Annotated in this window: 44 protein-coding genes and 3 pseudogenes (1 of these 47 running past the window's edge); 30 read left to right on the forward strand and 17 right to left on the reverse strand. The window is 59.8% G+C overall.

Annotated elements, in window-relative coordinates; genetic code table 11:
- Positions 1–361: 361 nt before the first annotated feature.
- The 4 genes from AC3A5O_RS09360 to AC3A5O_RS09375 all read left to right on the forward strand — a co-directional run bounded on the left by AC3A5O_RS09360 (position 362) and on the right by AC3A5O_RS09375 (position 4,083).
- Positions 362–1,648: an MFS transporter gene (locus tag AC3A5O_RS09360; RefSeq protein ID WP_060738732.1), complete on the forward strand. Its 1,287-nt coding sequence runs from the start codon at positions 362–364 to the stop codon at positions 1,646–1,648.
- Between the two features lie 64 nt (positions 1,649–1,712).
- Entirely contained in the window at positions 1,713–2,465 is a 753-nt protein-coding gene (locus AC3A5O_RS09365) for a 5-oxoprolinase subunit PxpA (protein ID WP_487753135.1), read from the forward strand.
- The gene (gene pxpB, locus AC3A5O_RS09370) at positions 2,462–3,166 is read left to right on the forward strand and encodes a 5-oxoprolinase subunit PxpB (protein ID WP_305470164.1); all 705 of its coding nucleotides are present in this window, start codon (positions 2,462–2,464) and stop codon (positions 3,164–3,166) included. The genes AC3A5O_RS09365 and pxpB overlap by 4 nt, the downstream gene beginning before the upstream one ends.
- Positions 3,163–4,083 (forward strand): 5-oxoprolinase subunit C family protein, encoded by a 921-nt coding sequence (locus AC3A5O_RS09375; protein ID WP_122566114.1) that lies wholly within the window; start codon positions 3,163–3,165, stop codon positions 4,081–4,083. The genes pxpB and AC3A5O_RS09375 overlap by 4 nt, the downstream gene beginning before the upstream one ends.
- 105 nt (positions 4,084–4,188) lie before the next feature.
- Here the strand turns inward: AC3A5O_RS09375 and AC3A5O_RS09380 are convergent, their stop codons facing one another.
- A complete protein-coding gene (locus AC3A5O_RS09380) occupies positions 4,189–5,367 on the reverse strand; it encodes a vWA domain-containing protein (protein WP_003198888.1) in 1,179 nt (392 codons plus the stop codon).
- A 34-nt stretch (positions 5,368–5,401) separates the two neighbouring features.
- On the reverse strand, positions 5,402–6,247 hold the full coding sequence (locus AC3A5O_RS09385; RefSeq protein WP_003184225.1) for an AAA family ATPase: 846 nt from the start codon (positions 6,245–6,247) through the stop codon (positions 5,402–5,404).
- 200 nt (positions 6,248–6,447) lie between these two features.
- On the opposite strand from AC3A5O_RS09385, the pseudogene AC3A5O_RS09390 reads away from it, so the two are divergent.
- Together AC3A5O_RS09390 and AC3A5O_RS09395 are read left to right on the forward strand one after the other, a co-directional pair.
- A pseudogene (locus AC3A5O_RS09390) lies at positions 6,448–6,677 on the forward strand (DUF4160 domain-containing protein).
- A complete protein-coding gene (locus tag AC3A5O_RS09395) occupies positions 6,665–7,165 on the forward strand; it encodes a DUF2442 domain-containing protein (protein ID WP_487753136.1) in 501 nt (166 codons plus the stop codon). Before AC3A5O_RS09390 ends, AC3A5O_RS09395 begins: the two are co-directional and overlap by 13 nt.
- Here the strand turns inward: AC3A5O_RS09395 and AC3A5O_RS09400 are convergent.
- Entirely contained in the window at positions 7,162–8,238 is a 1,077-nt protein-coding gene (locus AC3A5O_RS09400; RefSeq protein WP_487753137.1) for a DUF748 domain-containing protein, read from the reverse strand. The genes AC3A5O_RS09395 and AC3A5O_RS09400 overlap by 4 nt on opposite strands.
- 147 nt (positions 8,239–8,385) lie before the next feature.
- On the opposite strand from AC3A5O_RS09400, the gene cysK reads away from it, so the two are divergent.
- The 3 genes from cysK (at position 8,386) to AC3A5O_RS09415 (ending at position 11,836) form a co-directional block, all read left to right on the forward strand.
- Positions 8,386–9,360: a cysteine synthase A gene (gene cysK / locus AC3A5O_RS09405; RefSeq protein ID WP_487753138.1), complete on the forward strand. Its 975-nt coding sequence runs from the start codon at positions 8,386–8,388 to the stop codon at positions 9,358–9,360.
- Positions 9,361–9,694: 334 nt separating this feature from the next.
- Positions 9,695–10,633, forward strand: a complete 939-nt coding sequence (locus AC3A5O_RS09410; protein ID WP_122566118.1) for an aspartyl/asparaginyl beta-hydroxylase domain-containing protein — start codon at positions 9,695–9,697, stop codon at positions 10,631–10,633.
- A gap of 339 nt (positions 10,634–10,972) precedes the next feature.
- The gene (locus tag AC3A5O_RS09415; RefSeq protein WP_487753139.1) at positions 10,973–11,836 is read left to right on the forward strand and encodes a DMT family transporter; all 864 of its coding nucleotides are present in this window, start codon (positions 10,973–10,975) and stop codon (positions 11,834–11,836) included.
- Between the two features lie 121 nt (positions 11,837–11,957).
- Here the strand turns inward: AC3A5O_RS09415 and AC3A5O_RS09420 are convergent, their stop codons facing one another.
- Positions 11,958–12,866 (reverse strand): DMT family transporter, encoded by a 909-nt coding sequence (locus AC3A5O_RS09420; RefSeq protein ID WP_305470173.1) that lies wholly within the window; start codon positions 12,864–12,866, stop codon positions 11,958–11,960.
- Between the two features lie 130 nt (positions 12,867–12,996).
- Here AC3A5O_RS09420 and aceK point away from each other — a divergent pair, with 130 nt between their 5' ends.
- The 7 genes from aceK to AC3A5O_RS09455 all read left to right on the forward strand — a co-directional run bounded on the left by aceK (position 12,997) and on the right by AC3A5O_RS09455 (position 24,161).
- Positions 12,997–14,718, forward strand: a complete 1,722-nt coding sequence (gene aceK, locus AC3A5O_RS09425) for a bifunctional isocitrate dehydrogenase kinase/phosphatase (protein WP_487753140.1) — start codon at positions 12,997–12,999, stop codon at positions 14,716–14,718.
- 207 nt (positions 14,719–14,925) lie between these two features.
- The gene (gene hrpA / locus AC3A5O_RS09430; RefSeq protein WP_122566122.1) at positions 14,926–18,837 is read left to right on the forward strand and encodes an ATP-dependent RNA helicase HrpA; all 3,912 of its coding nucleotides are present in this window, start codon (positions 14,926–14,928) and stop codon (positions 18,835–18,837) included.
- 329 nt (positions 18,838–19,166) lie between these two features.
- Complete coding sequence (locus AC3A5O_RS09435) at positions 19,167–20,288, forward strand: beta-ketoacyl-ACP synthase III (RefSeq protein ID WP_122566123.1); 1,122 nt, start codon at positions 19,167–19,169, stop codon at positions 20,286–20,288.
- 174 nt (positions 20,289–20,462) lie between these two features.
- Positions 20,463–21,074: an RNA polymerase sigma factor gene (locus AC3A5O_RS09440; protein ID WP_122566124.1), complete on the forward strand. Its 612-nt coding sequence runs from the start codon at positions 20,463–20,465 to the stop codon at positions 21,072–21,074.
- Complete coding sequence (locus AC3A5O_RS09445) at positions 21,068–21,304, forward strand: anti-sigma factor family protein (protein ID WP_305470177.1); 237 nt, start codon at positions 21,068–21,070, stop codon at positions 21,302–21,304. The genes AC3A5O_RS09440 and AC3A5O_RS09445 overlap by 7 nt, the downstream gene beginning before the upstream one ends.
- 279 nt (positions 21,305–21,583) lie before the next feature.
- Positions 21,584–22,894: an OprO/OprP family phosphate-selective porin gene (locus AC3A5O_RS09450; RefSeq protein WP_487753141.1), complete on the forward strand. Its 1,311-nt coding sequence runs from the start codon at positions 21,584–21,586 to the stop codon at positions 22,892–22,894.
- A 142-nt stretch (positions 22,895–23,036) separates the two neighbouring features.
- Positions 23,037–24,161 (forward strand): GNAT family N-acetyltransferase, encoded by a 1,125-nt coding sequence (locus tag AC3A5O_RS09455; protein WP_122566126.1) that lies wholly within the window; start codon positions 23,037–23,039, stop codon positions 24,159–24,161.
- Between the two features lie 16 nt (positions 24,162–24,177).
- Here AC3A5O_RS09455 and aqpZ read toward each other — a convergent pair whose 3' ends face one another.
- The 5 genes from aqpZ to AC3A5O_RS09480 form a co-directional block, all read right to left on the reverse strand.
- On the reverse strand, positions 24,178–24,867 hold the full coding sequence (gene aqpZ / locus AC3A5O_RS09460; protein WP_305470179.1) for an aquaporin Z: 690 nt from the start codon (positions 24,865–24,867) through the stop codon (positions 24,178–24,180).
- Positions 24,868–25,324: 457 nt separating this feature from the next.
- Entirely contained in the window at positions 25,325–27,157 is a 1,833-nt protein-coding gene (locus AC3A5O_RS09465; RefSeq protein ID WP_487753142.1) for an ABC transporter ATP-binding protein, read from the reverse strand.
- Positions 27,158–27,241: 84 nt separating this feature from the next.
- Complete coding sequence (locus AC3A5O_RS09470; RefSeq protein WP_122566129.1) at positions 27,242–27,805, reverse strand: peptidylprolyl isomerase; 564 nt, start codon at positions 27,803–27,805, stop codon at positions 27,242–27,244.
- A 4-nt stretch (positions 27,806–27,809) separates the two neighbouring features.
- Positions 27,810–28,613 carry an alpha/beta fold hydrolase gene (locus AC3A5O_RS09475; protein ID WP_122566130.1) on the reverse strand — a complete coding sequence of 268 codons (804 nt, stop codon included), beginning with the start codon at positions 28,611–28,613 and terminating at the stop codon, positions 27,810–27,812.
- Between the two features lie 14 nt (positions 28,614–28,627).
- The gene (locus AC3A5O_RS09480; protein WP_122566131.1) at positions 28,628–29,551 is read right to left on the reverse strand and encodes a PA3225 family LysR-type transcriptional regulator; all 924 of its coding nucleotides are present in this window, start codon (positions 29,549–29,551) and stop codon (positions 28,628–28,630) included.
- 50 nt (positions 29,552–29,601) lie between these two features.
- Here AC3A5O_RS09480 and AC3A5O_RS09485 point away from each other — a divergent pair, with 50 nt between their 5' ends.
- Together AC3A5O_RS09485 and AC3A5O_RS09490 are read left to right on the forward strand one after the other, a co-directional pair.
- Entirely contained in the window at positions 29,602–29,916 is a 315-nt protein-coding gene (locus tag AC3A5O_RS09485) for a 3-phosphoglycerate kinase (protein ID WP_122566132.1), read from the forward strand.
- A gap of 150 nt (positions 29,917–30,066) precedes the next feature.
- The gene (locus AC3A5O_RS09490) at positions 30,067–30,666 is read left to right on the forward strand and encodes an FMN-dependent NADH-azoreductase (RefSeq protein WP_122566133.1); all 600 of its coding nucleotides are present in this window, start codon (positions 30,067–30,069) and stop codon (positions 30,664–30,666) included.
- 174 nt (positions 30,667–30,840) lie between these two features.
- Here AC3A5O_RS09490 and AC3A5O_RS09495 read toward each other — a convergent pair whose 3' ends face one another.
- Positions 30,841–31,542: a cyclase family protein gene (locus AC3A5O_RS09495; RefSeq protein WP_487753143.1), complete on the reverse strand. Its 702-nt coding sequence runs from the start codon at positions 31,540–31,542 to the stop codon at positions 30,841–30,843.
- Between the two features lie 164 nt (positions 31,543–31,706).
- Between AC3A5O_RS09495 and AC3A5O_RS09500 the strand changes: the two genes are divergently transcribed.
- Positions 31,707–32,573 carry a carboxylate/amino acid/amine transporter gene (locus AC3A5O_RS09500; RefSeq protein ID WP_305470187.1) on the forward strand — a complete coding sequence of 289 codons (867 nt, stop codon included), beginning with the start codon at positions 31,707–31,709 and terminating at the stop codon, positions 32,571–32,573.
- 141 nt (positions 32,574–32,714) lie between these two features.
- Here the strand turns inward: AC3A5O_RS09500 and AC3A5O_RS09505 are convergent, their stop codons facing one another.
- Positions 32,715–34,013 (reverse strand): mechanosensitive ion channel family protein, encoded by a 1,299-nt coding sequence (locus AC3A5O_RS09505; RefSeq protein ID WP_439653593.1) that lies wholly within the window; start codon positions 34,011–34,013, stop codon positions 32,715–32,717.
- A gap of 193 nt (positions 34,014–34,206) precedes the next feature.
- On the opposite strand from AC3A5O_RS09505, the gene AC3A5O_RS09510 reads away from it, so the two are divergent.
- A complete protein-coding gene (locus tag AC3A5O_RS09510; protein ID WP_060738709.1) occupies positions 34,207–35,553 on the forward strand; it encodes a DEAD/DEAH box helicase in 1,347 nt (448 codons plus the stop codon).
- Between the two features lie 224 nt (positions 35,554–35,777).
- Here the strand turns inward: AC3A5O_RS09510 and AC3A5O_RS09515 are convergent, their stop codons facing one another.
- Positions 35,778–36,053: a hypothetical protein gene (locus AC3A5O_RS09515; protein WP_487753144.1), complete on the reverse strand. Its 276-nt coding sequence runs from the start codon at positions 36,051–36,053 to the stop codon at positions 35,778–35,780.
- Between the two features lie 270 nt (positions 36,054–36,323).
- Between AC3A5O_RS09515 and AC3A5O_RS09520 the strand changes: the two genes are divergently transcribed.
- The 4 genes from AC3A5O_RS09520 to AC3A5O_RS09535 all read left to right on the forward strand — a co-directional run bounded on the left by AC3A5O_RS09520 (position 36,324) and on the right by AC3A5O_RS09535 (position 52,670).
- Positions 36,324–38,030: a ShlB/FhaC/HecB family hemolysin secretion/activation protein gene (locus tag AC3A5O_RS09520; RefSeq protein ID WP_487753145.1), complete on the forward strand. Its 1,707-nt coding sequence runs from the start codon at positions 36,324–36,326 to the stop codon at positions 38,028–38,030.
- Positions 38,031–38,054: 24 nt separating this feature from the next.
- Positions 38,055–51,533 (forward strand): two-partner secretion domain-containing protein, encoded by a 13,479-nt coding sequence (locus AC3A5O_RS09525; protein ID WP_487753146.1) that lies wholly within the window; start codon positions 38,055–38,057, stop codon positions 51,531–51,533.
- A complete protein-coding gene (locus AC3A5O_RS09530; protein WP_305470195.1) occupies positions 51,530–52,114 on the forward strand; it encodes a hypothetical protein in 585 nt (194 codons plus the stop codon). Before AC3A5O_RS09525 ends, AC3A5O_RS09530 begins: the two co-directional genes overlap by 4 nt.
- A gap of 115 nt (positions 52,115–52,229) precedes the next feature.
- Positions 52,230–52,670 (forward strand): RDD family protein, encoded by a 441-nt coding sequence (locus tag AC3A5O_RS09535; RefSeq protein ID WP_369426309.1) that lies wholly within the window; start codon positions 52,230–52,232, stop codon positions 52,668–52,670.
- 131 nt (positions 52,671–52,801) lie between these two features.
- On the opposite strand, the gene AC3A5O_RS09540 is transcribed toward AC3A5O_RS09535, so the two are convergent.
- Positions 52,802–53,386, reverse strand: a complete 585-nt coding sequence (locus AC3A5O_RS09540) for a DUF4291 domain-containing protein (protein ID WP_305470197.1) — start codon at positions 53,384–53,386, stop codon at positions 52,802–52,804.
- Between the two features lie 58 nt (positions 53,387–53,444).
- Between AC3A5O_RS09540 and AC3A5O_RS09545 the strand changes: the two genes are divergently transcribed.
- Positions 53,445–53,852, forward strand: coding sequence for a hypothetical protein (locus tag AC3A5O_RS09545; RefSeq protein WP_305470198.1), 408 nt, complete (start codon positions 53,445–53,447; stop codon positions 53,850–53,852).
- 22 nt (positions 53,853–53,874) lie between these two features.
- Here AC3A5O_RS09545 and AC3A5O_RS09550 read toward each other — a convergent pair.
- Positions 53,875–54,066 (reverse strand): annotated as a pseudogene (locus tag AC3A5O_RS09550) (addiction module antidote protein); the annotation flags it as partial.
- A 51-nt stretch (positions 54,067–54,117) separates the two neighbouring features.
- Complete coding sequence (locus AC3A5O_RS09555; RefSeq protein ID WP_305470200.1) at positions 54,118–54,390, reverse strand: hypothetical protein; 273 nt, start codon at positions 54,388–54,390, stop codon at positions 54,118–54,120.
- A 484-nt stretch (positions 54,391–54,874) separates the two neighbouring features.
- Here AC3A5O_RS09555 and AC3A5O_RS09560 point away from each other — a divergent pair.
- The 4 genes and pseudogenes from AC3A5O_RS09560 to AC3A5O_RS09575 form a co-directional block, all read left to right on the forward strand.
- Positions 54,875–54,970 (forward strand): annotated as a pseudogene (locus tag AC3A5O_RS09560) (BrnT family toxin); the annotation flags it as partial.
- A 13-nt stretch (positions 54,971–54,983) separates the two neighbouring features.
- Positions 54,984–55,232, forward strand: a complete 249-nt coding sequence (locus AC3A5O_RS09565; protein WP_305470202.1) for a BrnA antitoxin family protein — start codon at positions 54,984–54,986, stop codon at positions 55,230–55,232.
- 156 nt (positions 55,233–55,388) lie between these two features.
- Positions 55,389–55,667, forward strand: a complete 279-nt coding sequence (locus AC3A5O_RS09570) for a type II toxin-antitoxin system RelE/ParE family toxin (RefSeq protein ID WP_305470203.1) — start codon at positions 55,389–55,391, stop codon at positions 55,665–55,667.
- Entirely contained in the window at positions 55,667–55,954 is a 288-nt protein-coding gene (locus AC3A5O_RS09575) for a HigA family addiction module antitoxin (RefSeq protein ID WP_003184158.1), read from the forward strand. Before AC3A5O_RS09570 ends, AC3A5O_RS09575 begins: the two co-directional genes overlap by 1 nt.
- A 227-nt stretch (positions 55,955–56,181) precedes the next feature.
- On the opposite strand, the gene AC3A5O_RS09580 is transcribed toward AC3A5O_RS09575, so the two are convergent.
- Positions 56,182–56,913, reverse strand: a complete 732-nt coding sequence (locus AC3A5O_RS09580; RefSeq protein ID WP_487753147.1) for a DUF899 domain-containing protein — start codon at positions 56,911–56,913, stop codon at positions 56,182–56,184.
- A 184-nt stretch (positions 56,914–57,097) separates the two neighbouring features.
- Here AC3A5O_RS09580 and AC3A5O_RS09585 point away from each other — a divergent pair, with 184 nt between their 5' ends.
- Positions 57,098–57,490 (forward strand): transcriptional regulator, encoded by a 393-nt coding sequence (locus tag AC3A5O_RS09585; protein ID WP_122569063.1) that lies wholly within the window; start codon positions 57,098–57,100, stop codon positions 57,488–57,490.
- A 156-nt stretch (positions 57,491–57,646) separates the two neighbouring features.
- On the opposite strand, the gene AC3A5O_RS09590 is transcribed toward AC3A5O_RS09585, so the two are convergent.
- On the reverse strand, positions 57,647–57,671 hold the end of the coding sequence (locus AC3A5O_RS09590; protein WP_305470208.1) for a DUF6279 family lipoprotein. 842 nt of this gene lie beyond the right edge of the window; the window shows 25 of its 867 coding nt (coding positions 843–867); the start codon falls outside the window, past its right edge; its stop codon occupies positions 57,647–57,649.

The following is a 57,671-nucleotide window of genomic DNA, read 5'->3' on the forward strand; positions in this document are numbered from 1 at the left end:
GAAATACAAAACGCCCGATGCGGTGCATCGGGCGTTTTGAGACTGAAACAGGTGTAAACCTATTTCAGGACTAGACAGAGGGAATTTATCCCCCGCTGCGTGGGAGCAAAGCTTGCTCGCGAAACAGACGCCTCGGTTTCTGAATGATCGCGTCAGCTTCATCGCGGGCAAGCCTTGCTCCCACAACAGTGTTCGTTCAGCTCCGGCTGATGACACCCCCTGCACCCAATCAACTTTTTCTTATGACCCAGCCAAGGTTTTATTCGTTGGACGGGATCGGCCGCGCGCTCAAGAATCGGGGCAACGGTCTCCACGTCAGCGTCGTCGAGACTCAAAAACAATAAAACCGTGGAGAACCACCATGAGTGCACCCGACACACTCGGCGTCCCCCAACCCCAGGCTCGTTCTGGCCCGTTCGATTGGTATCGCAACATCAACCAGCAGGAACGTCGCACCTTCTGGAGCTGCAAGATCGGCTACGCCCTGGACGGCATGGATACCCAGATGCTCAGCTTCGTGGTGCCGACCCTGATCGCCATGTGGGGCATCACCACCGGCCAGGCAGGCCTGATCCACACCAGCACCTTGATCGCCTCGGCCATTGGCGGCTGGGTCGCGGGCATTCTCTCGGACCGCATCGGTCGGGTGCGCACCCTGCAACTGACGGTGCTGTGGTTCGCCTTCTTCACCTTCCTGTGCGGCTTTGCCCAGAACTACGAACAACTGTTGATCGCCCGTACATTGATGGGCTTCGGCTTCGGCGGTGAGTGGACCGCCGGTGCGGTGTTGATGGGCGAGGTGATCCGCGCCAAGGACCGCGGCAAGGCGGTGGGCATGGTGCAGTCGGGCTGGGCGCTGGGTTGGGGCATGACGGCGATCCTGTATGCGCTGCTGTTCTCGGTGCTGCCGCCGGAAGACGCCTGGCGCGCCCTGTTCATCCTCGGCATCGTGCCGGCGGTGTTCGTGATTTTCGTCCGCCGGCTGGTCAAGGATCCGGAAGTCTATAACCAGACCAAGGCTCGCCTGACGCCGGAAAATCCAGCGAAGTTCTACGAGATTTTTGCCCCCGGCATCCTCTTCACCACCCTGCGTGCCTCGCTGCTGACCACCGGTGCCCTGGGCGGTTACTACGCCATCACGTCCTGGCTGCCGACGTTCCTGAAAAATGAACGTGGCTTGAGTGTCTTGAGCACCGGTGGCTACCTGGCGATGGTGATTGTCGGTTCCTACGTGGGCTATGTCATCAGTGCGTACCTGTCGGACATCCTGGGGCGCAAGAAGAACTTCGTCCTGTACGCCGTCGGCTCGTTCACCATCGTGCTGCTGTACACCCAGGTGCCGGTGAGCAATAACGTGATGCTCTGGCTGGGCTTTCCCCTGGGGTTCTTCGCTTCCGGGATGTTCAGCGGCATGGGCTCGTTCCTCACCGAATTATTCCCGACCCGCATCCGGGGCTCGGGCCAGGGTTTCTGCTACAACATCGGCCGGGCGGTGGCGGCATTGTTCCCGCTGTTGATCGGTATCCTCAGCCAGAAGGTGCCATTGAGCGTCGGTATCGGAGCGTTCGCGGCGGTCTCCTACGGCGTGGTGATCCTCGCGGCCTTGAGCCTGCCGGAAACCCAAGGCAAGCAGTTGGAAGCCGAGTAACTGATAACCTGTGGGGCACGTGCCTCACAGTTAAACAAAGAAAGAACCTACAGGAGCGTTCACCGTGAACCGCCTGCTATTGAACTGCGACATCGGCGAAAGCTTCGGCAGCTGGACCATGGGTCTGGACGCCGAGGTGATGCCCTTCATCGATTGCGCCAACATCGCCTGCGGCTTTCATGCCGGCGATCCGAGCATCATGCGCAAGACCGTCAGCCTGGCCCTGAGCCACGGCGTGCGAATCGGCGCGCACCCGGCCTATCAGGACCTGGCGGGCTTCGGCCGCCGCTCCATGGCCTATGGCGCCCAGGAGTTGCAGGACTTGCTGCACTACCAGATCGGCGCCCTCGACGGCATCTGCCGGGCCCAGGGCGGGCGGGTCAGCTACGTCAAACCCCACGGGGCGATGTACAACGATATGATGGCCACCCCGGCGCAACTGCGCGCGGTGATCCAAGCTGTCGCGGCCTATGATCGACAATTGCCGCTGATGCTCATGGCCACCCGGGACAACAGCGCCGCCCAGGCCCTGGGCGACGAGTACGGCCTGACCCTGTGGTTCGAAGCCTTTGCCGATCGCGCCTACGACAGTGCCGGCCGCCTGGTTTCGCGGCAAGCGCCGGGCGCGGTGCACCACGATCCCGAGGTCATTATCGGGCAGGCCCTGACCATCGCCCGTGGCGATGCGTTGACCGCCAGTGACGGCAGCGCCTTGCACCTGAAGGCTAATACCTTGTGCGTGCACGGTGACAACGCCAGCTCCGTGGCGGCCGTGCAACGCATCCGCGAAGCCCTGGACCGGCAGAGTGCGCCATGAAACCACGCTTGGAAGTGGTGGCGGTGGACTGCCTGATGGTGCGCCTGTTCGATGAGATCGCCGAGGCCAACATGCCCTGGATGCTTGCCGCCAGCGAGCGCCTGCGAGCGGTGTTTGCCGAGCATCTGATCGATCTGGTGCCGTCCTACACCACCTTGATGGTGCACTACGATTTGCTCGCCCTGAACCCGGTGCAGGCTCGGGAGTTGATCGACGAAGCGCTGCATAACCTTTCACCAGATGCCCAGTCCGCCGGCCAATGCCACGTGCTGCCGGTGTGGTACGACCTTAGCGTCGGGCCGGAATTGGAGTTGTTGGCGAGCCGCAGCGGCTTGACGGTTGCCCAGGTGATCCGCCGCCACAGCGAACGCGAGTACCAGGTGTTTGCCCTGGGTTTCGCACCCGGCTTCGCCTTCATGGGGTTGGTGGACGAAGAATTGGCCGCACCGCGCCTCGATACGCCACGCAAGCGCGTGGCCGCGGGCAGTGTCGGCATCGCTGAACGCCAGACCGCAGCGTATCCGGTGGTGTCGCCCGGTGGCTGGAACCTGATCGGTCGCACCCCGACCAAACTGTTTGATCGTGAGCGCGACGGCTATAGCCTGATGCAGCCGGGGGACACGGTGCGTTTTGCCCCCGTGGATCATGCCGAATTCATCGCGCTGGGTGGCGACGACACACCGTTGGAGGCCCAGGCATGAGCCGGTTGTTGATCGAGGCCAGCACACCGCTGTGCCTGTTGCAGGACGCTGGCCGTTTCGGCGTGAGGCACCTGGGCGTGACCCAGGGCGGCGCGGCGGATTGGCTGTCGATGGCCTGGGCCAATTGGATGCTCGGTAATGACCTGGACGCGGCGGTGGTGGAGATTACCCTCGGTGGCTTTACCGTGGTGGCCGAAGAGGATTGCGTGCTGGCGTTGGCCGGGGCGGACCTGGGTGCGCGAATAGACGGCCAGGGCGTGGCGTCGTGGCGCTTCTTCAGCCTGCGCAAGGGCCAGGTGCTGGCGCTCACCCAGCCCGTGCTCGGTGCCCGGGCCTACCTGGCGGCCCCTGGCGGTTTCAATGCACCGGCGGTGTTGGGCAGCCGGGCGACGGTGGTGCGCGAGGAACTCGGCGGCCTGGATGGACGGGGGCGAGCGCTGAGTCGTGGCGCGCACTTGAGCTATTCAGGCACGCCGACGCCTCGGCCGATGCCGTACACGCGGATTCCGGATTTCCAGCAAGCGCAGCCGCTGGACCTGATCCTGGGGGCGCAGAATGGCGCGTTCAGTGGACGGAGTCTGTTCGATGCGTTCAACACCCCATGGACGCTGGACAGTCGCGCCGATCGCATGGGCATGCGGTTGCTGGGCACGGCGCTGGAATACCAGGGGCCGGCGATGATTTCCGAGGGTATTCCCCTCGGTGCCGTGCAGGTGCCGCCGGACGGCCAGCCGATCGTGCTGCTCAATGACCGGCAAACCATCGGTGGTTATCCACGCCTGGGGGCCTTGACCCCCTTGGCCCTGGCCCGGCTGGCGCAATGCCTGCCGGGGGCGCAGGTGCGGTTGCGGCCGGTGGTGCAGGCGGTTGCGCATCGGCAGCAGGTGGAGTGTTTGCGCAATTTTCTCGACCGCTAAAAGCATCGCGAGCAAGCTCGCTCCCACAGGGGATCTTGTATACGACGAAGATTCAGTGTGGGAGCGAGCTTGCTCGCGATGAGGCCTTAAAGGGCACAGAAGATCTTACTTGGAAAGAAACCGCATCCCTTCCTCCAGCCCCCGCAAAGTCAGCGGATACATCCGGTCCTCGACCAACTCGCGCACGATGTTGGTCGAGGCGGTATAACCCCAGGTGTCCTTGGGGTACGGATTGATCCAGATGAGCTTCTTGTACTTCTCCATGAAGCGCTGCATCCACACATAACCGGCTTCTTCGTTCCAGTGTTCGACGCTGCCGCCGGCCTGGGTGATTTCATAGGGCGCCATGGCCGCGTCGCCGATGAAAATCACTTTGTAGTCGGCGCCGTACTTGTGCAGCAAATCCTGGGTCGAGGTGCGTTCCGAGGTACGGCGCAGGTTGTTCTTCCACACCGACTCGTAGACGAAGTTGTGGAAGTAGAAGTACTCCAGGTGCTTGAACTCGGTCTTGCACGCCGAAAACAGCTCTTCGCAGATTTTCACGTGGGCGTCCATCGAGCCACCGATGTCGAACAGCAGCAACAGCTTGACGGTGTTGCGTCGCTCCGGGCGCATCTGGATGTTCAAGAGGCCGGCGTCCCGGGCGGTGTGGTCGATGGTGCCGTCGATGTCCAGCTCTTCGGCCGCACCCTGGCGGGCGAATTTGCGCAGGCGGCGCAGGGCGATCTTGATGTTGCGGGTGCCCAATTCCACTTGGTCGTCGAGGTTCTTGTACTCGCGTTGGTCCCAGACCTTCACGGCCTTGCCCTGGCGCTTGCCGGCGTCGCCGACGCGAATGCCTTCGGGGTTGAAGCCGCCGGAGCCGAACGGGCTGGTGCCGCCGGTGCCGATCCATTTGTTGCCGCCGGCATGACGTTCCTTCTGTTCTTCCAGGCGTTTCTTGAACTCCTCGATCAGCTTATCCAGACCACCGAGGGACTGGATCTGTGCCCGTTCCTCGTCGGTCAGCGAGCGCTCGAATTCCTTGCGCAGCCAGTCCTCGGGGATCAGCGCCTGGAGGTGGTCGTCGAGTTTTTCCAAACCGTTGAAGTACGCGGCGAACGCCCGGTCGAACTTGTCGAAATGCCGTTCGTCCTTCACCAGGATCGCCCGGGACAGGTAATAGAACTCGTCCATATCGGCGAAGATCACCCGCTGTTTCAGCGCGTTGATCAGGTCCAGCAGTTCACGCACCGACACGGGCACCTTGGCGGCGCGCATTTCGTTGAACAGGTTAAGCAGCATGGCAATCGCCCTCGCTCTTGTTAGACGAAGAGGATCAGCGGGTGCCGCGACGGCTCATGAACGCCAGGCGCTCAAGCAGTTGCACGTCCTGCTCGTTCTTGACCAAGGCGCCGGCCAGCGGCGGAATGGCCTTGGTTGGATCACGCTCGCGCAGCACCGCTTCGCCGATGTTGTCGGCCATCAGCAGCTTGAGCCAGTCCACCAGTTCGGAGGTGGAAGGCTTTTTCTTCAGGCCCGGTACCTTGCGCACGTCGAAGAACACGTCCAGCGCTTCGCTGACCAAGTCTTTCTTGATGTCCGGGTAATGCACATCGACGATTTTCTGCAAGGTAACGCGGTCGGGGAAGGCGATGTAGTGGAAGAAGCAGCGGCGCAGGAAGGCGTCCGGCAGTTCCTTTTCGTTGTTGGAGGTAATGATGATGATCGGGCGCTGCTTGGCCTTGATGGTTTCGTCGGTCTCGTAGACATAGAACTCCATCTTGTCGAGTTCCTGCAGCAGGTCGTTGGGAAACTCGATGTCGGCCTTGTCGATTTCGTCGATCAGCAGGATCACCCGCTCCTCGGACTCGAACGCTTCCCAGAGCTTGCCCTTCTTCAAGTAGTTGCGCACATCGTGGACCTTGTCCACGCCCAGTTGCGAGTCCCGCAGGCGGCTGACCGCGTCGTACTCGTACAGGCCCTGGTGGGCCTTGGTGGTGGATTTGATGTGCCAGGTGATCAGGCGCGCGCCGAAGGACTCGGCCAGTTGCTCGGCCAGCATGGTCTTGCCCGTGCCCGGCTCGCCCTTGACCAGCAACGGCCGCTCCAGGGTGATGGCGGCGTTCACGGCCAGCTTCAAGTCATCGGTGGCCACGTAGGCGCTGGTGCCTTCGAACTTCATTCTGCAATTCCTCGAACGGTATCGCCGGCCTGAGGAGGCGGGGCGCGGGAAATAAATAACGTGCCCGACTATAACGCGACGCCCCGCCGACTGTGAACGCAGACGCTGTATTCAGTCTCTGAATGGAGCGTCACATGTTGACTCAGTCTCGGCGCCTTGCCAGTATTGCGTATCGCCAATTTGGCGATACGCTCGGTGGCATGTCTACTAAATATCGATTCAGAGATACCTATCGCATTCAGTTGCGGGAAAGGGATCATCCTCCGCCCCATGTCCACCTCACGGGTAGCGGAGTGGATGTGGTCCTGAGCCTGGAAACCGTCGAAGTCATGATGGGGCGGGCGCCGCCATTGATCATAAGGAAGCGCTGGACTGGGTCAGGGCTCATCAGGCGCAACTGCTAGAGGACTGGCAACGATGCTACCCATGAAACGGCCGCGGCTATTGGCCGTGCAGCCTGTATTGCCGTTCAGCCTGGACCTGACGTTCATCGACGGTCAGCAACTGAGGCTGGACTTGAGCGCCGATGTACAACGTTATCCCGGCTTGCAGCCTCTGTTGAAAGACGAAGCGTTTGCGGGCGCAATTTTGGGCGACGATGGCTGGAGCGTGGAATGGCCAGAACTGGATATCCAGATCGGTGCCGATACGTTGTATCTGGATGCGCTGGCGCAGAACGCCGTGGACGAAAATACCCGCATCTTCATCGGTTGGCGTGCCCGCACCGGCCTGCCGCTGAGCCAGGCGGCTGAAGCGCTGGGGGTCAGTGCTCGCAGCATCAGCCGCTACAGCAGTGGCCGTGAGGCTGTGCCGCGTTCGTTGGCCCTGGCTTGCCTGGGCTGGGACTCGTTGCAACGTGAAGGCGCAAGTGTGGCGGCGGAACCGACTGGCCGTTACACCGTCACGCGCAAACCTTAGTCGGCCGCCGGCGGCGGTTGTTCATAACGGGCATTGAAGGCCTGGACGAAACCGTTGCGCAGTATCTGCAGGAAGGCTTCGAAGGCGCTGATGTCCTGCTGGTGAACATTGCCGCTGAGTTCCACCCGGGTGGCGAACTGGTTCTTGCGCTGGTTCTTGAGGGCCGTTTCACCTGTGCCGACCAGCGCTTCCCAGACCGAGCGGAAGATGTTCTTGTTCTGGTTTTCCACGTCCTGCTGCCAGTCGAACACATCAACATCACGCAGCAATGGCTTGATGTAGCCGCTGAGCCGGGCATTGTCGGCTTCAGCCTCGACCACCAGGTCGCCGTGGCCGGCATTGAAATCGAATTTGCCATAGGCCGCGGCAAAATCGTTCAGGCGCTTGAGTTCAATGTTCCTGGCCCGCAGGCGGAAATCGAAATCTTCGAAATCGCTCAAGGGGTCGAAGGTGGCCTGCATTTCCAGGGGCGCATGTTCGGCCACCAGGGCCTTGCCTTCGAAACGGGCGTCGCGCTTGCCTTCGGTGTCGACCACGTTGGTCAGGTTATAGAAGCTGGCGTTGACGTCGGTGGCCCGCAGGTTGACCGGTGGCTTGGAGTTGAAATTGCGAAAGGTGACCTTGCCATCTCTGATGCGCACTTCGTTGAAGGTGATGGGCAGCAGTTTTTCCAGTTGCTCGCGCCAGTTGGTGCCCCGGCCGGTCTGGGAGTTCTGGCGGTTGGCGCCGCCGTCGACGAAGTTCACTTCGGGGCGGGCGAATTCCACCTCGGCCACCACCGCATGGTCGTACCACAGCGAGTGCCAGCTCACCGACAGGTCCACCAGCGGTGCGGTGACGAACGGCACCGGGACCTTGCCGTCGACCTTGACGATTTCCAAGCCGTTGATCCGGTAGGCACCGCGCCACAGGGCCAGGTCTACGTCGGTGATCTGGCCGCGATAATCGCCCATGTTGGCCAGTTTATCGTTCAGGTAGTCGCGTACCAGGTAAGGCAGGGTGAAGTGCAGGGCCACGAGCACCGCGACGAGGGTGGCGAACACCCACAGTGGCCAGCGGTATCGACGCTTCATGTCAGTCAGTCTCCAGCGTTTGTTGGGGGAGCGCCTCCTAATGCCATTGACTGTCGCAACAACGGGAACGTTCGGTGCAACTGGACGCCCATGGGCAACAGGCATACCTTTAAAGGCTTAAATTCTCGCCCCATCAAGGACCCAGCCATGAGCCGTATATTCGCTGACAACGCCCATTCCATCGGCAATACGCCACTGGTGCAGATCAACCGCATTGCGCCGCGCGGTGTGACCATCCTGGCCAAGATCGAGGGGCGCAACCCAGGGTATTCGGTCAAGTGCCGGATCGGCGCGAACATGATCTGGGACGCTGAAAGCTCGGGCAAACTCAAACCGGGCATGACCATCGTCGAACCGACTTCGGGTAACACCGGGATCGGTCTGGCGTTCGTCGCTGCCGCCCGTGGCTACAAACTGATGCTGACCATGCCGGCCTCCATGAGTATCGAGCGCCGCAAGGTACTCAAGGCCCTGGGGGCGGAGCTGGTGCTCACCGAACCGGCGAAGGGTATGAAGGGGGCCATCGAGAAGGCCGCCGAGATTCTGGCCAGCGATCCGTCCAAATACTTCATGCCGCAGCAGTTCGATAACCCGGCGAACCCGGCGATCCACGAAAAGACCACCGGCCCGGAAATCTGGAACGACACCGACGGTGCGGTGGACGTGCTGGTAGCGGGCGTGGGCACCGGCGGAACCATTACCGGGGTTTCGCGGTATATCAAGACCACCTGCGGTAAGCCGATCCTGTCGGTGGCGGTCGAGCCTGAGGTTTCGCCAGTGATTACCCAGGCGATGGCGGGTCAGGAGATCAAGCCCAGCCCCCACAAGATCCAGGGGATCGGCGCCGGGTTCGTGCCCAAGAACCTTGATCTGTCGATCGTCGACCTGGTCGAGCGGGTCACTGACGACGAATCCAAGGCCATGGCCCTGCGCTTGATGCAGGAGGAAGGCATCCTCTGCGGGATTTCCTGTGGCGCGGCGATGGCCGTGGCCGTGCGCCTGGCGCAAAAGCCGGAAATGCAGGGCAAGACCATCGTCGTGATTCTGCCGGACTCGGGCGAGCGGTACTTGTCGAGCATGTTGTTCAGCGATCTGTTTACCGAGCAGGAGACTCAGCAGTAATCGTGAATTCACTGCGAGGGTGAGAGAGCCCTGCTGTGGGAGCAAAGCTTGCTCGCGATATAGGCACCTCGGTTCCTGGCAGACCGCATTATCTTCATCGCGGGCAAGCCTTGCTCCCACGGAGAGCCTGCCTACAAAGGTTCATTTAGCGGTGTTTTGACCGGCGTCAGCCAAGGTTCAGGTGGCGCCTGTTAGAAAGTGTTTATTGCGTTTTACTCAACAGAGAATGTTGCGTCAGACGGTTTTTACCCGGGCCACGAATGTTTAACATGGTCCTCGGCTACGTCGGGCAGTAGGCGTTGCGTCAGTTGTTTTTGGACAAGGAGTTGTAAAAATGACCGTTTCGTTTATCGCCAAGGCCTCGGTGTTGCTGCTGTTTTTGGGCAGTACGCTTTATGTGCATTTGCGTGGCAAGGCGCGTTTGCCGGTGTTGCGTCAGTTCGTCAACCATTCGGCGCTGTTCGCCCCCTATAACGCCTTGATGTACCTGTTCTCCGGCGTGCCCTCGAAGCCTTACCTGGATCGCAGCAAGTTTCCCGAACTGGATGTGCTCAAGGACAACTGGCAAGTCATTCGCGACGAGGCCATGCACTTGTTTGACGAGGGTTACATTCGCGCCGCCGAGAAGAACAACGACGCCGGTTTCGGCTCGTTCTTCAAGAAGGGGTGGAAGCGTTTCTACCTCAAGTGGTACGACAAACCGCTGCCGTCCGCCGAGTTGCTTTGCCCCAGGACGGTCGAGCTGGTCAGCCGGATCCCTAACATCCGGGGCGCGATGTTTGCCCTGTTGCCCGGTGGCAGCCATCTGAATCCACATCGAGACCCCTTCGCCGGTTCGTTGCGTTATCACCTGGGGCTGTCCACGCCCAATTCCGATGACTGCCGGATCTTCGTCGACGGTCAGATCTACGCCTGGCGCGACGGCGAAGACGTCATGTTCGATGAAACCTATGTGCACTGGGTCAAGAACGAAACCCCACAGACCCGCGTCATCCTGTTCTGTGATGTCGAGCGGCCCTTGAAAAGCCGGCTGATGACCCGCCTCAACCGCAGCATCAGCGCATTCCTCGGCCGCGCCACCGCGCCACAGAACCTGGACGATGAACATGTCGGCGGCATCAACCGGGCCTATGCCTGGAGCAAGTCGTTCAGCGACGGCATCAGTGGCCAGGTCAAGCAATTCAAGCGCAAGCATCCCAAGGCGTATCGGGTGATGCGGCCCGTGTTGGCGGTGGCGGTGCTGACGGCGCTTGGTTATTGGTTGTTCGTTTAAAACATTGCGCAGTCCATCGGGCGCTGGTTATAGTCAGCGCTCTTCGGGTTTTCCAACCCACCCTTCAAGAGATCGGCTCATGCCTGCATCCCCTGTCATCGCGGTCGTGGTTCCAGCGTTCAACGCTGGCGTCGTGCCGTGTGGGAGTCAGCAGCCTGCGCAGATCGGTCAATACCCCCCACCTGTCCGTAGCTCATCGGTGTACGCCGTCGTATCACCGCCGGGTGTTGGCATTCAGGGCTGATCGGCAACGGTTGCCATCCCCTGTGCCCGCCTGAAAAAACTACTGGACTTCAGCCTCGGCTGAGTTGGCTTTTTGCCTGACTACAGGTGGTATCCATGTATTCCCTTTCCAAAAACGCCTTATTGGCGGCGGCTTCCACGAGCCTGTTCGTTTTGCTGTGGAGCAGCGGGGCGATCTTTTCCAAGCTGGGCCTGGCCCACGCTTCACCCTTCGCCTTTTTGCTGATCCGATTTGCCATCGCACTGTTCGCGCTGGTGCTGTTGATTCCGTTGCTCAAGTTCAAGCTGCCCAGGACCGGTAAGCCGATGCGGTACGCGGTGACCACCGGGTTGGTGCTGCTGGGCGCCTATCAGATTTTTTATCTGCTGGCGCTGCAAATGAGTGTCACGCCCGGGGTCATGGCCACCCTGATGGGGGTGCAACCGATCCTGACCGTGGTGCTCATGGAACGTCAGCGTTCCTGGTCGCGGATGTTCGGCCTGGTGCTGGGCTTGGTCGGGTTGGTCATGGTGGTGTACCAGGGCATCGGCCTGGCCGGCATGTCCCTGGCGGGGATGGTGTGCGGGTTGCTGGCGCTGGTGAGCATGACGGCCGGCTCCATCATGCAGAAGCGCATCACCGACAACCCACTGGGCACCCTACCGGTGCAGTACCTGGCCGGGCTGGTGCTGTGTGCGCTGTTCGTGCCGTTCCAGCCGTTTCACTTCGAATACAGCGCGGGGTTCTTCGTGCCGGTGTTGTGGATGGGGCTGGTGGTGTCAGTGTTGGCGACGTTGTTGCTGTACCGTTTGATTGCTCGCGGCAATCTGGTGAACGTCACCAGCCTGTTCTATCTGGTGCCGGCGGTGACGGCGATCATGGACTACCTGGTGTTCGGCAACCGCCTGGCGTTGTTGAGCTTGCTGGGGATGGTGCTGATCATCGTGGGGTTGGTGTTTGTGTTTCGTAAAAGTCGCTGAGCCTTGGATGCTCGCTGACTGAACAACCGCTATCGCGGGCAAGCCTTGCTCCCACAGGTTATGTGTAGTCCTTGTGGGAGCAAGGCTTGCCCGCGATGGCATCTCGCGCTGCGCCGATGAACTACCGGGCAGACGCTTCAGCCGGCTTCGCGACTGAAGGCTTCAACACCAACCACAACGCCGCCGCAATCAGCACCCCGCCATACAAATGCGCCATCCCCAACGGCTCATCCAGCAGCAACGCCCCCCACAGCACGCCGAACGGCGGGATCAGGAACGTCACGGTCATGGATTTGACCGGACCGATGGAACTGAGCAAGCGGAAGTACAAGATGTACGCCAGCGCGGTGCACACCAGGCCCAGCCCCAGCAGTGACAACCAGACGCTCCAGCCACCCCAGCTGGCCGGCGGCTGGCTGATGACGCTGTAGCCAAACAGCGGCAGCAAGAACACCGTGGCGCCAAACATGCTGCCCAGGGCCGAGAGACGGCTGTCCAGGCCACCTTGGTGATCGAGCCAGCGCCGGGTGAGGAAACCGGCAAAGCCGTAGCAGGTCGTGGCCAGCAGGCAGGCGAGGGCGCCCATCAACAGTTGCAGGTCGAACGCCACCGGGCCGGCGCGGGTCAGGATGCCAACGCCGAGCAGCCCCAGGAAGACACCGCTGACCTTGGCCAGGGTCAGTTGCTCGCTGAAGAACAAGCCTCCGATCACCACGCCCATCAACGGCGTGGTGGCATTGAAGATCGCCGAGTAACCGGCCGGCAGCACCTGGGCCGCCAGCGAATAGAACGTGGCCGGAATGCCCGAGTTGATCAGGCCTAGCACCATGACGACTTTGAGCTTGCCGCGAAAATTCCAATCGACGCGCATCAGGGCCAGGATCACCAGCAGCCCGACGAAGGCGATGGACACACGAAAGAACGCAGTGGGGATGGTGCCAATGACGGGGGCGATGATGCGCATGAACAGGAAGCTGGCCCCCCAGATGGCGGCCAGTGACAGTAAACGCAGGATATCGACGAGGTTCACGAGCCACTCCTTCCTTGATGGGGTGGCAAGTGTCGCCGCCCTGTATACCGATGGCAATGGTTGCGTTGCCGCGTAATTGGCCTCTAAGCTCAGTCGCCAATAACAAGCATGACTCGCCGAGGTTTACTTTATGCCGCAGCCATGGCCCGCCCTCGAAATCGCCCGTTCGATCCTCGACGGCTTCGACGATTATCGTGAGCATTTCCGGCAGATCACCGACGGCGCCCGCGCCCGGTTCGAGCAGGCCCAGTGGCTGGAGGCCCAAGCGGCTTCGGCGGCGCGGATCAATTTATATGAAGAAAAGGTCTTCGAAACCGTCGCCAAACTGCATAAGGCCTTCGATGACGAAACACTGATGGACGTGGGCTGCTGGCCGCTGGTCAAAAGTGCCTACATCAGCCTGATCGACCTGCGCTTCGACGATGAGCTGTCGGAAACCTGGTACAACTCGATCTTTTGCGGGCTGTTCAGCCACGATCTGATCAGCGATGGCACCATGTTCATCCACACCACCCGGCCCAGCCTGCGCCGGGCTCGCGCCGCCCAGACCCGCACCTACAAGCCCCAGGGGCAGTTGGACCGGATGCTGGCGAGTGTGTTTGCCGACTACCGTTTCAGCGAGGATTACGGCGACTTACCAGGCGACCTGCAGCGCCTCGAAGCGCAGTTGCGCGAGAACCTGCCGGACTGGGTCTGCAAGGACCCGGAACTGACCGTGGAGTTGTTTTCCTCGGTGCTCTACCGCAACAAGGGCGCCTACCTGGTGGGCCGGATCTTTACCCGTGACGACCAATGGCCGTTGGTGATCCCGCTGTTGCACCGCGAGGGCCGGGGTATCCAGATCGATGCGCTGATCACCGACGAGGCGCAGGTGTCGATCATCTTCTCGTTCACCCGCTCGTACTTCATGGTGGATGTGCCGGTACCAGCGGAATTCATCGGCTTTCTCAAGCGCATCCTGCCGGGCAAGCACATCGCCGAGCTGTACACTTCCATCGGTTTCTACAAGCACGGCAAATCCGAGTTCTACCGGGCGCTGATCAACCATCTGGCGAACACCGACGACCAGTTCATCATGGCCCCCGGCGTGCGCGGCATGGTCATGAGCGTGTTCACCCTGCCGGGCTTCAACACGGTGTTCAAGATCATCAAGGACCGTTTCTCACCGTCGAAAAACGTCGACCGGGCCACGGTGATCGAGAAGTACCGACTGGTGAAAAGCGTCGACCGGGTCGGGCGTATGGCCGATACCCAGGAGTTCGCCGATTTCCGTTTTCCCCTGAGCAAGTTCGAGCCGGCCTGCCTGGAGGAACTGCTGGAAGTGGCGCCGTCCACGGTGTCGGTGGAAGGCGAGACAGTGTTGATTCGCCACTGCTGGACCGAACGCCGGATGACGCCCCTGAACCTCTACCTGGAAAACGCCAACCCGGACCAGGTACGCGAGGCGCTGGAAGACTATGGCCTGGCGATCAAGCAACTGGCGGCGGCCAATATCTTCCCCGGCGACATGCTGCTCAAGAACTTCGGCGTGACCCGCCACGGTCGCGTGGTGTTCTACGATTACGATGAAATCTGCTTTCTCACCGAAGCCAACTTCCGCCACATCCCCGAGCCCCGCACACCGGAAGACGAAATGGCTTCCGAACCCTGGTATTCCATTGGCCCGCTGGACGTCTTCCCCGAAGAGTTCCCGCCGTTCCTGTTCGCCGACGCCGGGCAGCGCAAGCTGTTCGACCAGTTGCACGGCGAGTTGTACAACGCCGATTACTGGAAAGGTCTGCAGGAGGCGATCCGGGCGGGGAAGGTGATCGATGTGTTTCCGTATCGGCGCAAGGACCTGGACAGCGAATAACCTCGAAATCTGCGCAAACCCTGTGGGAGCGAGCTTGCTCGCGATAATGGTGTGTCAGTCAACATCAACGCTGGCTGATCCACCGCTATCGCGAGCAAGCTCGCTCCCACAGGGTATGGCGGCAGGCAGGCTGCCATGTGTCGGCGCAACGGCCGCAAATCTGCGACAATCGCCCCCTTGCTCAAACCGACGACCCTTGCGTACCTGATGACTGACCAAGCTCCCGCTATCGACAAGCTGCTGAAAAACCTCGACCACGCCATGCTCGCCGACCGTCACCGGTTGCGGCGCCAGTTGCTCGAGCTGCGCAAGAAACCCGACGAGGCCAAGCTGGCCCAGTGGGTGACGCGCATGCAGGCGTCGTGCGACCAAGTGCTGGCGCGCAAGGCGAGCCTGCCGGTGATCCGCTACGACGACAATTTGCCGATCGCCGCCAAGCGCGACGAAATCAAGGAGGCGTTGCTCAAGCACCAGGTGCTGATCATCGCCGGCGAGACCGGCTCGGGTAAAACCACGCAGTTGCCGAAGATCTGCCTGGAAATCGGTCGCGGCCAGCATGGCTTGATCGGCCACACCCAGCCGCGTCGGATCGCCGCCCGCAGCGTCGCAAGCCGTGTGGCAGAGGAACTGGCCACGCCGTTGGGGGCGCTGGTGGGTTATCAGGTGCGGTTCGAAGACCAGAGCGACGCCAACACCCTGATCAAGTTGATGACCGATGGCATCCTGCTGGCCGAGACCCAGAACGACCGCTACCTCGAACGCTACGACACGATCATCGTCGACGAAGCCCACGAACGCAGTCTGAACATCGACTTCCTGCTCGGTTACCTCAAGACCCTGCTGCCGCGCCGCCCGGACCTGAAAGTCATCATCACGTCGGCGACCATCGATCTGGAACGTTTCTCCAAGCATTTCGACGACGCGCCTATCGTGGAAGTCTCCGGTCGCACCTTCCCGGTGGAAACCTGGTATCGCCCGCTGACCCTGGAGCAGGACGAGGAGGGCAATCGGGTCGAGGACGACTTGACCGTCGACCAGGCGATCCTCGCCACCCTCGATGAAATCGCCGCCTATGAGCGCAGCGAGCGCCGTAGCCCCGGGGATGTGCTGGTGTTCCTGCCGGGCGAGCGGGAGATTCGCGACGCGGCGGAGATGCTGCGCAAGGCCCAGCTCAAGCACACCGAGATCTTGCCGCTGTATGCGCGATTGTCGCCGGCCGAGCAACAACGGATCTTCCAGTCCCACCCGGGCCGTCGGGTGGTGCTGGCGACCAACGTCGCCGAAACCTCGCTCACCGTGCCGGGCATCCGCTACGTGATCGACAGTGGTACCGCGCGCATCAGCCGCTACAGCTATCGGGCCAAGGTCCAGCGCCTGCCCATCGAGGCCATTTCCCAGGCCAGCGCCAACCAGCGCAAGGGTCGCTGCGGGCGGGTCGAGCCGGGGATTTGCGTGCGGCTGTACAGCGAAGAAGATTTTCTTGGGCGGCCGGAATTCACCGACCCGGAGATCCTGCGCACCAACCTGGCGGCGGTGATCCTGCAGATGCTGCACCTGCGCCTCGGCGAGATCACCGATTTCCCGTTCATCGAGCCGCCGGATGGCAAGGCCATCAGCGACGGCTTCAACCTGCTGCAAGAACTCTCGGCGGTGGACCGCAACAGTCAGCTGACCCCGCTCGGTCGGCAGTTGGCGCGCCTGCCGGTGGACCCACGCATGGGCCGCATGCTGCTGGAAGCGGCGAAGCTGGGCAGTTTGCAGGAAGTGTTGATCGTCGCCAGCGCCATGTCGATCCAGGACCCGCGCGAGCGTCCGCCGGAACGCCAGCAAGCGGCCGACCAGGCCCACGCTCAATGGAAAGACGCCGACTCGGACTTCGCCGGGCTGGTCAATTTGTGGCGCGGTTTCGAAGAGCAGCGCCAGGCCCTGACCGCCAGCCCACTGCGCAACTGGTGCCGCAAGAACTTCCTCAATTACCTGCGCCTGCGTGAGTGGCGTGATTCCCATCGCCAGTTGAGTTTGATCTGCCGCGACATGCAGTTGAGCCTCAACAAAGACCCGGCCGACTACCCGAAGCTGCACAAAGCGGTGCTGTCGGGTCTGCTCAGTCAGATCGGCCAGAAAACCGAAGATGGCGATTACCTCGGCGCTCGCCAGCGGCGGTTCTGGGTTCACCCGTCCTCGGGCCTGGGCAAAAAGCGCCCGCAGTGGCTGATGACCGCCGAGCTGGTGGAAACCACCAAGCTGTACGCGCGTATGGTGGCCAAGATCGAACCGGACTGGATCGAGCCGTTGGCCGGGCACCTGATCAAGAAAAACCACTTCGAACCCCACTGGGAGAAGAAGCGCGGGCAAGTGGTGGCCTATGAGCAGATCACTCTGTTCGGGCTGATTGTCGTCGGTCGGCGGCCGGTGCACTACGGGCCAGTGGACCCGGTGGTGTCGCGGGAGTTGTTCATCCGCGAGGCGCTGGTGCGCGGCGAGATCCAGTCCAAGGCCAAGTGCCTGGGCGCCAATACCCGCTTGCTGGAGCAACTCGACGAGCTGGAAGCCAAGGCTCGTCGCCGCGACATCCTGGCGGACGAGGAAACCCTGTTTGCGTTCTATGACGCGCGTTTGCCGGCCGAGATCCACCAGACCGCGACGTTCGACAGCTGGTACCGGATCAACAGCCAGAAAGACCCGCAATTGCTGATCATGCGCGAGGAAGACGTGCTGGCCCGCGAAGCCAGCGAGGTCACCGCCACGCAGTACCCCGACACCTTGCGCGTCGGTGACCTGACCTTGCCGCTGAGCTATCACTTCGAGCCCAATCACCCGCGCGACGGGGTGACGCTGCGGGTACCGGCGCCGCTGCTGCCAATGCTGCCGCCGGAACGCCTGGAATGGTTGGTGCCAGGAATGATCGAGGCCAAGTGCATCGCCCTGGTGCGCAACCTGCCCAAGGCCTTGCGCAAGAACTTCGTGCCGGTGCCGGACTTCGTCAAGGCGGCGCTGCAACGCATCACCTTCGCTGAGGGCTCGTTGCCGCAATCCCTGGGCCGCGAACTGCTGCGCATGACCGGTGCGCGGGTCAGCGACGAAGCCTGGGCCGAAGCGGCCCAGCAGGTGGAAAGCCATCTGCGCATGAACCTGGAAATCGTCGACGGGCAGGGCAAGTTCCTCGGCGAGGGCCGCGACCTGGCCGAGTTGACGGCACGCTTTGCCGAAGCCAGCCAGGCGGCCTTGGCCGTGCCGCAAACGGCAAAAAGCCAGGCACCGGTGGAGGCGAAGGTCTTCGCACCGGTGGCCGAGAAAACCCAGCAGAAGATCGCCGGGCTGTCGATGACGGTTTATCCGGCGCTGGTGGAAGAGGGCGGCGTGGTCAAGGAAGGGCGTTTCCCGACGCCGGCCGAAGCCGAATTCCAGCATCGCCGCGCCTTGCAGCGCTTGCTCATGCAGCAATTGGCCGAATCGGCGAAGTTCCTGCGCGGCAAGCTGCCGGGGCTGACGGAACTGGGCCTGCTGTACCGCGATTTGGGTCGCATCGACGGTCTGGTGGAAGACATCCTGCTCGCCAGCCTCGACAGTTGCGTACTCGAAGGTGAAACGAGCCTGCCCCGTGACGGCGCCGCCCTGGCGGCCCTGGCCGAGCGTAAGCGCGGCGGCTGGACCGAGCACGCCGAACGCCTGGCGAGGCTGACCCTGGACATCCTCAAGCTCTGGCACGGCCTGCAAAAACGCTTCAAGGGCAAGATCGACCTGGCCCAAGCCGTGGCGCTGAACGACATCAAGCAACAACTCAGCCACCTGGTGTACCCAGGCTTCGTGCGGGAAACCCCGCATCAGTGGCTCAAGGAACTGCCGCGTTACCTCAAGGCCATCGAGCAACGCTTCGAGAAGCTCGGCAGCCAGGTGCAGAAAGACCGGGTCTGGAGCGGCGAACTGTCGAACCTCTGGGCTCAATACCAGGCCCGCGCCAGCAAGCACGCCCAGGAAGGCAAGCGCGACCCGCAACTGGAGTTGTACCGCTGGTGGCTGGAGGAATACCGGGTGTCGCTGTTCGCCCAGCAGTTGGGGACCAAGGTGCCGATTTCCGACAAGCGCCTGGGCAAGCAGTGGGGGTTGGTGGAGGGTTGATCAGACAGATTGGGTAACCCTGTGGGAGCGAGCTTGCTCGCGATAGCGGTGAATCAGCCAGCATTGATGTTGACTGACCCACCGCTATCGCGAGCAAGCTCGCTCCCACAGGGTAGGGTGTTGTAGTGAATGGAGAATGGGCCAAACCCCAGCGTTTATGGCAAACTTCGCGCCTATAAATGCCGGTCCCGTGATTTTGAGCTTCAATGCCACGGGCGGATCCGGAATAAAGCGATGCCAGGGCTGCTTCCCCGGATGGGAAAAGTCCCTTTGTGTATTGGTACGTCGGTGCCAATACTTTCTGCCTGAACAGATCAGAGACACGACCCATGCATAACGTCGTCATCAGCGGCACCGGCCTGTACACCCCGGCCAACAGCATCTCCAACGAAGAGCTGGTGCAATCTTTCAATACCTATGTCGCGCAATTCAACGCCGACAACGCCGATGCCATCGCGCGCGGTGAAGTCGAGGCCTTGACCGAATCCAACGCCGCGTTCATCGAAAAGGCCTCCGGTATCAAGAGCCGCTTTGTCATGGACAAGGACGGCATTCTCGATCCGCAACGCATGACCCCACGCCTGCCCGAGCGCTCCAACGACGAGTGGTCGGTGCTCTGCGAAATGGCCGTTGGCGCCGCGAAACAGGCCTTGGAGCGCGCCGGCCGTACCGTCGCCGACATCGACGGGGTGATCGTCGCCTGTTCCAACCTGCAGCGTGCCTACCCGGCCATCGCCATCGAAGTCCAGGAAGCCCTGGGCATCGAAGGGTTCGGTTTCGACATGAACGTGGCCTGTTCTTCGGCGACCTTCGGCATCCAGGCCGCGGCCAACAGTGTGCAACTGGGTCAGGCCCGGGCGATCCTGATGGTCAACCCGGAAGTCTGCACCGGCCACTTGAACTTCCGCGACCGCGACAGCCACTTCATCTTCGGCGACGCGGCCACTGCCGTGATCATCGAGCGGGCGGACCTGGCGACTTCGCCGTACCAATTCGACGTGGTCAGCACCAAGCTGCTTACCAAGTTCTCCAACAACATCCGCAACAACTTCGGTTTCCTCAACCGCGCTGCGCAAGAGGGCGTCGGTAGCCGTGACAAGCTGTTCGTCCAGGAAGGCCGCAAGGTATTCCGCGATGTCTGCCCGATGGTCGCCGAGCTGATCGGTGCCCACCTGGAAGAAAACCAGCTAAACGTGGGCGACGTGAAACGCTTCTGGCTGCACCAGGCCAACCTGAGCATGAACCACCTGATCGTGCGCAAACTGCTGGGACGCGAAGCCACCGAAGCGGAAGCCCCGGTGATCCTCGACCGTTACGCCAATACCAGTTCCGCCGGTTCGGTGATTGCCTTCCACAAATACCAGGATGACCTGCCCAGCGGTTCGGTCGCCGTGCTCAGCTCGTTCGGCGCCGGGTATTCGATTGGTAGCGTGATTTTGCGTAAGCATTGATCCACTGTTGCGGCGCCGAATTTTTTGTGGAAGCAAAGCCATGTGGGAGCAAAGCTTGCTCGCGAAACAGGCAACTCGGTTTATAGAGGACCGCGTCGCCTGCATCGCGGGCAAGCCTTGCTCCCACATAAACCCCTCGCCACAATAGTGATCTATCCAGCCATAGGGTGTTGAATGACGATCACCGACGACACCCTCCTGCTCCAACGCCTCCTGGCCGGTGAGCAGCAGGCCTACAAGGAACTGGTCAACGCCTACCAGAGCCCGATGCGTGCCGTGGCCCATGCCATCGTCGGCAGCCGCCATGCCGACGAAGTGGTGCAGGACGCGTGGCTGTCGGTGGTGCGCAATCTCAGTGGCTTCCAGGGGCGCTCCAGCCTCAAGACCTGGTTGTTGACCATCACGGCCAACGCCGCCAAGGGACGCTACAAGCAGAACCGTCGGGAAGTGTTGCTCGATGACCTTCCAGCCCCCCACGGCACCCTCGGCGACGAGCGTTTCGCCGCTGACGGCCATTGGCTGCTGGCGCCGTTCGCCTGGCACCAGGACACGCCCGAAGCGTTACTCACAATGAGTGAATTGCGCGATTGCCTGGAGCACACGTTGCTCAGCCTGTCGGAACTGCAAGGCAGCGTACTGAGCCTGCGTGAACAACAGGGCCTGGAGTTGGACGAAATCTGTAATCTTCTGGACATTTCGCTCTCCAATGTTCGTGTGCTGTTGCATCGCGCCCGACTGAAGGTCTTCGCGACTGTTGAACATTTCGAGGAAACCGGCGAATGCTGACCTGCAAGGAACAAGTAGCGCGCTCCAGCGACTACCTCGACGGGCAATTGAGCTTTCGTGAACGCCTGATGGTGCGTCATCACCTGATGTTCTGCCCCAATTGCCGACGCTTCATCCGCCAGATGCGCCTGATGCAGGCGACCCTCAAAAAACTGCCGCAACCCCCGATTCCCGACCTTGATCACCTGGCCGAGAAACTCGCCGCCGAGCGTCGCAAAGATATCCACTAAAACTCAAAACACCACCCGACCCCTGTGGGAGCGAGCTTGCTCGCGATAGCGGTGTATCAGTCAAATCACTTCAGGCTGAACCATCGCGATCGCGAGCAAGCTCGCTCCCACAAGGCTTTCCGGTTATTCCCATTCGAAGTAAAAAGTTCCGCTGTCATAAAATCTTTATGTGATAGCAACTCGCCTGACACAACCGGCCGCCAAGATCCCCTCCCAACACCAGCGGGCCCAGTTCCGCGTGTTTTCTAACGCATAGACTACCAACAGGGGAATTCTTCGATGATCCGTAAGCACTTCGCAGGTGTTGCCGCCAGCGCACTGGCAATGGCAGTAACCGCCCAGGCTTTCGCCGGCACCGTCACCACCGATGGCGCCGATATCGTGGTCAAAACCAAGGGCGGCCTTGAGGTCGCTACCACTGACAAAGAGTTCAGCTTCAAGCTCGGTGGTCGTTTGCAGGCTGATTACAGCCAGTTTGATGGGATCTACACTCGAAATGGTGACACCGCCGACGCCGCTTACTTCCGTCGCGCGTTCCTGGAACTGTCCGGCGTGCTGTACACGGATTGGGCTTACACGATCAACTACGATTTTTCTCATAACGCCGGTAGTTCCGAGGACGGCTACTTCGACGAAGCGTCCCTGGTCTATAACGGCTTCAAACCGGTCTCGATCAAGGTCGGCCGTTTCGACCCGGACTTCGGCCTGGAGAAAGCCACCAGCTCCAAATGGGTCACTGCTCCTGAGCGTAACGCCGCCTACGACCTGATCGATTGGGCCAACGGCCATCAGAATGGCCTGGGCCTGCAAGCGTCCAGCACGTTCGCCGATTCGTTCTACGCTTCGGCCGGTGTGTTCAGCAAGGATAACAATGACACCGACGGCAATAGCGTCAAGCAAGTCAACGGTCGCTTCGTCTTCGCTCCGATGCACGACGCCGGTAACGTCTTGCACTTCGGATTGAACGTGGCCTCGCGCGATGTTTCCGACACCGCGTTCGACGCGCGTTACCACTCCCGTTTGGGCATGCGCGGTGTGGTGACTGGTGGCGGCAACGATGCTGGCGCCAACGGCAACCGTCCACTCCTTGGCGGCGCCAACCCCTCCGCAGCTGGCTCTTACGATACCGACACCGCCTTCGGCCTGGAAGCCGCTTTCGCCATGGGGCCTGCGTCGATCCAGGGTGAATACATTTCCCGCAAGACCAAGGCTGACAGCGACGCCTTCGAAGACATCAAAGGCCACGGCTTCTACGTCCAGGGTGCCTACACCATCACCGGTGAGTCCCGTGGTTATAAGGTCGGCAAGTTTGATGCGATCAAGCCTCAGAACAAATCCATCGGCGCCTGGGAAGTGTTCTACCGCTTCGACAGCATAACCGTCGAAGACGACAACATCACCACTGCCTCGGCGACCCGTGAAGTGGGCGATGCCGAAGCCAAGGTGCACAACCTGGGCGTGAACTGGTACGCCAACGAAGCGGTGAAAATCACCGGTGCCTACGTCAAGGCCAAGACCGACAAAGTCACCAACGCCAATGGCGATGACGATGGCGACGGTTTCGTAGTCCGTGCCCAGTACGTGTTCTGAATCGCGCTGACTTGATACACCGCTGCACTTTCATCCGTTAAAGCTCCTTTCGACCCCGCCTCTGGCGGGGTTTTTTTTTATGTGCGGCCGGTCAGTATCGGCGATACTCGCTCCATCCGTCGTCTGGCTCTCGAGGAAACGCATGCCGCTTCACGTCTTGGACAGCCTGTCCGCCATCGCGCCTCTGGAGTGGGACGCGTTGGTGCCCGCCAACCAGCCTTTCCTGCGCCACGCCTTCCTCAGCACCTTGGAAGACAGCGCCAGCCTGGGTCCGCAATCCGGGTGGCAAGCCGAGCACTTGTTGCACATTGAAGACGGTCGTCTGCTGGCGGCTCTGCCCAGTTACCGCAAATGGCATTCCTACGGTGAATACGTGTTCGACCACGGCTGGGCCGACGCTTGCGCCCGCGCCGGCATCGACTATTACCCCAAGCTGTTGACGGCGGTACCGTTCAGTCCGGTCAGTGGCCCGCGACTGTTGGCGGCGCGGGTGGAGGACGGTCTGGAGTTGCTGGGCAGCGTGCCCGGCTACCTGGAAATCGAAGGGCTTTCCAGCGCCCACGTCAATTTCACCGATGCCTTCACCGACGCGGCGCTCGCTGGGCAGGAAGGCTGGCTGCAGCGGATCGGCTGCCAGTATCACTGGCAAAATCGCGGTTATCGCGACTTCCAGGATTTTCTCGATGCCCTCAGTTCCCGCAAGCGCAAGCAGATGCGCAAGGAACGCGAACAAGTGGCGGGGCAGGGCATCGCATTCGAATGGCTCGAAGGTCATCAGTTGGACGAGGCACAGTGGGATTTTGTCTACGCCTGTTACGCCAACACCTACGCGGTGCGTCGGCAGGCGCCGTACCTGACCCGGGCGTTCTTCAGCCTGCTGGCCGAGCGCATGCCCGAGGCCATTCGCGTGGTGTTGGCCAAGCAAGGTTCACGGCCGGTGGCGATGGCGTTCAGCCTGGTGGGCGGCGACAGTTTCTACGGGCGTTACTGGGGCTGCCTGGCGGAATTCGACCGCCTGCACTTCGAAACCTGCTTCTATCAAGGCATGGATTATGCGATTGCCCATGGCTTGCAGCGCTTTGATGCCGGCGCCCAGGGCGAGCACAAATTGATTCGTGGATTCGAGCCGGTGATTACCCGCTCGTGGCATTACTTGCGTCATCCGGGGCTGAAAGCGGCGGTGGCGGATTTCCTCGTGCGCGAGCATGAGGGGGTGCTGGCCTATGCCGAAGAGGCGAAGACAGCACTGCCTTATCGGCAGTGCTGATCTTCGCGGGTGTGACTCAGCGGTTTTCCTGGCCCAGCCAGCGGTACGAGACACCGCCGATGACGGCGCCCAGCAGCGGCGCCACCCAGAACAGCCACAGCTGCTCGATGGCCCAGCCACCGACAATCAGCGCCGGACCAGTACTGCGGGCCGGGTTGACGGAGGTGTTGGTGACCGGAATCGAGATCAGGTGAATGAGCGTCAGGGCCAGGCCGATGGCAATCGGTGCCAGCCCGGCCGGCGCACGTTTATCGGTGGCGCCGAGGATGATCAGGATGAACATCGCCGTCATGACCAGTTCGGTGACAAAACCGGCCGGCATTGAATACCCACCCGGCGAATGCTCGCCGTAACCGTTCGCGGCCAGGCCGGACGCGGCCAGGTCAAAGCCTTCCTTGCCGCTGGCGATGAAGTAGATCAACGCAGCGGCCAGCACTCCCCCTATGACTTGGGCAATGATGTAGGCAGGCAACTCCCTGGCCGGAAACCGCCCGCCCACGTACAAGCCCAACGAAACGGCGGGGTTCAAATGGCAACCCGATATATGGCCGATGGCGAAGGCCATGGTCAATACCGTCAGGCCGAACGCCAGGGCAACCCCCAGCACGCCGATCCCCGAGGCCGCCAATACCGCGCTGCCACAGCCGCCCAACACCAGCCAGAATGTACCCAACAACTCAGTCGTTGAACGTTTGAGTAAAGACATAAGCATCCTTGATAAAACAGTCGTGATAATCGGTTATGCATCCAGCAGTATTACGACAGGTCCATCTCCAGAACCTGAGCTGAGTACAGCAGAGTGTGGCGACAAATCCAGCGGCCTAAAAAAACCGCCAGCGTCATGGACGGTGGCGGTTTTGGCCGTGGTCGGCGGGGAGTATGCGTCTGTGGTGCGGATTGAAAGGATCCTGGCCAGATTTTTTCAGAAAGGCCTTGGATGCTTTCGTTGAAATGGCGCCTGGCGCCGTTGGCTTTTGTGGCGAGGGGATTTATCCCCGCTGGGTTGCGAAGCAACCCCAAAACTTGCACCTCGGTGTGTCAGACCGATTATATGCAGCTGCTTTGGGGCGCTCCGCGCCCAGCGGGGATAAATCCCCTCGCCACAGGTTGTGTGATGGGCTCAAACGCTCTCCTGCAGACCCATCTGTAAACCCCGTTCCGGTTCAGTCGATCCCCACGAACCCCCCCGTCTGATGCTGCCATAGCCGTGCATACAATCCGCCGTGGGCCAACAACTCGGTATGGCTGCCGGTTTCGGCGATGCGGCCATTTTCCAGCACCACCAAGCGGTCCATCCGGGCGATGGTGGAGAGGCGGTGGGCGATGGCGATCACGGTCTTGCCTTGCATCAGCGTCTCGAGGCTTTCCTGGATCGCCGCCTCGACTTCCGAGTCCAGCGCCGAGGTCGCTTCGTCCATGATCAGGATCGGCGCATCCTTGAGCAGCACCCGCGCGATAGCAATGCGCTGGCGCTGGCCGCCGGACAGTTTCACGCCGCGCTCACCCACATGGGCATCGAAGCCAGTGCGGCCTTCGGCGTCCGACAGCAATGGAATAAACTCATCGGCCCGGGCCTTGTGCACGGCTTCCCAAAGTTGCGCATCGGTGGCGTCGGGCTTGCCGTAGAGCAGGTTGTCGCGAATCGAACGATGCAGCAGCGAGGTGTCCTGGGTGATCATGCCAATGCGCTCGCGCAGGCTTTCCTGGCCGACCTCGGCAATGTCCTGGCCGTCGATGAGGATGCGTCCGCCTTGCACGTCATAGAGGCGCAGCAGCAGGTTCACCAAGGTGGATTTACCGGCGCCGGACGGGCCGATCAGGCCGATTTTCTCGCCAGGCTTGATGGTCAGGTTCAGGTCGCCGATCACCCCGCTTTTCTTGCCGTAGTGGAAATCCACATGCTCGAAGCGCACCTCGCCCCGGGCCACCGCCAGGGGCTTGGCCTGGTCGCGGTCGGTGACGCTGACGGGTTGGGAGATGGTCTGCAGGCCGTCCTGGACCATGCCGATGTTTTCGAAGATGCCGGTGACGACCCACATGATCCAGCCGGACATGTTGACGATGCGGATCACCAGCCCGGTGGCCAACGCGATGGCGCCGACGCTGATCAGCGACTGGGTCCACAGCCACAGGGCCAGCGCGGTGGTGCCGACGATCAGCAGCCCGTTCATGCTGGTGATGACCAGGTCCATGCTGGTTACCACGCGGCCAGCCAACTGGGCTTTTTCGGTCTGCTCCTGGATGGCTTCGCGGGCGTATTGCTGTTCGAAATTGGTATGGGCGAACAGCTTCAGGGTGGTGATGTTGGTGTAGCCGTCAACGATCCGCCCCATGAGTTTGGAGCGAGCATCGGACGACACCACCGAGCGCTCCTTGACCCGCGGCACGAAATAGCAGAGTGCGCCGATGTAGGCGGCAATCCACATCAGCAGCGGGATCATCAGGCGCCAGTCGGCTTCGGCGAACAGCACCAGCGAGCTGACGGCGTAGATCAGCACATGCCACAACGCATCCACGGCCTGGACCGCCGAATCGCGCAAGGAATTGCCGGTTTGCATGATGCGCTGGGCGATGCGCCCGGCGAAGTCGTTCTGAAAGAAATTCAGGCTCTGCTTGAGCACGTAGCTGTGGTTCTGCCAGCGAATCAGGCTGGTCATGCTGGGGCTCAGGGTCTGGTGCACGAGCAGGTCATGCAGGGCCACGAAGATGGGGCGCAAAACCAGCGCCACCACGGCCATCCACGCCAGTTCGAGGCCGTGAAGCTTGAAGAAGTCCACATTGGGCGTGCCCTGGGTCAGGTCGATGATGCGGCTCAGGTAGCTGAACAACGCCACTTCGATCAGCGCGCCGATCAGACCGACCACCAACAGCACGGCGAAGCTGGGCCAGACCTGTTTCAGATAATAGGTGTAGAAGGGCAGGACGCGGTTCGGCGGAGCCGAGCTCGGGGCGTCGCGGAAGATATCGATCAGTGTTTCGAAGCGGCGAAAAACCATGGGTAAATGCCCTGGCAGGGGCTCTCCTTCTTGCTAATGGGCGGTGCGGGGTGACCGCGCCGCCCAGGCTTGCCGTGTGCCTCTTCAGTCGATGCGCTTGGCCGACTTGATGATCACAGGGTCGATCGGCACGTTTTGCATGCCTTGCTTGGTGGTGGTCTGGGAGTTGACGATGATGTCCACCACGTCCATGCCCTTGACCACCTTGGCGAACACCGCATAACCGGCGTCACGGCCCGGGTCGAGGAAGGCGTTGTCGGCCACGTTGATGAAGAACTGGCTGGTGGCCGAGTCCGGGTTGGAGGTGCGGGCCATCGACAAGGTGCCGCGAACGTTGTGCAGGCCATTGCTGGCTTCGTTCTTGATCGGTGCCTTGGTGTCTTTCTGCTGCATCTGCTGGGTAAAGCCGCCGCCCTGGGCCATGAAGCCCGGGATCACACGGTGAAAAATCGTGTTGTTGTAGAAACCGCTGTCCACGTACTCAAGGAAGTTCTTGGTACTGATCGGGGCCTTGACCGGGTCCAGTTCGATTTCGATCTGGCCGTTGGTGGTGTCCAGCAATACATGCGGTGCCTTGGCGGGTGTAGCGGCCATCAGGTTGGCAGCAAACAATACGGTGCCAGCGGCAAGGGCGATTTTTTTCAGCATGGGGTCAGAGATCCTGAGTGGTGGAATCGGTTGCGGTCAAAAAGTCGAGCAGGGTTTGGTTGAAGCGTTCGGGTTGATCCAGCGGGGTAGCGTGCCGTGAATCGGCGATGACCACCAGATGTGCATTGGGCAGCCGCTTTACATAGGCTTCTTTCAGCGCCACCGGGGTGTAGTCGTGGTCGGCGCAAATGACGAGGGTTGGACAGGCAACCTGTGAAAGTCGTTCCTGAACGCCCCAGCCTACGATCGCATCGAAGCTGGCGAGATAAGCACGTTTGTCGTTCTTTGCCCAGCGTCGGGCCATTTCCAGGCGCAACTCGGTTTGTTCAGGTTTGGGGAACAACTTGGCGCCCAGGGCCTTGCCGATGGTTTCCAGGCTGAGCAGGCGCATCAGGCTCCAGCGCTTGAACCATTGCCAGCAATCGTCGGGCGTGCGGACCTTGACCTCTGGCGCGCTGTTGACGATGCACAGGCTCCTGACCCGTTCGGGCTCATCCACCGCCAATTGGAAACAGATCATGCCGCCCATGGACCAGCCCACCAAGTGCACCGGGCCCAGGTCCAGGTGATCGATCAGGGCGCTCAGGTCGGTGCTGAAACCTTTGATGCTGTAGCGCTCGCGGGGTTTGTCGGAACGACCGTGGCCGCGCACATCCATCACGATCAGGCGGTAACGGGCGGACAGCGCTGCAATCTGTTTTTCCCAGTCGCGGGTGCTGGAGCCCAGGCCATGGACCAGCACCAAGGGCGTGCCGTGGCCGTATTCCTCGTAGTGCAGATTGCAACCTTCGTGCTCGAAATAGGCCATTGGAGAAATCCTTGTCAGGCTTGTTCAGGGGCGGCGAACGGTGCATCCAGCGGCGCGGTATCGAAGGTGCGCAGCAATTCGATCAGGATTTGCGTGGCCGGCCCCAGGGGTTTTTCCTTGTTTGAAAAAAGATAGAAAGTCGAGTTGCGGCTGCCTCCCTGTTCCAAGGGTAGACGCTTGAGCACGCCTTCCCTGAGTTCCCGCTCGATCATGTGCCGGGGCAGCCAGGCGAAGCCCAGGCCGCTGCCGACAAAACTCGCGGCGGTGGCCAGGCTGCCCACGGTCCAGCGCTGTTCGGCGCCGAGCCAGCCGACGTCCCGGGGTTGCTGGCGACCGGAGTCGCGGATGACCACTTGCAACTGGCTTTCCAGGTCCTGGAAGTTCAGCTCGCGATTGAGGCGGTGCAGGGCATGCTCGGGATGGGCCACCGCGATGAACTCCACGTCGCTCAACTCCGCACCCAGGTAGCCGGGAATGCTGAAGCCGCTGATGGCCAGGTCGGCCACGCCTTCGAGCAGCACTTCTTCGACCCCCGACAGTACTTCTTCGCGCAGCCGCACCCGGCAGCCACGGCTTTGCGGCATGAACGCGGTCAAGGCGCGAACGAGGCGGGCGTTGGGGTAGGCCGCATCGACCACCAGGCGCACCTCCGCTTCCCAGCCTTGCTCCATGTGGTGGGCCAGGTCTTCCAATTGGCTGGCCTGTTTCACCAGTTGCCGCGAGCGGCGCAGCAGCACGCCGCCGGCTTCGGTCAACACGGCCTTGCGCCCATCGATGCGCAGCAACGGCACGCCGAGCTGGTCCTGCATGCGGGCCACGGTGTAGCTCACTGATGACTGGGAGCGATGCAGCACGTCGGCGGCCTGGGCGAAACCGCCGTGGTCGACCACCGCCTGCAGGGTGCGCCATTGATCCAGGGTTACGCGGGGCGCTTTCATATCGGGCTCCTCTTGTCCTAAGCTGGCGGTCCCTTGGTGGAGACTGCCGAATGAAGAAAATCTGTTGTGTGGTGCTGGCCTTGCTGCCACTGACTGCGTTTGCCTACCCGATCGATGTGGAAAAACACCTCAACGGCCTGAGCATCGACTACACCGCCTATGACACCGATGCCGACATCGGCTCCATCCAGGTCAACAACTACGGCAGTACCGACGCGGCCTGCACCGTCGTGTTTCGCAACGGTCCCGAGGCGCCGCGCACCCGCAAGATCGAAGTCGCCGCCGGCAAGTTCAAGAACGCCACGGCCAAGTTCAACCGCAACATCATCAAGCTGCGCATCAAGCTGACCTGTCAGCCGAAATAGCCCGGCAGCGGGGCAGGTGACATTGCTTGCTCCGCTTATAAACGAAAATATCGATGCTTTATAGCAGTTATTTGCGCTTTTTCATCGATATGCTCCCGTTTAACCTTCACTCCATCGACTGACAACATTCTCAGATGGAGCCTACAAGCCATGTCCCGCGTTCTGATCATCGAAAGCAGTGCCCGCCAGCAAGATTCGGTTTCCCGTCAACTGACCCAGACCTTCATCAGCCAGTGGAAAGCTGCACACCCGGCCGACGAAATCAGCGTTCGCGACTTGGCCATCAACCCGGTGCCGCACCTGGATGCCAATCTGCTGGGCGGCTGGATGAAGCCTGCCGAGCAGCGCAACGACATTGAAAACGCCTCCCTGGAGCGCTCCAACCAGTTGACCGATGAGCTGCTGGCCGCCGACGTACTGGTGATGGCCGCGCCGATGTACAACTTCGCCATCCCCAGCACTTTGAAGGCGTGGCTCGACCACGTGCTGCGTGCCGGCGTAACGTTCAAATACACCCCGACCGGCCCCCAAGGCCTGCTGGCCGACAAGCGCGCCTTCGTGCTCACCGCCCGGGGCGGCATTCACGCCGGTGGCAGCACTGACCATCAGGAACCCTACCTGCGCCAGGTCATGGGCTTCATCGGCATCCACGACGTGACCTTCATCCATGCCGAGGGCATGAACCTGGGCGGCGACTTCCAGGAGAAGGGCCTGAATCAGGCCAACGCCAAATTGTCCCAGGTCGCCTGATCCGTTAATCCTCGGGTAATCGCCAAGTGGTCTAGTGACTTGGCGCTTCCCTTCAAACCGTTTTGCGCATCGAACCTCCCTTTGCACTTATTGCTCCTGAGTGCATCAGCCCGATTGAACGCTTTAGCGAGATCGGGCTTTTTTTTTGCCTCGATGTTCTGCACTTGACTGGGGTCAGGGTACAAACGCCATTACGGAAACAGGAGAACCCGAACCTTCTTTCAGTCGAAGCACGCCAATTACCAGCGTCGTGCCTTTCGCGGGCAGTTGATCGAGGTTGGTCAGGCACTCCAGGACGATGCCCTCTTTCGCCAGGATCTGGCTGTTGGTGGCGTAAACCGTATCCTGGCCCGGATCGACGCCATGGGTATCGATACCAACGCCAGCTATCCGGCGATGCTCAAGCAGAAAAGTGGTGGTTGCGGCACCTATGCCGGGAAAGTGCGGGCCTTTGTCATCCGCATTGATAAAACGCCCGGGGTCGTCCCACAGGGCCTGCCACCCCGTGTAAAAAAGCACGACGCTGCCCTGATCGATGCGCCCATGAGCCTGTTCCCATTTTTCGATGTCTTGAATGCCGATCACATAGTCTGGATTGTCCCGCGCCTGGATGCGTAAATCGACCACGACGGCCGGCCGGACCAGGGACGCCGGCTCATAGGCATCAATCCCAATGGCATTGGGGTGAAAGGTGTTCGGCGCGTTCATATGGGTTGCACTGTGCTCGCCCATGCCGAAACGCCGCAGGTAATACCCGTCCTTTTCCGGTGATGCCACCTCATTGAATGTCACCGGAGGATCGCCAGGCCAAAGTGGAATCTGCGGACTGATGATGTGGCTGAGGTCGATCACTTTTCGAAATTCAATACGTTGCATGGATTTGGCTTCCTTATCCTCGGCGAAACTTTGAGCGATGCTGATCGGACAGTACTGCGCTCAGCCTTCCTGTGCATACCCGTGACCCGAAACTAGCGGCCCATCACGCTCGCGCCCATCCCTCAAAACCGCTATCTTCGCCGCCATTCGAAACGAGGGGCGGTATGGGCTATCTACTTTTTGTGACATTGATCCAGGCGTTTTCCTTCAGCCTGATCGGCGAGTACTTGGCCGGGCATGTGGACAGTTATTTCGCGGTGCTGGTGCGCGTGGTGCTGGCGGGACTGGTGTTCATTCCGCTGACGCGCTGGCGCCAGGTGGAGCCGTCGTTCATGCGCGGCATGCTGTTGATCGGCGCCTTGCAGTTCGGCGTGACCTACGTCTGCCTGTACTTGAGCTTCCGCGTCTTGACGGTGCCTGAGGTGCTGCTGTTCACCATCCTGACGCCCCTGCACGTGACCTTGATCGAAGACGCGCTGAACCGGCGCTTCAACCCCTGGGCGCTGATCGCGGCGCTGGTGGCCGTGGCCGGCGCGGCGGTGATTCGCTACGACCGGATCAACCCGGATTTCTTCATGGGCTTCTTGCTGCTGCAACTGGCCAACTTCACCTATGCGGCCGGGCAGGTGCTCTACAAGCACCTGGTGGCCCGTCACCCGAGCGACCTGCCGCATTACCGGCGTTTCGGTTATTTCTATCTTGGTGCGCTGATGGTGGCGTTGCCGGCATTCCTGCTGTTCGGCAAGGAACATTTCTGGCCCGAAGCGCCGCTGCAGTGGGGCGTGCTGGTGTTCCTCGGTCTGGTTTCCACCGCGCTGGGGTTGTACTGGTGGAACAAAGGCGCATGCCTGGTCAACGGCGGGACGCTGGCGGTGATGAACAACCTGCACGTGCCGGTGGGGCTGCTGGTGAACCTGCTGATCTGGAACCAGCACGAGGCGCTGGGGCGGTTGCTGCTGGGTGGGTCGGTGATCTTGGCGGCGGTGTGGATCAGTCGGTTGGGGGTACGCCAGCCTCAGCCTTCACTCTAAACACTGTGGGAGCGAGCTTGCTCGCGATAGCGGGGTATCAGTCAGCATCTCTGTTTCTGATACACCGCTATCGCGAGCAAGCTCGCTCCCACAGGGAAGTGGGGGTTGGCTTTAGACCTCCAGCTCCTGAGGGTTTGAGGGTCAGACCACTTGTTTCTGCGGCTCCGGCAGGTGGCTCGCGCCCAGCACCGCCGGCAACAATCCCGAGCGCAGGTCCGTGCCGCTCGGCTGCTGGTACAGGTTCAATCCAAACTCCGGCATCACCGCCAGCAGGTAATCGAAAATATCCCCCTGGATGCGCTCGTAATCCGCCCACGCGGTGGTGCCGGTGAAGCAGTAGATTTCCAGCGGGATGCCCTGGGCGGTGGTTTGCAACTGCCGGACCATGCAGGTCATGTTCGGCTGGATTTCGGGATGGCTTTTCAAATAGGCCAGGGCATAGGCGCGGAAGGTGCCCAGGTTGGTCATCCGCCGACGGTTGGCCGACATCGCCGCGACGTTGCCCTGGGCCTCGTTCCAGGCCTTGAGTTCGGCCTGTTTGCGGCCGATGTAGTCGGTCAGCAGGCGGACTTGGGACAGGCGTTGCTCTTCGTCGTCATGCAGGAAACGCACGCCGCTGGCGTCGATGAACAGGCTGCGCTTGATCCGCCGCCCGCCGGACTGTTGCATGCCGCGCCAGTTCTTGAACGACTCGGACATCAGCCGCCAGGTCGGGATCGAGACGATGGTCTTGTCGAAGTTCTGCACCTTGACCGTGTGCAGGGTGATGTCCACCACGTCACCGTCGGCACCGACCTGGGGCATCTCGATCCAATCGCCGACCCGCAACATGTCGTTGCTGGTCAACTGCACGCTGGCGACGAATGACAACAGCGTGTCCTTGTAGACCAACAAAATCACCGCCGACATCGCACCCAGGCCCGACAGCAGCAACAGCGGCGAACGGTCGATCAGCGTGGCGACGATAATGATCGCGCCAAACACATACAGCACCATCTTCGTCAGTTGCACGTATCCCTTGATTGAGCGAGTACGCGCGTGTTCGGTGCGTGCGTACACATCCAGCAGGGCGCTGAGCAGGGCACTGAGGCTCAGCACCATGAACAGGATGGTGAACGCCAGGGCGACATTGCCCAGGAAAATCATGCTGGTCTTGCTCAGTTCCGGCACCAGGTGCAGGCCGAACTGGATGATCAGTGACGGCGTCATCTGCGCCAAGCGATGGAAGACCTTGTTGTGGCGCAGGTCGTTGACCCAGTGCAGGGCCGGTTGCCGCCCGAGCAGTTTGGCTGCGTGGAGGATCAGGTAGCGCGCCACCCGCCCGAGCACCAGGGCGATGACTAGCAGCAACATCAGGGCGAGGCTGGAATGCAGGAGCGGGTGCTGGTCAAGGGCACCCCAGAGGTCTTGGAGGTTGACCCAGAGTTGTTTGATGTCCATGGACGAAACGATTCTTCTATAAAGACGCGACGGGAGGATTAGAGCATTTAAGCCCGCTCAAGTGACCGTTGATGCAATAACGGCTGATAAAAATGCACTGATTTACCGCCGTTTGTATAAAGAAACTCGGCCTTCGCGCTCGAAACCGTTACCCTATGCAGCTGTTTTTTTGCATTTCTTCGAGGTAGCACCCGTGTTTTCCCAATTCGCCCTGCACGAACGCCTGCTCAAAGCCGTGGCCGAGCTTAAATTTGTCGAGCCAACGCCGGTGCAGGCAGCGGCTATTCCGCTCGCGCTCCAGGGGCGTGACCTGCGGGTGACGGCGCAAACCGGCAGTGGCAAGACCGCCGCGTTCGTGCTGCCGATCCTCAACCGCCTGATCGGCCCGGCCAAGGTCCGCGTCAGCATCAAGACCCTGATCCTGCTGCCGACCCGTGAACTGGCCCAGCAAACCTTGAAGGAAGTGGAGCGCTTCTCGCAATTCACCTTCATCAAGTCCGGTCTGATCACCGGCGGCGAAGACTTCAAGGTCCAGGCCGCCATGCTGCGCAAGGTGCCGGACATCCTGATCGGCACGCCGGGGCGGATGATCGAGCAACTGAACGCCGGCAACCTCGACCTCAAGGAAGTCGAAGTGCTGGTGTTGGACGAAGCCGACCGCATGCTGGACATGGGCTTTGCCGAAGACGTGCAGCGCCTGGTGGACGAATGCGTCAACCGCCAGCAGACGATGCTGTTCTCCGCCACCACCGGTGGTTCGGGCCTGCGCGAGATGATCGCCAAGGTGCTGAACAACCCCGAGCACTTGCAGCTCAACGCGGTCAGCCAGCTGAATTCCACCACCCGCCAGCAGATCATCACCGCCGACCACAACCAGCACAAAGAGCAGATCGTCAACTGGTTGCTGGCCAACGAGACCTACGAAAAGGCCATCGTGTTCACCAACACCCGGGCCATGGCCGACCGCATCTACGGCCGCCTGGTGGCCCAGGAATACAAGGCGTTCGTGCTGCACGGCGAGAAAGACCAGAAGGACCGCAAGCTGGCCATCGACCGCCTCAAGCAGGGCGGCGTGAAGATCCTCGTCGCCACCGACGTCGCCGCCCGCGGCCTGGATGTGGATGGCCTGGACATGGTCATCAACTTCGACATGCCCCGCAGCGGCGACGAATACGTGCATCGCATTGGTCGTACTGGCCGCGCCGGCAACGACGGCCTGGCGATCTCGCTGATCTGCCACGGCGACTGGAACCTGATGTCGAGCATCGAGCGCTACCTCAAGCAGAGCTTCGAGCGCCGTACCATCAAGGAAGTCAAAGGCACCTACGGCGGACCGAAAAAGGTCAAGGCGTCGGGCAAGGCTGTCGGCGTGAAGAAGAAAAAGGTCGACGCCAAGGGTGACAAGAAGAAAACCGGCGCCAAGGCCCCGACCAAGCGCAAGACCGCCAACCGCCCGAAGACCGACGCGCCGTCGCTGGTCAGCAAGGACGGCATGGCCCCGCTCAAGCGCCGCAAGCCAGAGGCGCCGGCGGCTGAGTGAAGCTGCGTTAGCGCTTGCTAAAAAGAACCGGACCTTGAGTCCGGTTTTTTATGGATAACCGAACCTGACACAAAGCCCCGTGGCGAGGGATATTTGTGGGAGCAAAGCTTGCCCGCGACACAGACGCCTCGATTTCTGAAAGACCGCATCGCCTTCATCGCGGGCAAGCCTTGCTCCCACAAATCCCCTCGCCACAAAAGCGGGCTGTGCTCGGCTTCGGCTAATCACCCAGCCTTCTTCTCCGCGTTCTTCAGCTCTTCCAGACGCTTATCAATCAACTGGCACTTATCCGGCACATCCTTGCTGGCCGTCTCCATGTCCATTTTCTGCAACTCATCGTTGATTTCCTTGGCCTTGGCCGGGTTCTGCTCGGTGAGCTTGGTCACTTCCTGGGCCAATTGTTCACGCTTGACGGTCGCTTCCTCAGGCGTGCAAGTGGCCCAGGCGGGCAGGGCGCAGGTGAGGGTGGCGGCGAGGGTGAGTTTCAAGAGGGTTTTCATGGCAGGGCCTCGTATTCCTTGTTGGGCAGGTAATGGGTTGAGGCCGGTGTTGGGGGGAAAGTTCATTGGCTGAGGAGTGATGTGTTCGTTTGGTAGGAGGTTTCCAGCTCTGCGTCGGATCCTTCGTACCTTTGTACCGGAACCATCTGATTTCAGATGAATGGTTCCAGTAATAGCCTCAAAGCCAAATCCATTTAGTTGACGTCAAAATGATGGCTAATCAATATCGCGCCACTATTTTGATGTCACTTTCCGCTCGAGGGATCGAACATGTCCTCACCCGCCTTTTGGGCGAGGTTGTGCGTGGCTTTGCTGTGCCTTTCTCCACTGACCCTGGCTCACGCCGCCCCCACGCCTGGCGACACGGACCTGATCCGCGAGCGACAGAACCGTTTGCTCGAAGAGCAGCGCCGTCGCCTGGAGGAACTCAAAGACCTGCCCGGCAAGGGGGCCAAGCCGAGCCAGCCAACAACACCTGCCGATACCCGCTGCTTCCCCATCAAGACCATTGAACTCAAGGGTGCCGACAGTCTTTCCGCCGACGAGCGCGAGCAATTGCTCAAACCCTACATCGACCAATGCCTGGGTGTGACGCAGCTTAACGAGCTGCTCAAAGTCATCACCGACCATTACATCGAAAAGGGCCTGGTCACCAGCCGCGCCTATCTGCCGCAGCAGGACCTGTCCGGCGGGCATCTGAGCGTGTTGGTGGTGGAAGGACGCCTCGAAGGCCTGAAGGGCGCGGAGAACAGCAAACTGTCGGACCGCGAATTGGCGATGGCCTTTCCCGGCAAGACCGGTGACCTGGTCAATCTGCGGGAGATCGAGCAGATGGTAGATCAGCTCAATCGCCTGCCGTCGAACCAGGCAAAGATGGAACTGACCCCCGGTCAGAACGTCGGTGGCAGTGAAGTGCGGGTCACCAACGAACTGAAAAAGCCTTGGCGCGCCGGGTTGTCGCGCAGCAACGACGGCCAGCGCAGCACTGGCGAGCAGCAGTGGGGCAGCAGTTTCGAATGGGACAGCCCGCTGGGCCTGGCCGACCAGTTGATGTTGCGCGGTGGTCACGATGGGATGACTGACCACCAGCACACCTCCCGCAACGCCATGCTCTATTACAACCTGCCGTTTGGCTGGTGGAACGTCAGTTACACCTACAGCCAGAGCGAGTACCGCTCGCAGATCCCGGCCAACGGTTTCAATTTCAAGCAGACCGGCGACAGCCAGAACCATCAGGTGCGGGTCGAGCGGGTGATCCATCGCGATGCTCTGAGCAAGACCTCTCTCAACACCGGCCTTTCGTACCTGCGCACCAACAACTTCATCGAAGACAGCAAACTCGCCGACAGCAGCAATCGCATCAGCGAGGCGCAGTTCGGCATCAACCATGGCCGGCGGATCGGCAATGCCTTCGTCAACCTCGACTTGGGCCTGCAAAACGGTATCGGGGCCCTTGATGCCCAGGGCGATCACGACCCTGGCCCCGGCCTGCCGAATGCCCGCTACCGCAAATACACCGCGACCCTCAGCTACCTGCAACCGTTCCAGGTGTGGGGTGAGTCCTTCAGCGTCAGCAGCCTGATGACCGGACAGCGCAGCGAGGACGCGTTGTTCAGCCCGCAGCGCATGAGCCTGGGCGGGCAATCGTCGATTCGCGGCTACAAGGATCAGTCGCTGTCTGGCGACAGCGGTGGTTACTGGCGTAACGACCTGCGCTGGAGCCGCCCAGTGACGCTGGAATGGCTGCGCCCGGTGTTCGGCGAATACGGCAGCAGCCTCGGTTATGACCAGGGCGTGATTCGTGGCAATCGCTACAACGGCGACCAGCACGGGCGCATGTCGAGCAACTCGCTGGAGCTGTTCGCCCGCGGTGAGCACCTGAACGCCAGCGTCACCTTCGCCCATTCCCTGGAACGTCCGGATGCCCTGACCGAGCGCGAAGCGCCGATCTACTTCCGCGTGGATGTACTCCTCTAAATTCTGCTGCAACGAGACCTGAACATGGACGATCGCCAATACACTTTCCTGGCCCGCCAACCCTCCGCTGCCCTGCAACCCCGCGAGCAGTTCTGGGGCATGCCAAAGCGCGGCCTGGCGTTCCTGTTGGCCAACGTCATGTTCTGGCAACCGCTGTGGGCCCAGGCCGAGGGTATCGTGGTCAGCGCGCCGGGTACCGGCCTGGACCGGGCGGGCAACGGCGTGCCCATCGTCAACATCGCCAAGCCCAACGGCAGCGGCCTGTCCCATAACAAGTTCACCGACTACAACGTCGGCAGTAACGGCGTGATCCTCAACAACGCCACGTCCCGCACCCAGTCCACGCAACTGGGCGGGATAATCCTCGGCAACCCGAACCTCAACGGTACGGCCGCCAAAGTCATTCTCAACGAAGTCAACGGCGGCAACCCCAGCCAGTTGCGTGGTTACACCGAAGTGGCGGGACAGTCGGCCCACGTCATCGTCGCCAACCCCTACGGCATCACGTGTAATGGCTGTGGCTTCATCAACACGCCCAGGGCAACCTTGACCACGGGCAAGCCGATCATTGAAAACGGCCAGGTGGGTCGCTATCAGGTGGACCAGGGCAGCGTCTCGATTGAAGGCGCGGGTCTGAACGCCAACAACGTCGACCGCTTCGAAATCATCACCCGCAGCGCCAGGATCAACGCCGAGATCCAGGCCAAGAACCTGACCATCGTCGCCGGGCGCAACGACGTTAACGCCAATACCCTCGACGCCACCGCCCGCGCCGATGACGGCAGCGCCAAGCCTGAACTGGCCATCGACTCTTCGGCATTGGGGGGTATGTACGCCGGCGCGATCAAACTGGTGGGCACCGAAGCCGGGGTTGGGGTGAAGCTGGACGGCAAACTGATCGCCAGCGGCGGCGACATCCAGCTCGATGCCAACGGCCGCCTGAGCCTGGCCGAGACCTCGGCCAGCGGCGCCATCAACGTCAAGGCCGCCAGCCTCGATGCTCGCGGGGCGGTCTATGCCGGCACCACCCTGAACGCCCAGACCCAGGGCAACTTGAGCAACCAGCAAACCCTCGCGGCGCGGGACAGCATCACGCTGAATGCGGGTGGGCAACTGAGCAACAACGGCATCATCGAAGCCGGGGTCAATGCGGATAACACCCGCAATGCGACCGGGGATGTGAGCGTTACGGCGCAGAGCCTGAACAATAACGGCAAAAGCATCGTCGCCAGCCGCAACCTGACGGCCAACGTCACGCAGACCCTGAACAACCAAGGCGGAACCTTGAGTGCCGGGCAAACCACGACGATCAAGGCCGGGACCCTGGACAATCAAAACAAGGGCAGGGTGCTGAGCAGCAACACCCTGAACATCACCGCCGATAAGCTCATCAACGCCCAAGGCCTTGTCAGCAGCAACGGCACCCTGACGGCCAACGTCGGGCAGTTGAACAACAGCAGCGGTGAACTCAACAGCTTGAGCAACGTCACGTTGCGCGTTGCCTCGCTGGATAACGTGGCGGGGCTGGTGGCGGCGGGGCAGATGCTCGACATCAACGCCAGCGGCCAGGTGAACAATCGGAGCGGGCGTCTCTCTGCAAGCAAAAGCGTTCAGTTGACGGCGGCGTCACTGGACAATACGGCAGGCCGATTGCTCAGTGACGGTGCACTCACCGCCAGCATTTCTGCCCAGTTGCTCAATCAGGCCGGGTTGTTGTCATCGGCGGGCCTGTTGACCCTCAACGCGGCGAGTCTGGATAACCGCCAGGGCGGTGTCGTTACCACCACCCAGGCAGCCAACCTCAACGTCGGCACGCTGGATAACCGCGGCGGCGAAGTGTCGAGCCAGGGCGTGCTGGCCCTGGTCGGCACCGAACTGGACAACAGCGATAGCGGCAAGCTGATTGCCTATGGCGACCTGCGCCTGACCCTTGAACGCCTGACCAACCAGACCAAGGGATTGATTTCTACTCGGGCAGCCTTGGCAATCGACGCGCAACGACTGGATAACCGCCAGGGAGCGCTTTATGCACAGCAAGGGCTGAATCTGAACCTGGGCGGGCCACTGCTCAACGCCCAGGGCAGCGTGAAAAGCGACACCACCGCCAACCTCAAGGCAGCCGAGATGAATAACGACGGCGGCCAGATCTCCAGCATCGGTGCGTTGAGCGTCGACAGCACGGGCGCCCTGAGCAACGTCGGCGGCAACGTGATCAGCAGTGACACGCTGCTATTGAAGGCCGGCCAGGTGAATAACGCCGCCGGCCGTATCGCCAGCGCAAAAGCCCTGGACGCCAGTGTCACCGGTCTCGATCAACAGAACGGCCAATTATTCAGCAACACCAGCCTGTCCCTCGACCTCAACCATGGGCAGTTGAATAACCAGGGCGGGCTGATCAACGCCCCGGGCAGTCTGTTGTTGAAGAACTTGGCGGCGGTGAACAACCGCGACGGCGAAATCTCTAGCGACCAGGCGTTCAGCCTGAATGCCACGAGCCTGGACAACCGCGCCGGTTCGATCGTCAGCCAGCAGCGTCTCGATCTGGTCGTTGCCCAGGCCTTGAATAACGCCAAAGGCCTGATCTCGGCCAACGGCCTTAACGCGCGTGCTGCCAGCCTGGACAACAGCGGCGGCAATCTGGGCAGCGATGCAGACCTGAGCGTAAACGTCGAGGGCACGTTGACCAACCTTGACGGCGAAATCTCCAGCGCGGGCCTGACCCAGCTCAACGCGATGGCCCTGAATAACAGCAACGGCCAGGTACTGGGCGACAGCGCCATGAGCATCGATCTTGGTGGCGCGCTGGACAACCGCAATGGCGTGCTCGGTTCGGGCAAGGCTGTGGCTATCAAGGCGGCCAGCCTGAACAACAGCAACGGCGGCCAATTGATCAGCGATGGCAGCCTGACCACTCGCATCAGCGGTTTGCTGGACAATCAGAACCAAGGCCAAGTGCTTGCCAAAGGCGCGATTGACCTGCAAACCGGCCATCTCGATAACCGCGGTGGCCGCTTGGCCGGCAACGACCTGCTGACCTTGCGCAGCGATTCGCTCGACAACCGTGGCGGTAGCATCCGTGCCGACAAGGCGCTGCAATTGACGGTCGATCAACTGGATAACCGTGACAACGGCGTCATCACCGGCAAAAGCAGCGTCACCTTCGAAGGCTCGCGCCTGGACAACAGCGCGGGTCTGCTGACCAGCGTTGGCCCGCTGATGTTGAAGGCCGCTGAAGTGCAGAACGGACTCGGTCGTATCTCCAGCCAAACCGACCTCACCGCCGTTATCGATACCTTGCAACAACAGGGCGGTGCGCTGGTGGCCCAAGGCAATTTGAGCCTGACCGGCAAGACGCTCGATAACCGCAACGGCGGTTTGGTCGGCACCACAAAAGCGCTGGATCTGCAGGTCGGGCAGATCGATAACCGCGCAGGCGAACTCTCCGCAGGTCTTGGCCTTAAGGTGGGCGGCCAGCGCCTGGACAACAGCGAGGGCGGTAAACTCATCGCCGGCACTGACCTGGAAGTGAAAGTTGCTGAGCTGATCAACCAGAGCAAAGGCCTGCTCCACGCCCAAGGCCACATGAGCCTGAGCGGCACCACGCTGGACAATAGCGAAGGCGTGCTCAACAGCCTCAACGGCTTGGTGATCACCCTCGATAACGCCCTGTTGAACCACAAAGGGTTGATCAGCAGCGAAGGCGAGTTGCGTGTCGACGCTGGCAGTCTCGATAACACCGCGGGCAGCCTGAGCAGCGCCGCTCTGTTGTCGATCATCAGTGCTGGCGCGTTGATCAATCAGGGCGGTTCCATCAGCACCGACGCCGGGCTGACCCTCGAAAGCGCCAGCCTGGATAACAGCCAAAAAGGCCTGGTCTCGGGCAAAGACGCGACCCAAGTCACCACTGGTGTCCTCAACAACAGTCAGGGCGGGCGCCTGACCTCGGGCACTACGCTCACGCTCAACGCCACGCAGGTGAACAACGCCGCAGGCCGTATTGCCAGCGGCCAAGCCCTGACCGCGTCGGTCACCGGGCTGGATCAACAGCAAGGTGAATTATTCAGCAACACCCGCCTGAGCCTGGACTTGAACCAGGGCCAGTTGAACAACCAGGGCGGCCTGATTAACGCCACGGGTGCGTTGCTGCTGAGCAACCTCAAGGACGTCAACAACCAGGGCGGGGAAATCTCCAGCCAGCAAGCCTTCACGCTGACCACGCACAACCTCGATAACAGCGGCGGTAAATTGCTGAGCAGCCAAGGCCTGATACTGAGAACCGCCCAGGTGCTCAACAATGCCCGCGGCGTGATCTCTGCAAAGTCCATGGACAGTCGCAGCGACAGCCTGGACAACCGCGATGGCCTGATCAGCAGTCGTGACCGCCTCGACTTGAATGTTGCAACCGTGCTCGACAACCAACGCGGCTCGTTGATTGCCGACGGTGCGCTGCTGCTGGTTGCCGATCGCCTGGACAACCGTGCCGGGAATATCGCCAGCAAGACTGCGCTCGATGCCACCCTCGACAGCTTCGATAACCGCCAGGGCACGCTGATCAGCACCGATGCCTTGACGCTGAAAGCCGCCAGCCTCGACAACCGTCAGGCCGGCCTTATCGGCGCGACAAAAGCGCTGGATCTCGACGTTGACGATCTCGACAACCGTGGCGGTGAGCTCTCGGGCAACGCGGACGTCATGCTGGTCAGCCAGAACCTCGACAACAGCGACGGCGGCCAGGTGTTCGCCGGGCAAGCGCTGAAACTGACCGTGGATAAGCTGCTCAACCGCACCAAGGGCCTGCTCAGTGCCAAGACCGGGTTGGAGCTGGACGGCGGCTCCCTCGACAACAGCGGCGGCTACCTGATCAGCCAACTGAACCAGCGCATCCACCTGAGCCGCGATCTGCTCAACACCCAGGGCCAACTCAGCAGCGAAGGCACGCTGAATGTCAGCGCCGCCAACCTGACCAACACCGGCGGCAGCCTGTCCAGCGCGGCGGACCTGACCGTGCACAGTCGGGGGCGTCTCGACAACCAAGGCGGCGAACTGGTCACCGACGGCGCGTTGCTGCTCACCAGCGCGGCACAGGACAATCGTCAGCAGGGCAACATCAGCGCTAAAGGCGCGATAAATGTCACCACCGGTGCGTTCGACAACAGCCAGAAGGGGCGGCTCAACAGTGGCAGCACGCTGAACCTCACGGCCGCCCAGGTCACCAACCAGGAGGGCGGGCGCATCGGCAGTCAAGGCGCATTGACCGCGTCGGTTTCCGGCCTGGATCAACAGGGCGGTCAACTGTTCAGCAACACTTCGCTGAGCCTGGACATGAACAATGGCCAGCTCAACAACCAGGGCGGCTTGATCAACGCCCCCGGCACGTTGCTGCTGAAAAACCTCAACGGCGTGAACAACCAGGGCGGCGAAATCTCCAGCGCCCAAGCCTTCACCCTGACGGCTAAAAATCTCACGAACGATGGCGGCCGGCTGCTCAGCAACCAGGGCCTGACCCTGCGCGTCGCCCAGGCGCTGAACAACGTCAAAGGCATGATCGGTGCGGCCAGCGTTGATGCCCACGCCCAAAGCCTGAACAACAACGGCGGTACGCTCACCAGCCGTAGCAATCTGGCCCTGACGGTCGATCAGCAACTGGATAACCAAGCCCAGGGCCTGATCAGCGCCGCGCAATTGCTCACGCTCAACAGCGGCGACCTGAACAACCAGGGCGGCAGTGTGCTGGCGGGTGGTGCTTTGGTCCTCAATGCCATGGCCTTGAACAACAGCGCCAATGGGCTGATCAATGCCCAGGGTGACCTCACCCTCCAGGCCGATTCCCTGGACTCCAGCAATGGCGGCGAAGTGTCGGCTAAGGGCGACATCAACCTGACCCTGGCGGCGCTGACGCAAAACGGCGGGCGTCTGCTGGGCGATAAAGCCGTCACGCTGAACCTGGGCGGCCATGACCTGAACAACCGCAATGGCCTGATCACCGCTAAAGGTCCGTTGACCCTCAACGGCCTGCGCGACTTGAATAACCAGGGCGGTGAAGTTTCCAGCAGCCAAAGCTTCACCCTGGCCGGACGCACTCTCGATAACACCGGCGGCAAGCTGATCAGCAGCGACCTGCTTAGTCTCAACGCCACTAGCATGGTCAACCAGAACGGCTTGATCTCTGGATGGCAAGGGTTGCAGGTCAACGGCAGCAGCCTCGACAACCGCAACAACGGCACGCTCTCCAGCCGCAATGGCGACGTCGGCGTCACCCTCAGCGGGGCACTGCTCAACAGCGGCGCCGGTGCGCTGGTCGGCCAGAAAAAACTCACTGTCCGCGCCGCGAGCCTGGACAACAGCAGCGGCGGGATTCTGTCCAGCGGCAGCGACCAGACCCTGACCGTCACCGGCGGTCTGCTGAACAACGCCCAAGGCGGCTTGATCGACAGCGGCGCCATTCTGGTCATGAACGCCATGACCCTGGGCAACGTCGGCGGTACTGTCAACGCCCAAAAAGCGTTGAACTTCACCGGCACCTCCCTAGACAACAGCGGCGGTAGCCTGATCGGCAACGCTGCCGTGACCCTGGATCTCAAGGGGGCCTTGGACAACCACGGTGCCAAGCTTGCCAGCGCTGGCGCGTTGACGGTTCAAGGTGCGACCGCGATCAACAACCAAGGCGGTCAATTGGTCAGCCAGGGCGAAATGACCCTGGGCACCGGCAGCCTGGACAACAGCAATACCGGCACCGTCGCCGCGAAAAATGCGCTGGCGATCACGGCCTCCGGAGCCGTGCAGAACCAAAGCAACGGCCTGATCTACAGCCAGACCGCCGAGGTTGCACTCAATGCCGCAAGCCTTGCCAACGGCCAGGGTGAGATGCAAGGCCAGACCGGCCTGAGTCTTGAACTGCGCGCAGGCCTGGACAACCAGGGCGGCAAACTCATCGCCCAAACCGGCGATGTCAACGTGACTGCGGCCAACATCGACAACCGTGGCGGCACCCTCGCCAGCCTCAAGGGCGCCCTTGAGGCGAGCACCGTGGGCGTGCTGCGTAACGGCTTCGATGTGAACAACAAGGGCGGCGTGATTCAAGGCCAACGCCTGAACCTGCGCGCCTTGGCCGGGCTGAACAATAACGGTGGTCGAATCGCCGCGCAGGCTGGCGATGTCGTCATCGACACCGCCAGCTTTAACAACCGCAATGGCGGTCTCTACGCTTCTGGGCTGATCAAGGTTGCCGGCACCGGTGCCAGCCTGGACAACACCGCCGGCCAGCTCGCTGGCAACGCTATCCATTTGGATCTGGACGGCGCCCTGACCAACCGTGGCGGCATTCTGGAAAGCGACAGCACCTTGGTGGTCAGCGCCGCCAGCGTCGATAACCAGACCGGCCAACTGCGTGCCCTAGGGGGCGCTGGCAAAACCGATTTCCAGATCGGCAGTCTCTTCGACAACCGTAACGGCAAGCTGGAAAGCGCCAACAATCACCTGACCCTATCCGCCAACAGCTTCCTCAACAGCGGCGGCCAATTGCTGCATCTGGGCGACGGTACATTCGACATTTCCCTGGCCAACGTCACTGGCGCCGGCGGCGATATCGTCACCCGTGGCGGCCTGACGCTCAAAGCCGACACCTGGACCAATACCAGCGCCATCCAGGCCGGACGGCTGACGGTCGACGTCAACAACTTCACCCAGACTGCGACCGGGCAATTGCTGGCTTCGACGCAACTGGAAGGTAAGGGCGGGAACTGGGTTAACAACGGGTTGATCGCCAGTGATGGTGGCATGGGCTTGCAGTTGACCGGGCGGTACAGCGGCAATGGCCGAGTCACCAGCCTGGGCGACATGACCGTAGACGCCGCTGTGATTGACTTGAGCAGCGTGGCGAGTATGACCGGCGGCGGAACTACGACGATCGGTGGGCGCGGGGGCTTGAGCAGCCTGAACAACTACGGGCGGATGACGTCGGCGGGTGCGCTGAATATCAATGCGGGCACCGTCAATAACTACGGAACGGTTGCCGGTGCGGATGGATTGAAGTTGACGGCTTCGACCTTGCTGAATGATCAAGGTGGGTTCTTGTTCAGCGGTGGGGACATGAAGCTGCGGGCGGGAAGTTTTACCAACCGTAAGTCGGATGTTTATGCGTTAGGGAACATTGATGTAGCGCGCAATGACCTGGGGGGACGGTCGGCGTTGATGGAGAATGATTCGGGCACCATGGAGAGTGGGCGGGATTTTTCTATTAATGCGGATTCTATTATTAATAAACGGGGGGATTTTAAGACTGAGGCGGAGTTGTATTCTTCTGCTATAGGGGTCCGGTGTTATAGCTGCGTTACATTGCCGGCTTCCTGGGGTGATAGACCCGATTATCATTTTGTTTTTGAGGAGAAATATAAAGTCAAAGTCGTGGAGGGTGAAAGCTCCAGTGCGGCCTCTATATCGTCAGGTATGAATTTAATTGTAAAGGGTGATTATTTTTTAAATTATAATTCGTCAGTCTCAGCCAAAAACAATATAACCATCGATGTCTCGAAATTTGAGAATTCCGGGACGGCGTTAGGTGATTATGTTAGTCAAAAATATTATGCGGATCAAGGCAGTAGTTTTCGTGATAGAGCTGATCGTTGGTGGGATTTAGTTAATTACAATATTTATAATGATGCTGAATATAATAAAAATATTCATTTCTGGAACGTAGCGGGCGTTGAATCTATGGTTCAACCGAAGCTCACAGTAGTCGGGAATGGAAGTGGTCAGGAGCCTGATCGTTATCAGATTTTTGGTCCGGCTGTTTTGGAGCTTGGGACTTCTGGCGCACGAATTGATCCAGTTGTATTTGGTGTCTCTCAATACGCAAACGGAATCAGAACGGAGGTTCCAGATTTTATAAAAAGCGCTACTCCATTTAATCAAATAGTTATTTCATCTACCTCGGCTGATAACTTTTCCCCAGCTATCATCCAAGCCGGCGGCAACGTCTCAATTACCGCAACAAACAAAATCACCAACGGTGTGGAGCGGCCATTCTCCACCGGCATAACAACTTCGTCCCGCAACACCACAACCGCCGCTTCAGGCTCAGGCAAAACCACGGTCGTGACCCTGAACAGCCAACTCCCACCGGACTTGGCCCAGCAACAAATAAACCCCCTGACACTTCCCGGTTTCAGCCTCCCCACGGGGCAAAACGGCCTGTTCCGGCTGAGCGGGCAGGGCGCCAGTGACGCGCCAGTCTCCCAGACGCCGGCCGTGTCGCAGAACTGGACAATCGGCGGCGCCAGCGTGAGCGCATCGAATCGATCCACCGCCGCTCCAACCGCTAATGTGCGCGACATCCAGATCACCGATGTCACCCAGGTTTCCGCCGCCGAACGACAGGTGCAGTTGTTGAATCGTGATAGCGGCGGTGTCACCGCCGGCGCGTCCGCCATTCAGGTCACCGCCCCAACGGACTCATCCACAGGCACGCCGCAACTGCCAGGGCATTCCCTTGACGGCACCATCACCCGTGGTGCCGACATTGCGCTGGATACTTCGGGCACTCCACCGATCGGCGTCAGTCGCCCAACCGACGCCTCGGTAAGCGCGCCAGTGCCTGTCGCCGGCCAAACGGTGGCGCGGGTCACGGGGCTGCCCAGCGCAACCGTGACTTCCAAACCGCAAAAGTACCTGATCGAGACCAATCCGGTCCTCACCGACCTCAAGTCATTCACGAGTTCGGATTATCTGCTGACAAAACTCGGTTACGACGCGGACACCAGCGCCAAGCGGTTGGGTGACGGCTTGTTCGAACAACGTCTGATCCAACAGGCCGTCGTCGCCCGCACCGGCCAACGCTTCATCGACGGCCAGACCTCCGACGAGGCGATGTTCAAGTACCTGATGAACAACGCCATCGCCAGCAAGGACGCACTCAACCTGTCGGTAGGCGTCACCCTCACCGCCCAACAAGTCGCCGCCCTGACCCATGACATCGTCTGGCTCGAAGAGCACGAAGTGAACGGCGAAAAGGTGCTGGTGCCGGTGCTGTATATGGCCCAGGCCAATAATCGTCTGGCGCCTAATGGGGCGTTGATTGCCGGTCAGAACGTTACGTTGATTGCCGGCAAGGATCTTGAAAACGCCGGCACGCTTCGGGCTACGAAAAACCTCTCCGCATCCGCTGGCGAGAACCTGACCAACAGCGGATTGATTGAAGCCGGCAACCGTCTCGACCTGTTGGCCGGCAACAACATCGTCAATAAATCCGGCGGCATCATCGCCGGGCGTGACATCAGCATGAATGCGATAGTTGGCGACATAATCAACGAGCGCACGTTGACCACCGCAAGTATCAGCAACAAGGGTCATACCCAACGGCAGGACTACGCGGATAACGCCTCGCGTATCGAGGCGGCCAACGACCTGACCATGGGCGTCGGTCGAGACGTCAACAGCGTTGGCAGCGTCATGGTCAGCGGCCGCGATACGCAAATCGATGCAGGACGGGATGTGAATATCGTCTCTGCGCAGCAACAGACCTCCAATACCGGTGGTACCCGTAGAAGTTCAATCTCCCAACTGGGCTCGGAGGTGGATGCGGGTCGCGATGTCACTGTGAACGCAGGTCGAGACTTCAACGCCATCGCGAGCCAGATCAGTGCCGACCGCAATGTAGCCTTGGCCGCCGACGAGAACATGACAATCTCTTCTGGCGCTAACGAAACACACTCTTACTACAAGTCGAAAAAAGTCACGGCCCAAGAGGACCACGTCAAACAGATCGGCAGCGCTATCAGTGCGGGTGGTGACGTGAAGTTGAATGCTGGAAAAGATATGGCGCTGATCTCCAGCCGTATCAACGCCGGTGACGAAGCTTATCTGGTGGCTGGAGAAAACCTGGCGCTTCTGGCCGCACAGGACAGCGACTATTCGCTGTATGAGAAAAAGAAGAAGGGCAGTTGGGGGAAGAAACAGAGCCGGCGTGATGAGCTGACCAAGGTGACTCATGTGGGGAGTGAGATCACCACTGGGGGCGATCTGACATTGGTTTCCGGTGAAGATCAGCATTATCAGGTAGCCAAGCTGAACAGTGGCAATGACCTGACGATACAAAGTGGAGGCTCGATTACCTTCGAAGGTGTGAAGGATCTGCAAAAAGAAGACCATTCAAAAAGCAAAAGCAGCATGGCCTGGAGTTCGATGTCGGGCAAAGGTCACACCGACGAAACTCTGCGTCAGACACAGATGGTCGCTGCCGGCGCCATCACGATCAAAGCTGTCGATGGGTTGAACATTGATCTCAAACAGGTCAACCAAGACACCGTCCACCAGTCGATCAAGGCGATGGTCGACGCAGACCCGCAACTGGCGTGGTTGGCTGAAGCTGAGAAGCGTGGTGACGTGGATTGGCGGCAGGTCAAGGAAGTTCATGACTCCTATAAGTACAGCCACTCCGGCATGGGGCCGGCTGTGCAGATGATTATTGCGATCCTCGTCGTGTACTTCACTGCGGGTGCCGCCAGCGGTCTGATCGGCACTATGGCCGGAAGCACCGCAGCTGCCGGTTCAGGTACCGCCTTTGCAGCAGCCGGAACAGCCACCGCATCGGCAGTAGCCGGCGGCGCTGCAGCCGGGTCAACAGTGGCCGCCGGTTGGGCGAACGTGGCGCTCACGGCTATCGCAACGGGCGCTGCGAGCAATGCAACCGTGAGTTTCATTAATAACGGCGGCAACTTGGGAGCGGTATTCAAGGATGTGACTTCTGCGGATGCCTTGCGTGGTTATGTGGTGTCCGGTGTTACAGCAGGATTAACCGCCAGCATCTTCGACAAGATGACCAATACCACCACCACCGTGGAGGGCGCCTTGCCTAACGCAGGCAAGGTAGTGGCCCAAGGTGGCCTGTCGAGCCTGGAAGGAATCGGTCGGTTCGGCGCTAACCAATTGCTGCAGAACGGTACCTCAACCCTGCTGGATCGAGCGCTTGGTGGTGACAGCCAGTTCGATAACGCCCTGCGTAGCAGTTTGGCGAACACCTTTGCTGCGGCGGGATTCAATCTCGTTGGGGATCTTGGCAAGAAATTCGATTTGAAAGAAGGGGGGCTGGCCAAGGTTGGCTTGCACGCGGTCATGGGCGGACTGGCCGCTGAGGCGGCTGGCGGTGATTTCAAGACTGGCGCATTAGCCGCCGGCTTGAACGAGACTCTGGTTGATACTCTGGCCAAGCAGTACGAGGGCATGCAGCCCGAGCAGAAGCAAAAGCTTCTGGTGATGAACTCTCAACTGATCGGGGTGCTCGCGGCGGCGGCAGCCGGCGGCAATGCGGCAGACTTGCAAACCGGTTCATGGGCTGCGCAGAACAGTACGCAATACAACCGTCAGCTGCACCCGGATGAAATCGAATTTGCCAGCGATAAAGAGCGCGTAAAACGATACGCGGCGCAGAATGGCTTAACCGAAGAAAAAGCACAGCAGGAACTGCTACGCACCGCCGCTGCCATGGTAGACCGTGGTTGGGACAGCGTGCTGACGGAGGGCAAGACGGCGAGGGCAGCTGATTATCTTCGAGTGGAGTTGAATCAGTACAAGAACGACAGTTTGTTCAAGGTGTCGTTGGCCGATTACAACAATGAGCGTGTTGGCTTGGTCGAGTTGTTCAAAGACAAGACTTCACTCGAAAAAATGCTCAAGAACGTTGCATTGGTTGATCCGCTGGACTACCGGACCGATGCACGCTACATGCGTGAAGTGCTTGATGCCAAGGGGCGAGGAAGCCAGGAAGGATTCGCCTTGGCAGTGGAGGGCATGGCAAGCGGTCCGTCGAAGGCGGCGCTTTGGGCAATGGGAGCGGCCAACTGTCCTAGCTGTGCAGCGGCTGATGTGCAGGAGGCCTGGAACTCAGTATTGAAGATTCCAGAGGAGCTTCGTCTGAAGGGCTTTCTGGACAATCTGCATATCATGCAGGGCGGCGGTGCTGGGGTTGTACAGTCGAATGAGGCATCCAGCACCGCGATTGGTATTGGTATTGGGGTTGCGTTGGAGGGTGGGCTTGTCTCCGGGAAAACGCCTAAATCCACGCTCGACGGTACAAAAGGCGGTTCTCCAGAAACAGTCACCTATTTCAGAGTTGAGGGGGGCGGATCGGGAACACAATCCAGCCAGTACCGCATTAGCGCAAATGATGATGGAACCATCACCATCAATCCTGGTTGCGCGGGCCAACTTTGTGTGAGCGTTGGTAATGCTGAGCACGCCACTTACTATTTGACGAACAGACGACCTGATGGATCTGTAGTAGTCTTCGACGTTGACGCAGCTCTTCATAAGGAAATCATGGATCGAGTAATTCCCCAGCGGCCCGTCGATGGAATTCCGAGGGATCCTGATGCACCGAAGAGGGTAGACAAAAATCAGCCCGGTTACTCCCTCGAGTTACCCAAGATGTGGGAGTCGCTACTCGAAAAGAATTCGAGTAACGCCCGTGTTTATACACAGGATGAATTTTTGAAGGAGTTCAAGCAATGACGGTGAAACAGTCAATTCTTGATGATCTTTGGAATGGAGAAAAAAGTATCTGCTTTTTTGTGCACTCTGGAAAATGTTATTGGGTTGTAGATGAGAAGTATAATTTCTCCCTTGATGCGGAAAAAGACTATCGTGCCTACCTTGAAGATGGAGATATAACCCAGGAACAATACGAGCAGTCTTGCAAAAATTTTAGAGGCGGTATTCTGAAAATGACGGCGGAAAATTTTCCGCAGTACCTAGAAAGGTCAAGTGAAAAAATCCTGTCTTCAAGCGATTTAAATAATTTTATAGAGGCGGATTGTGAGGTTTTTGAAAAAATTGAACATTATTTCTTAACTGGCGAAGGTTTGAGCCCGGATCTCTTTAAGCGGGCCAATATTATTCATTCCAGATTTCCCAGGTTCTACATAAATTTTGACAGAAAAATTTTTATGCACATGGATGACGTGCGTGCTCATGAAAGTCTGGCTTATTCGGACTGGGTCGCTCAATGCTTTGATTTTAGCTTTTTGATCCCGGCTCGCGAGCGGTACTGGGTAGTGGCGGGTAATGATTATTGGAAGCTTAGATTTGTATAAGTAAAAGCAGAAGTAACGGGGGCACGTTATCAGTGCAGCTAATTAGAAGCAGAATGTTGGTTATCCCTGAGACTGCCGTTTTGATTTATTGTTTATATACCTGTCTGCCGAAGACGTGATAACACATGGGAATCAGCAGCACTCAAAGGACGAATCAGAAACCCAAAAAATTGGCGGCCTGGGGCGTCGGTGGGGGGGACAGATCATTGACCCCCTAGTTTCCCTTTTTCTATTCGGCCTCATAGGGCGTACAGCCGAGTTATTGGATTGCCGCCAAACATGGTTGGCTTTCTGGCCTTGGGCTTTGGTGCGGCGCATTACTTGTGCTCCGATGCGATGCCGAACGAACGGTCAAAGCCCGGGTAAGAAACTGTTGGGAATGCCTGTGATCGACGAGCGCAGCGTCCTTAACTGCAATCTCTACCAATCGTTTATGCGTAACATCATTACACCGTTTCTGAGTATTTTTGATTGGATATTATTTTATTTGGTTCACGGAAACGGCTTGGTGACATGCTCGTATCTACGATTGTGTTCCGCTCTAAGCCGTAAGTAAGGCAGATAGGGGGCGCCTTCCTGTAACGGATCAGGGCCTCGGTTGCTGGATTTTGAAACGCAGGTTCTGCATAGGTGGGCTGAGCAGGGTGGGTTATCTCGATTAGTGGCTATGGCGGGTGTTTGGCGTACTTAATACACTTTTTCAATTGGAAGTAATTTGCGTGCTTCCTCAATTTCGTTCTCAAGCACCAATTTGTGGATGCTGTGCGCCAACGGAGTTATATCGGTTATGTTCTGTATCCATTCGTTGACGTAAAGCGCTACTGCTTGCTTGCTTAGGCCTATCTGAATGGCGCGGTGTATTTGGGGTTGTAGATGCAAGTCTCGTTCTGGATCCCACTGTATGCGGACTGGCGCATTCTCTTTCACGTTGAGCCATTCTTCCTTGCTCATTGAATCGTCGGGATGGCTGAGGCTGCTATGGGCTAAGGCCCATTCGAAGCCTTCTCGTGAAATATCGATTGCCAGGATTCTAGACTGACCTGCGTCCTTCAACCCCCAACCTGATCGGTACATCATCCAGAGAAATGATGGCTTTATCCACGTCATCCGCTCCATCTTGAACGGCGGTGACGCGAAGGTGCCAAGGCTCAGCGCCGCATCGGCGATAGCATCCGAATAGGCTTGGTAGATGCGAATGGTCTTGTCGTCGTACAAAGCGCGAATCTGGCGCAGTGGTGTAGTTTGGGATGAAGGCTCCAACTGACTTTGCATATTCGTACTCTCGGTAAAAGATTTTATAATCGCGCTCCTGTCCCTTCGGAGCGCTGCCGTGCCGCGTTTTCTTCTTCTGATGTTGTTACTTTTTCCTTGCCTGGCGTCGGCACTACCCACCTTGGAAAACACCCAGCTTTATAGCGGTACGGCCAGCGATTGTCGCGATGTCGACCTCGCGATCTGGCAGCATCCGACCCGCAAAGTGTTGGTGAAAAATGACATTAAGCTGGAGCGGGTGCAGCTGTGCAATGGCGGGCACTATCCGATTTTCCAGGTGCAATTACCCTACGACCCACGGGGCCAGACCAAAAATTACTTCTTGCAGTTATACGAGCAGATGAGGGCGGCTAACGGTAAATGGCCCTACGCCTTGGTCGCCAGCAGCGATGCGGTGGTGGTGTATGTCAGCTATCCGAAAGACGACGGGATCGCTTTGGATTACGAGAGCTATGCGGTGCCTTAGATATTCCGTTGCTGAAGGACTAGTGCAACTGTTCTCGGGATAGTCTGGTCTTCATGGCGAGTTCGGTCACCTCCTTGGCGCGTGCGACTAATTTCCTCACTTTGGCAATATAATCTGCGTCGCCAGTTTCCAGGGCATCGTTCATGAACTCTGCAATGGCCTCGGGAGAGCTCAGGTACTCGGCAGGGTCAAAGTCTGCGAAGGTCTCGGTCATTTTTGCTCTCCACGCATGTAAAAGCGGGCGACCCTCAGGTCGCCCGTTTCCTTATTCAGCAGCCTGCAACCGCAACCGTCTACCAATCACATCCATCACATCGCACCCATCGCGCAGCGCTATCGTCATCATTTTGCAAAAGTCCGAGAGCACGACCGTGTCGGAGCTGATATCCGAACGAAAGGCGATGTTTTCCAACAACTGGGTCACGGTTCGAATGCGGTAATCCGCCGTTTCGAAAAGGACGTCAAGCGGGGCTTCGGTGTCGATGAGTAGGGTGGCTGGGGTGCAGTCGATTCCGGTGATGGGCATGTATCTGGGCATAGTAAGAGCCTCCAAAGTTGATGAGTCTCTCTGTTGATCGGGTCGCCAAACCCGGTCGCCTTTTGGGCGACGAGGGACTATAGACCGACCCACTTGAGGGCTACAAGACACCGCTTTCCGAGCTTTGTGTAGGACTTTTGACCTAGCGGCGGTCGGCTTTTTGGGCTGCTTCGGGTCAGGTAAAAGATGCGACTGCTGCGCAGTCGAGCGGGAGCAAGCTCCCTCGCCACGGGGAACGGTTCTCGACTTGGGTTGGTTTTGTATCAGCCGTGGGAGCTGTCGTGGGGCTTGGCTCTTCGTAGGGGCGGACCCAGTCCCTCCGTTTCCTTCCCAGCGACCCTGCTTGTCGTCCTATCTGTCCCTTTCGCAGGAGGTTTGCGCCTCAGTGCAGGATCTTTCGTACTTTTATAAGGGGATGCGTCTGATTTCAGAAGGACAGTTTCGACAGTAGGCTTCGGTAAAACAGGTACCCGGGCGTCGACCCATCGGCTTGATCAAAGAGTTGATCGGCGTGGTCGTGTACACCGAACGGCGGGGCGATGTGATCTGGATCATCTCCGCCCGAAATACTACTAAATAGGAGGCCATACGTTATGTCGAAAACGTCGAAAACTGGCTGGGAGCGCCTGGCCAAGTTGAATGACGGGGACATCGATACCAGCGATATCTCCGAACTGGGTGAAGATTTCTTCCGCCGCACTGAGCTGCGGGTGCCGGTAAAGCAGGCGGTGACCATTCGCCTTGATGCCGATGTGGTGGAGTGGTTCAAGGGGCAGGACGCGGGTTATCAGACACGCATCAATCAGTTCCTTCGCCAATACATGCAGGCCAAGCAGGGATGAACTATTTCACGCTATGAATCGGCCTCCCTACGAATCGCCCGCTTTCATAGTTTCCCTTTTCGATCCTCCCTCAACGTGGCTCGTCGTTAAATACATGTCTTGAGTTTCTGAGGCATCATATTTTGTTGCGTGTTGCGCAACATGCTAGGCTTTCCCATGATCAAGTCTTTTCAACACAAAGGGCTACGCAAGCTCTTCGATACGGGCACTACGGCAGGCGTGCAGCCCGCTCACGCCAAGCGGCTACGAATGCAGCTAGCGGCCTTGAATACAGCCATGACGATTGATGACATGGATATTCCCGGCTTCCGCCTTCACCCGCTAAAAGGCGAAATGCATGGGCGCTGGTCAGTCATGGTGAATGGCAATTGGCGGCTGACGTTCGAGTTTCGCGATGGAAACGCTTACGTCCTGGACTACGAGGATTACCACTGATGAACATGCACAACCCTCCCCATCCAGGGGAGTTCATTACCGAGATTTATCTGGAACCGAACGGTATCAGCGGTCGCGAGCTGGCGGAAAAGCTCGGTGTAGCCCCCTCGACATTGAGCCGTGTCTTGAAGGGCACTAGCCGCGTTTCGCCTGAAATGGCATTGCGGTTGTCTGTAGCGCTTGGCCGCTCGCCGGAGAGTTGGCTGGCCATGCAGGATGCTTACGATCTATGGGTGGCCCGTCAGCATGTTGATTTGTTGCAGGTAAGAAAGCTCGCTTTCGCCTGAATCATCCCTCCAATGTTGGCGGACGCGGGGATCAGAGACAGACCAATCGAGATCGGCCTGTCTTTTTAATCGTGGTCTGGTCCGGTTTTCGTCTGGACAACAGGCGACCCTGAGTTGCCCATCCTTTCATTACTCCGCTATTTACGCCGGTAGGCACAGAAGGCGACTGCTGCGCAGTCGAGCGGGAGCAAGCTCCCTCGCCACGGAGGCGGCGCTCGAGATTGGCATCAGCCATGGCAGCAGCCGTGGGGCTTGGCCTCTTCGTATTTATCGTGGTGCCGTACCCAATCCATGATTTCGTCTTCGTTGCGGCCCTTGGGCGTCAGGTCGAGGTAGTTGTAGGTACCGACCAATATATCCAGGCCGCGGGCGTAGGTGGAGTAGGTGTGGAAGATGTCGCCGGCTGCGTTGCGATAGAAGACGCTCAGGCCGGGGAGTTCGCCTTCGGCGCTGTCGGTTTTTTCGTAGTTGTAGGTGGCTTTTTCGTTGGCGGTGTCTTCGGCTTTGAAGCTGACGCCGAAGTCGTAGTTGAAGTCGCAGCCTTCCGATGAGATCCAGTCGAAGGCCCAGCCCATGCGGCGTTTGAAGGCTTGGAATTCGGCGAACGGGGCGCGGGAGACGGCGACCACGGCTACGTCGTGGTGGGCCAGGTGTTGGTTGGCGCCGTCGATGTGGTCGGACAGGAAGGAGCAGCCTTGGCAGCCTTCTGTCCAGCCGGGGCCGAACATGAAGTGGTAGATGATCAGTTGGCTGCGGCCGCCGAACAGGTCGGCCAGGCTCAGTTCGCCGTGGGGGCCTTGGAAGCGGTAGGGTTTGTCGATTTTTACCCAGGGCAGGGCGCGGCGTTCGGCGCTGAGTTTGTCTCGTTCGCGGGTGAAGGCTTTTTCGTGGGCCAGGTGCTGGCGTCGGGCTGTGAGCCATTCTTCCCGCGAGACGACTGGATGATTTTCTACGTTCATGGTGATTTCTCCTGTGGCTGAGCTGTGAAATCGGCTTTCAACAGGTGGTCGTTTGGCCTTGGCGGAATTCGACAGGCCGTTGGTCGGTTCAAGGTAAAGACCGCCCGGAAACCCGGCTGAACGGTGGCGCAGCACCTCGGTCACAACCTAGGTAGGCATCTCACTCTTTGGAGGATGGACCAGGATGACGACTTATAACTGGGACTTGATCGAACGGTTGTTGCACGAAGTGCAAAATGGCGCCGGTCATAGCTTTGCTCCTCGGGCTTATGCGGAGGAGTACGCGGCGGCGAAAGCGGCTGCAGGCGAGGCGATCGAGAATCTCGATCATCTGAAAGCGGTCGCCGGGGAGTATGAAAAGTTGCTGCTGGAGCGTGGCTATATCGAGCCGCGGCCGGAGGAAGAGGGCGGTAATGGCGAGAATTTTGTGCTGACGCCGCGTGGCTCGCGGTTGTTGAGCCTGATCGATAGCAGCATTCCGGGCAATGATCATCCGCGTCAGGTGTTGGATGAGCAGGAAGATGCGCTGGATGAGTTTACGTTTGATGACTTGGCTTCGAAGGCGCAGATTGCCTGACAGGCCTGCACTGAATCCCGTGGGAGCTGAGCTTGTGTGGGAGCAAGGCTTGCCCGCGATGCAGGCAACACGGTCTATCAGATGGACCGAGGTGATGCTATCGCGGGCAAGCCTTGCTCCCACAGAAGCTCGCTCTCACATGGGATCTCAGTGGTTTTATGAGCGTGCTGCCTTCAGACAC

The organism is Pseudomonas sp. Soil_N_39, from assembly GCF_057655955.1.

What these genes read in the sequence shown, in the direction of transcription:
- AC3A5O_RS09570 (WP_305470203.1), top strand. Translation starts at nt 55,389, where the DNA reads ATGATCAAGTCTTTTCAACACAAAGGGCTACGCAAGCTCTTCGATACG.
- AC3A5O_RS09465 (WP_487753142.1), bottom strand. Translation starts at nt 27,157, where the DNA reads ATGGTTTTTCGCCGCTTCGAAACACTGATCGATATCTTCCGCGACGCC.
- AC3A5O_RS09530 (WP_305470195.1), top strand. Translation starts at nt 51,530, where the DNA reads ATGACGGTGAAACAGTCAATTCTTGATGATCTTTGGAATGGAGAAAAA.
- AC3A5O_RS09440 (WP_122566124.1), top strand. Translation starts at nt 20,463, where the DNA reads ATGACGATCACCGACGACACCCTCCTGCTCCAACGCCTCCTGGCCGGT.
- AC3A5O_RS09480 (WP_122566131.1), bottom strand. Translation starts at nt 29,551, where the DNA reads ATGAAAGCGCCCCGCGTAACCCTGGATCAATGGCGCACCCTGCAGGCG.
- cysK (WP_487753138.1), top strand. Translation starts at nt 8,386, where the DNA reads ATGAGCCGTATATTCGCTGACAACGCCCATTCCATCGGCAATACGCCA.
- AC3A5O_RS09410 (WP_122566118.1), top strand. Translation starts at nt 9,695, where the DNA reads ATGACCGTTTCGTTTATCGCCAAGGCCTCGGTGTTGCTGCTGTTTTTG.
- AC3A5O_RS09540 (WP_305470197.1), bottom strand. Translation starts at nt 53,386, where the DNA reads ATGCAAAGTCAGTTGGAGCCTTCATCCCAAACTACACCACTGCGCCAG.
- AC3A5O_RS09515 (WP_487753144.1), bottom strand. Translation starts at nt 36,053, where the DNA reads ATGAAAACCCTCTTGAAACTCACCCTCGCCGCCACCCTCACCTGCGCC.
- AC3A5O_RS09565 (WP_305470202.1), top strand. Translation starts at nt 54,984, where the DNA reads ATGTCGAAAACGTCGAAAACTGGCTGGGAGCGCCTGGCCAAGTTGAAT.
- AC3A5O_RS09495 (WP_487753143.1), bottom strand. Translation starts at nt 31,542, where the DNA reads ATGCAACGTATTGAATTTCGAAAAGTGATCGACCTCAGCCACATCATC.
- AC3A5O_RS09445 (WP_305470177.1), top strand. Translation starts at nt 21,068, where the DNA reads ATGCTGACCTGCAAGGAACAAGTAGCGCGCTCCAGCGACTACCTCGAC.
- AC3A5O_RS09450 (WP_487753141.1), top strand. Translation starts at nt 21,584, where the DNA reads ATGATCCGTAAGCACTTCGCAGGTGTTGCCGCCAGCGCACTGGCAATG.
- AC3A5O_RS09505 (WP_439653593.1), bottom strand. Translation starts at nt 34,013, where the DNA reads ATGGACATCAAACAACTCTGGGTCAACCTCCAAGACCTCTGGGGTGCC.
- AC3A5O_RS09500 (WP_305470187.1), top strand. Translation starts at nt 31,707, where the DNA reads ATGGGCTATCTACTTTTTGTGACATTGATCCAGGCGTTTTCCTTCAGC.
- AC3A5O_RS09485 (WP_122566132.1), top strand. Translation starts at nt 29,602, where the DNA reads ATGAAGAAAATCTGTTGTGTGGTGCTGGCCTTGCTGCCACTGACTGCG.
- AC3A5O_RS09585 (WP_122569063.1), top strand. Translation starts at nt 57,098, where the DNA reads ATGACGACTTATAACTGGGACTTGATCGAACGGTTGTTGCACGAAGTG.
- AC3A5O_RS09555 (WP_305470200.1), bottom strand. Translation starts at nt 54,390, where the DNA reads ATGCCCAGATACATGCCCATCACCGGAATCGACTGCACCCCAGCCACC.
- AC3A5O_RS09435 (WP_122566123.1), top strand. Translation starts at nt 19,167, where the DNA reads ATGCATAACGTCGTCATCAGCGGCACCGGCCTGTACACCCCGGCCAAC.
- AC3A5O_RS09400 (WP_487753137.1), bottom strand. Translation starts at nt 8,238, where the DNA reads ATGAAGCGTCGATACCGCTGGCCACTGTGGGTGTTCGCCACCCTCGTC.
- AC3A5O_RS09455 (WP_122566126.1), top strand. Translation starts at nt 23,037, where the DNA reads ATGCCGCTTCACGTCTTGGACAGCCTGTCCGCCATCGCGCCTCTGGAG.
- AC3A5O_RS09375 (WP_122566114.1), top strand. Translation starts at nt 3,163, where the DNA reads ATGAGCCGGTTGTTGATCGAGGCCAGCACACCGCTGTGCCTGTTGCAG.
- pxpB (WP_305470164.1), top strand. Translation starts at nt 2,462, where the DNA reads ATGAAACCACGCTTGGAAGTGGTGGCGGTGGACTGCCTGATGGTGCGC.
- AC3A5O_RS09415 (WP_487753139.1), top strand. Translation starts at nt 10,973, where the DNA reads ATGTATTCCCTTTCCAAAAACGCCTTATTGGCGGCGGCTTCCACGAGC.
- AC3A5O_RS09520 (WP_487753145.1), top strand. Translation starts at nt 36,324, where the DNA reads ATGTCCTCACCCGCCTTTTGGGCGAGGTTGTGCGTGGCTTTGCTGTGC.
- aceK (WP_487753140.1), top strand. Translation starts at nt 12,997, where the DNA reads ATGCCGCAGCCATGGCCCGCCCTCGAAATCGCCCGTTCGATCCTCGAC.
- AC3A5O_RS09580 (WP_487753147.1), bottom strand. Translation starts at nt 56,913, where the DNA reads ATGAACGTAGAAAATCATCCAGTCGTCTCGCGGGAAGAATGGCTCACA.
- AC3A5O_RS09470 (WP_122566129.1), bottom strand. Translation starts at nt 27,805, where the DNA reads ATGCTGAAAAAAATCGCCCTTGCCGCTGGCACCGTATTGTTTGCTGCC.
- hrpA (WP_122566122.1), top strand. Translation starts at nt 14,926, where the DNA reads ATGACTGACCAAGCTCCCGCTATCGACAAGCTGCTGAAAAACCTCGAC.
- AC3A5O_RS09380 (WP_003198888.1), bottom strand. Translation starts at nt 5,367, where the DNA reads ATGCTGCTTAACCTGTTCAACGAAATGCGCGCCGCCAAGGTGCCCGTG.
- aqpZ (WP_305470179.1), bottom strand. Translation starts at nt 24,867, where the DNA reads ATGTCTTTACTCAAACGTTCAACGACTGAGTTGTTGGGTACATTCTGG.
- AC3A5O_RS09360 (WP_060738732.1), top strand. Translation starts at nt 362, where the DNA reads ATGAGTGCACCCGACACACTCGGCGTCCCCCAACCCCAGGCTCGTTCT.
- AC3A5O_RS09475 (WP_122566130.1), bottom strand. Translation starts at nt 28,613, where the DNA reads ATGGCCTATTTCGAGCACGAAGGTTGCAATCTGCACTACGAGGAATAC.
- AC3A5O_RS09395 (WP_487753136.1), top strand. Translation starts at nt 6,665, where the DNA reads ATGCTACCCATGAAACGGCCGCGGCTATTGGCCGTGCAGCCTGTATTG.
- AC3A5O_RS09385 (WP_003184225.1), bottom strand. Translation starts at nt 6,247, where the DNA reads ATGAAGTTCGAAGGCACCAGCGCCTACGTGGCCACCGATGACTTGAAG.
- AC3A5O_RS09575 (WP_003184158.1), top strand. Translation starts at nt 55,667, where the DNA reads ATGAACATGCACAACCCTCCCCATCCAGGGGAGTTCATTACCGAGATT.
- AC3A5O_RS09525 (WP_487753146.1), top strand. Translation starts at nt 38,055, where the DNA reads ATGGACGATCGCCAATACACTTTCCTGGCCCGCCAACCCTCCGCTGCC.
- AC3A5O_RS09490 (WP_122566133.1), top strand. Translation starts at nt 30,067, where the DNA reads ATGTCCCGCGTTCTGATCATCGAAAGCAGTGCCCGCCAGCAAGATTCG.